Here is a 57671-nt window from a genome sequence, read left to right on the forward strand (position 1 = left end):
CGTCTCCTCCGCCGTATAACCACCGAAGATGCGGAGAGTAAGAATCTCTCGTGCCTTATCACTCACTACATCGAGCAGCTTCGACACATCGTTACACGAGTCCAACATCAACATCTCCGACTCAGGATTGTCCGCCCTAGACTCCCCATCAGGCACGTCCTCCACAGGTTGGGAGAGATCCCGAGATTGCGAACGCCGGGCGTCGACAATTTTATTAGCAGCAACGCGGTACACGAACGCCATGAACGGCAACCCCTTATCCTCATAACCCGGCATCGCCCGGGCCACGGCCAAACAGACCTCCTGGGCAATGTCATCAGCCGTGGGATACTTCGTGGCCCCCACCCGCGCGCGGCAATACCGCACCACCTGCGGATGAATCAGATTAATGAGTTTCTGCAGAGCCCGAGGATCACCACTGCTCGCAGCAGGAACAAGCGCTTGAAGAGCAGCGTCCTGCTCGCTCGCGTTCGTCATGCATAATCCTCGAAAATAGTACGGCTCAGGGACATCCACGGGAAAAGGGTTCCGCGATCAGTCTGCACTTACTTTACCCATAGCCACGGCTAATGTTTATACGCTTGGGGAATCCCCCCACGGTAGGGCACACACGGGGCCTTCACCAATAGTTCAACTAACGTTCACCAGTGGGTGTTTAAGCAGGTCGCGGGGTCTTGAGAGGGTGATGCGGTTCGTTCGTTTCGCTGGGCGCAATGTGTGCGTTAACACGCGTTCACTTTCACTGCACACCCTTAGAGGCATGACGCTCACAACCGATGTTTCGCAGCGCACGTCCCGAACAACTCGGACACGCCGTTCCACGCCGATCCTTCGCACCTACGGCTCCCTTCCCGGCAGCGCAACCCACCACTGGGACTGGCAGATGCAAGGATCCTGCAGAGGAGCGGACTCCACAGAGTTCTTCCACCCTGACGGCGAGCGCGGTCAAGCCCGGGCGCGGCGTGAAGCTCGGGCGAAAGCCATCTGCGCGCAGTGCCCCGTGATGCAAGAGTGCCGGGACCACGCGTTGCGCGTGGGCGAGCCTTATGGCATCTGGGGTGGGCTGAGCGAAAGCGAGCGGGAGGAGATCCTGAGCGTGCGCGCTGAGGCGAGCTGAGGGCTCGATACACCCCAGGGTTTCCTGAATCGCGGGCAAGTTGCTGTTATTTGCCGAAAATAACAGCAACTTACCCTCGATCCAGGAAGTGGATAAACAAAAAAGAAGCCCAGCACGGCCGTGCTGGGCTTCATCTCTACGCGCTTAGTGGGCGTGGCCGTGGCCTGCCGCAGGAGCTGCAGGCGCCTCAGGCTTATCCACAATCGCAGTCTCGGTGGTCAGAACCATACGCGCCACGGAAGACGCGTTCACCACCGCAGAATGCGTGACCTTCACAGGGTCGATGATGCCCTGGCTCAGCAGGTCACCATACTCCAAGGTTGCGGCGTTAAAGCCGGAACCGTTGGGCTGCTCAGCGATGTGGGATACCACCACAGCGCCGTCAAGGCCGGCGTTGTCCGCAATCCAGTACGCAGGACGGCGAAGAGCAGCGGCCAGTGCGCGCAGGCCGATCGCCTCATCACCAGAACGCTCGGAAGCCAAGGCCTCCACCTCGGTAGCGATCTGCACCAGGACAGATCCGCCACCGGCGATAACGCCTTCCTGGGTGGCGGCGCGGGCCGCATTGATGGCGTCCTCGATGCGCAGCTTGCGCTCGTTGACCTCGGTCTCCGTCGCGCCACCGGCGCGGATCACTGCCACACCACCGGACAGCTTCGCCAGGCGCTCTTCGAACTTCTCCTTGTCCCAGGTGGAGTCCGTGCGCTCGATGTCGTTGCGGATCTGGTTACGGCGTGCATCCACGTCCTCGGCGGAGCCTCCACCGTCAACAATGACGGTGTCGTCCTTAGAGATCGTGACGCGGCGCGCGGTTCCCAACTGGTCCAGGGTGACCTCGGACAGGTTGTGGCCCAATTCCTTGTCCACCACAATGCCGCCGGTCACGATGGCCAGGTCGTCCATGAACGCCTTGCGTCGGTCACCAAAGTATGGGGACTTCACGGCAACGACCTTCAGGGACTTGCGGATGGCGTTGAGCACCAGCATCTGCAGCGGCTCGCCCTCCACGTCCTCGGCGATGATGAGGAGCTGCTTGCCGGACTGGGCGATCTGCTCCAGAACAGGCAGGAAGTCTGGCAGGGAAGAAATCTTCTCGCGCACGAGGAGCACCAGAGCGTCCTCCAGGACAGCGTGGCCGGTTTCTTCCTCGGTCACGAAGTAAGGGGACAGGTAGCCCTTGTCGAAGGACACACCTTCGGTGACGATGGCCTCGTCCTCCACGGACTGAGACTCTTCCACAGTCACCACGCCGTCCTTGCCCACCTTGTCGAAGGCGTCGGCGACCATCGCGCCGATCTTCTCGTCGCGAGAGGACACGGTCGCCACGTTGGCGACCGCGGCGGTGTCCGCCACCGGCTGAGCAGCCTCAGCCAGCTTCTTCAGCACCAGGTCCACACCTTCTTCGATGCCGCGGTTCACGGCGATGGGGTTGGCACCTGCTGCGACGGTGCGCAGGCCTTCGCGGATGAGGGCCTGTGCCAGCAGCGTTGCGGTGGTGGTTCCGTCACCGGCGATGTCGTTGGTCTTGATCGCCACGGACTTCACCAGCTGTGCGCCGAGGTTTTCAAATGGCTCGTCCAGGTCGATGTCACGAGCGATGGTCACACCATCGTTCGTGACCGTTGGGCCGCCGAAGGCCTTGGCCAACACGACGTTACGGCCGCGCGGGCCGAGAGTTACCTTCACTGCGTCGGCGAGTGCGTCCACGCCCTTTTGCAGGCTTTCGCGGGCCTCTTGATCAAATGCAATGAGTTTGGACATTAAGCGCCCCGCTTACTTTTCGATGACAGCGAGGATGTCACGCTGGGCAAGAAGCAGGTACTCTTCGCCGTTGTACTTCAGTTCGGTGCCACCGTAGCGGGAGAAGATCACGGTGTCCCCTTCCTTCACGTCCAGGGCTACGCGCTCGTTATCGGACCAGCGGCCTGGGCCGACGGCGATCACGGTTGCTTCTTGTGGCTTTTCCTTTGCGGAGTCTGGGATGACCAGTCCGGATGCGGTGGTGGTTTCAGCTTCGACGATCTGAACGAGGACGCGGTCCTCAAGCGGCTTGATGTTGACGTTCGCCACGGGAATACCTCTCATGTTGTTAGGTTTCGATTGTGCCGGTGTTTTTCCGTGCACAGTCGTCGTCGCGGGTGAACAACTGTGTGTCAAAAACAACCTACTGGCACTCTACCCCTGAGAGTGCTAACCCTCAACAATGGCGGCAACTCGGCGGCAACCAGGCGGCAACTTGGCCGCCACCACGCTCACAACAGCGGCGTCTCCACATCCAGCGACGGATCCGTCGCCACGTGCAGGTCGCTCGCACTCTCCCCCGCCAGAATCAGATGGCTCGCCAGCGCCGCGATCATCACGCCGTTATCCGTGCATAACTCCAGCGGCGGCACGTGCAGCTCCACACCCGCCTCGGCACAGCGCTGAGCGGCCAGATCACGCAGGCGCCGATTCGCGCTCACGCCGCCGCCCAGCAGCAGAACTTGAGCGCCCTTATCCTCACACGCCCGCAACGCCTTGACCGTCAGCACGTCCACGGCCGCCTCCTGGAAGCTGGCGCACAGGTCCTCCACCAGGATGGTCTCTCCCGCCCGTTCGGCCTGCTCCACATAGCGCGCCACGGCCGTCTTCAGGCCCGAGAAGGAAAAGTCATAGCGGGCATCCTGCGGCCGCATCATCCCGCGCGGAAATCTGATCGCGTCCGGGTTTCCCTTCGACGCCAGCCGGTCAATAATCGGGCCTCCTGGATACCCCAACCCCAGCAGGCGGGCGACTTTGTCGTAGGCCTCGCCGGCGGCGTCGTCCAGAGTGGAGCCCAGTTCCTCCATGGGCTTGCCCACGCCCTGCACGTGCAGGATCTGCGTGTGCCCGCCAGAGACCAGCAGGGCGATGGCGTTGTCCAGGGTGGAGGCGTCCACGCCGTCCACGAGGGTGTCCACGGCCACGTGCCCACCCAGGTGGTTCACCGCGTAGAACGGCACCTCCCATGCCGCGGCGTAGGCCTTCGCGGCGGCCGCGCCGACCAGCAACGCCCCGGCGAGTCCCGGCCCGATCGTTGCCGCCACGGCGCTGGGCTTCGCGATCCCTGCCACCTGTAGCGCCGCACACATCACGGGCTGCATGGCCTCCAGGTGCGCGCGGCTGGCGATCTCTGGAACCACGCCCCCGAATCGCGCGTGTTGCTCCATCGAACTTGCCACCTGATCTGATGCGATGCGAAGCGTTGCCCCGTCACCGTCCCCGTGTATCTCAATTATTCCGACGCCCGTCTCGTCGCAACTGCTTTCCACCCCCATGATGAAGCGTGGGGTGCCCTCGGCAGGCTGTTCGGTCTCGGCAGGCTGTTCGGGCTCGGCAGGCGCGTGTGGCGGACGCATCATGGTGTACGCGTCCGCACCGGAGGGTTGGTAGTAACCCCGGCGGGTGCCCTGGATCTGGAAACCGTAGCATTCGTAGAGGCCGATGGCCGGGCGGTTATCCGTGCGCACTTCCAGGAACACTGGGGCATGCAGGCGATCGGCGATCGCCATCATCTGGTCCATCAACAATCGGGAGTAGCCCTTGCCCTGATGCTCCGGGGCGATGGCGATGTTCTGCACCTCTGCTTCCGCGTCCTGCGGGGACCCCAGCACGGCGAGGTCCGCGTAGCCCACCAGCTCATCTCCTCGAAACAAGCCCAGGAAGGAGGTGAACGGGGTGCCGATGGCCATGCGCACGGTCTCTGCGGACCACGGCGCTTCGTCGGCGAACAAGCGCTTCTCTAGTGCAGCAACCAGGGGTGCGTGGTCCGGTTCCAGTGGTTCGATACGGACCTGCGCGGGGTCGATGGCAGGCCATTCTTCCGCCCCGCCGCCATCGCCCTCACGGTCGTAGCGCTGGTGTTCGGCCAGCTCATGGGCCTCCACAGCCGCGGTGTTCACGGCCTGGGACACGCCTTTGAGATGGGGAACCACGGCGTCGGGTCTACGAAGGTACAGGGCACGCGGCGGATCGGTGGGGCGCAGAAGGCCAACCGCGGAATGTTCCTGTGCGATGGCCGCACGGATGAGTCCGGTGGTGGTGGGGTGGGCGTCCGGGACAACGGTGTCGGAGCTGGACACGCCCTCGGTGACGGCATCGGCGATGGACGCGCTACAGAGCACCTCCGCGGAGGAGTCGTGCGCCAAGCCGTGGGCGGCAATCACATCCTGCGGCGCGGACACCGCCGACGGGGACACGCAGCGGCACTCCACGCCAGCGCGGGACGGTTGGAGTTCGAAGGAGGCGTGGTACCACTCGCGGCGCCGGGCGTCGGCCAGGACAACGATGCGACGCGGCGCCGAGCCCACCATGGGACGGGTGGCGACGTGCTGCCAGGCGGTGGCGGCGAGCGACGGGACGGAGTAGACGGGCACGCCCAGGGCATCAGCGAAGGCGGCGCCCGTGGCCATGCCCACGCGCAGACCCGTAAAAGGCCCGGGGCCGCAGCCCACCACGACGGCGTTCACGTCTGAAGGGCGCAGGCGCGCTTCCTGCAGGCACTCCAGGATGTTCGGAGTGAGAAGCTCCATGTGGCCGCGGGCATTATCTACCTCGCGTTCGGCCAGAATCTCCACGGAACCAGTTAACGCCACCTGGGCGATGCCGCAGGTGACGTAGTTGGTGGAGGTGTCGATGGCCAGCACGGTAATCATGGTGACTAAGTGTAGGCCGATCGGGTGGTCAGTTCGAATTGTGGCGGGTGGGAACTGTGGCGGGTGAGAGCTGTGACGGCTTAGTAAGCCGCGAAGTTCTGGGTTGCCCACACCGTTCCGTTGGCGGCATAGGCCACGCCCACGCCAACGTGCGTCATCTCAGGATTCTGCATGTTCGCCCGGTGACCCGGAGAGTTGTGCCATGCCTTGATGAGGTCCTGTGCAGAGGCGCCAGCGTACGACATCAAGCAGTTTTCGGCTCCCGTGCGCGCTCCAGGAGCGTAGGAGGCCATGAAGTTAGGGCGGTGATGCAACTTACCCTCATGAGCCATGCGCTGAGACCAGTCCTGAGCAACGTTGTTCAAGTGTGCATCAGCCTGCAACGGACGCAGGTTGTGCTGGCGGCGGTAATCGTTCAGAGCATTGATCAGCTCAGCCTGAGTGATCTGGTGAGATGGGGCCTCCTGGCTGACGTTGTGAGTAGCGTGCTGTGCCACCTCAGGAGACAGCGAGCCCAGATCGATGCTGGGAATAGGAAGATTAGGAGCGAGACTTCCGAGGAGTGACAGAACGATGGTGCTAATTCCACCCAGTGGGTTAGCCATGAGTTAATCCCTTCTTGAAACAATCCCAGCCCTGTGCTGGTAGTTACAGAATAAAATGCGGTAATGCTCACTGCATGACGGCGTGGGGAGCACTCCCCTCATATATCGGCCCACATTCGCCTCAGATATCAACTAGCATATTGGCAGCGTCAATCGGAGTGACTCTGAATCCCGTCCGGACACAATCAACCCGTACGTATCGAGCGATTCCGTTGGAAATACGCCAAAGGCCCGACCGTTCGAATTCATTGGCATTGTGTATGCGCTGCATCGATCGGACGTCATGGTCTGAATATCGCCAGTGGGCATCACAGAGTCACGTGCCGCCACAGATTCAAAATGAGCGAGGACCACGCTTAATTCTTCCGAATTGCAGGCAATGCGGGCTAATTCTCCCGGGTTCGGGTCGCGGCGCTCACAGTGTGTGGATCGCCAGCCCTGGCCACCTGGTTCTGCGCTCACAATCTTCGGGAATGCGGCGGCTAATCGAGCGTCCTCACCGTCCCAAGAATCTGCGAGGAAGTTCGGCACCACGACAAGTCCGGCCGCGATAGTCGCGGCGGCCACACCCAGCGCAGCGATTGTCTTTACAGGGGAGCTACCTTTACCTGCGTGCTTTTCTCCAGGCTCAGGGTGCGCCGGCGCGACCGCATTGTGCAAGGCCTCCACAAACGCCGCCGCCGTAGGGAATCGCTTCCGCGGATCAATCGCCAACACCCGCGAGAACACACTGTTGATGCCCTTCATATGCGGAACATCCGATGGGTGGATCCATGGAGCCTTGAGCTCCGGCACGGGCCGCTTCACCACCCATTGCTCGTCAGAGACCGATTCCCGAACATAAATGCCGGTCAGCATTTCGAAGGCGACAAGTCCCAGGGAATACTGCTCACTCACCGCATTTGGCTGCGGCGGACGAGTGACGTCCTTCGTAGCCAACAATTCCGGGGCCGCGTACCCATCGGTCCCCATGCGCATGCCCAGCCTGGTCATCCGAGTGGATTCACGATCTACCGCAATGCCAAAGTCCGTCAACATCGCCGCAGGGCCACCCGTCCCCGCCGTTGGCAGCAGGATATTCGCCGGCTTAATATCGCGATGAACCACGGGGTTGGGACGCGCGGCGAGGTAATCAAGCGCGCCCGCAATCGGCGCCAAGATATGCGCTACCTCTAGGACAGACAGCGGTTGATGGGAGGCTCGGCGTCGATATAAAAAATCATGGACATTCTCGCCTGCAATGTATTTCATCACGAAGTACGGAATGCCGCGGGCGGTCACTCCCCCGTCGTACACAGGCACAATCGCAGGATGATCCAGGGCTGCCATGGTGCGCATTTCTGCATGAAACCGCTGAACATACGCAGCATTGGAAACACAATGCTCGGACACCACCTTGATCGCCACGGTCCGGTCCAGGTTCGGCTTATAGGCGCGGAACACCGTACCCATTCCACCCTGGCCAAGCTGGGCAATATTCGAGTAGCCCAGTGCGCTAAGTTCGTTGCGAAAGTCAGTGGGACTGAGCTGCGAATGCGAAGAATCCATCATGAACACCAACACTGAGGCTGAGAGTTAAGGCTTATGCGTAGAACTGCGGGTTCTCCGCCGCAAAACGTGCAAGAACAATTCGCCACGGGACATTAACGCCCTGTTGAAACTCAGGAACTCCGAGCTCATTGAGGGTTTCAGCCATGTGCTGAATCTTCTGCGACGTTTTCTTTTCGCCCCACCCTAACTGCCGCGCCAAATCCGCCACGGAGGGAACGGCAATGCGTGGACTGGCACTGGGGTCACGATGCAACGGAGCCGCCAATGCAGCCAGCACTTGCTGTTGTTCGCGATTCGGGGAAAACGTATCCGTTGTCAGCGGCGCCACGGGAACATCCATTCGCGGCAGAGGTTGAACAGGACGCACAACCGTCACCTCGAGCTCATAGCGCATATTTTTCGTGGCAAACAGAATCGAATTCACACCTGCGGGAAGAGGCCACTGCACCCCAGGCGATAACCGCACGGGAGAATACGCAGTGCCACCATAGGATGGCTGAATAGTGGCAGACAGGAAACTGCCCACATTGCGAATCATCCACATGCCATGGTCACACCACACATGGAGGAATGCCCGGTGCATGGCCGGGTCATCGTGTCCTACCCGAAACTCTGAGGCTCGGCCGAGGGTGACAGTGTGGCCTTGCGTGACCATTACCCGATTACCCACAAGGTCATCGACAAAAAGATACGTTGATCTTTTCATCTTATCCATACACAGTCCTACGTTTTAATCAACAACCACAATGGGCTGGCGGATCTTAAATGGAGCATAGCCAGGCTGGCGAACCTCGATTTTCAGCGTGTATTTACCTGGCTTGTCGAGCTTAATGTCCAAATCTAAGTTTGTGTAACGACCCTCCACCGGAGGCGTCTTTCCATCTAAGTGCACAAGAAAGCTCTTTTTAACAGCATCGCCACCGTTTAAGACGTCTCGTCCAGATTCGTTCAGGAGCTCAACCTTAGCGTCACCCCATTCGCCCGATAGCCCATAACCGTTCAAACCTGCGGCCCAGAACGCCAATTCCATTTGCTTTCCAGCGAGGAATTGCATCACACCATTTCGACCAGCTTCGGAGGTTTCCACACGCAAGAAACTGAATCCTTGTTCTTCAAGGTCCTTATAGTCAGAAATAATGGTCTCGTTGGAACCGGGACCAATGGGGTCCTCAGTCAGGAGGAACGACCCATCAGACAAGGCTCGCGGCTCATCCTCATCGATCGGGGTGGGCTCCGCCTCGCGCCCCTTGCTCTTCTTCCCATTTTTCGACGCAGACTCGGAGGCCGAATCAGCCTCGGACTCCGAAGTAAAGTCGCTGGACGAAGCCGACTGCGAGGAAGACTGCAACGCAAACGTCTGCTCTTCCTTCGGTGGGGCATCCTTCGAGCAGGCAGCGACAGAAAGCAGCATGGCCGCAGCCATCGTGGCTGTCACAGCGTGGCGTAGGTAAGACATGGGCACTCCTCAAGTGAAGCAAACTCTGAGTAAATCTTATGAGATTATAAGGTTGAATCTGCCCGTTGGCCAATATCCCGCCCTACCCCCTCTTTATGAGGGGGATACGGCCCCTAAACCCCCAGCTACAGCACATCCACCACCATCACGCCGGCGAAAATCAGCACCAGCCCCACCAGCTGCCGCGGGCTGATCTCCTGCCCGCGCACACGCTCCACCACCACGGACCCGGCCATCAGCCCGGACAGCACCGCCACCACCGTCAGCCCCGTGCCGATCTGCGGAACCAGCAGCGCATTCAGCAGCACATACGCCGCACCGAGCGCGCCGCCAATCCACATCCACCACGGATTCTTCTCCCCCTCCGGCGCAGTCGCGCGCGGCCTCCATCGCTGCAGCACATTCAGCACAATCAGGGCGCCGAGCCCCACAGAAAAACTCACCAGTGCCGCCGCAATCGGCCCCGCAATCACCTGTCCCAGATGCCCGTTGATCGCCGCCTGGGACGCAAATAGCACGCCGCAGAGCACGCCGAATCCTCTCCACGCCCACGCGCTCAGCCGCGTGTCTCCTGTGTCCCCCTTATCCCCCGACGCCACACTTCCCCGTCTCCCCGCCCCACTCATGACTGTCAGAAGCACTCCTGCCATAACAATGGCTGCGCCCACCGCGCGCGAGACCGTGATCGGCGACTGCAAGGAATGGAAGAGTCCAGCGTGGTCAATGATGAGCCCCATCAGGATCTGCCCGGCGATGGGCAGAACCACCGTCTGCACCGCCCCGAGGCGTGGAAACATCAAAATGTTGCCGGTCAGGGCCACTACCCCAAGGAGGCCTCCCAGCCACATCCACCAGGGGCCGCCCAGCGCGTTCGCCAGCCCCATCTCCCCGTGGTTTAACAGCATCAGGGCGCACGCCAGCGTGAGCGTCCCCACCAAAAAGGAGATCAGGGAGGAGGACAGCGGCGTTCCCGTCGATCGGGACAACCGGGTATTCGCCACTGTTTGCACGGGCATCACCGCACCCGCCAGTACACCGATCACGATCCACATCATGGCCTACTACCTCATCCCACAAACTCTAGATACAAGAAATTCCTAGGAGGTTCTCGCAGTAAACCTTCTAGGAATTTATTCAACCAGCGGGTTGATCGGACCCAGTGTGCTGGAGGTCCTTGTGAAGCACCCCTCACGGTGTTTCGAGATTATCTAAACATAGAAGCACCGGCTTCGGGACCCCTTTGGAACAAACACACTATTTCGGGGCTAGCTTTCGGGGTCGCTTCTAGGGGCGCTTTTACAGCCACCGCCACGTCAGCGTGCGGGGTTGTTCCGCCTCCAGGTCTAGCTCCGCGTCGGCCACCTCGGCTCGTGTGATCTCCACATCCAGCACCGTGGTGGACAGCACTTCAACCACGCCCCTGCCCCATTCGGCGATGACCACGTCGCCGCCGAGCTCACCATCGAGGTTCACGTCAATATCCAGGCTTTCCAGCGCATCCAGCACTTCCGCGCGATCCACATGCAGCCCCGGCTGCACTCCGTCGGCCACGTCCTGTCCCAGCAGCCGGTAGGCGTCCATGTGCAGCATGCCGGGCTTGCCGGGCCCACCGGGCTTGTGTGACCGCACGATGGTGAACGTTGGCGATTGCACGCGCCCCTTCACGCCCAGCCCATCGGCGATCCCCTGGGTAAGCGTGGTTTTCCCGGCGCCCAGCGGCCCGGTCAGAACCACCACCGTCCCGGCCGTCAGTTGGCTGCCCAGCTGCCGGCCGAGCTCCCGCATGTCCTGCGCTGTCGCTGCGTTCGCGCGCCCGTGGGCGTCGTTAAAATTAACGATCATTGGCCGCCTCATTCCCATCAATCTCCTCCGCGCTGTTCACCACGCGCCGAGCCACCCGAGGCCCTCGCGGCAACGTCAGGTTCTCATAGGAAATGGTGCCGCTGGCCTGCGCAAACTCATCCACATGCGGCCCGTTGTGCCCGAACACGACCGCCCAATCGCCCGGCTTCACGCTGTGGTCCTGCCCCAGATCCACCACGAACTGGTCCATACATACTCGCCCGATCTGTGGGTACCGTGTGCCGTTGATCGCCACCGAAAATTTCCCCGACGCCGAGCGCGGGATCCCATCGGCGTACCCCAAAGCCACCACCGCAGTGGTGGTGTCCTGCTGAGCGTGCCAGAGATGCCCGTAGCTCACGCCTTCGCCGGCCTGGACGGTGCGGGTGGTCACCACCCGTGCCCGGAGGGTCATCGCCGGGGCGAAGTGGGTGTCCGTGGGGGTTTCCATCGGGTCGATGCCGTACACGCTCACGCCTGGTCGAACCACTTGGTAGCGCAGGTCTGGCCTGCTGAGCAGCGCCGGGGTGTTCGCCAGATGGTTGGCAGGCATCGCCAGGCCCGCGGCCTCGGCTTTCGCGATGGCCGCGTTGAAGCGCGCGGCTTGTAGGTCGGTAACCTCGCGGCCGGCGTCCATGTCGGCAGACGCCAAGTGTGAAAAAGCGCCGGTCATCTCGAAGGTCTGTGCGTGCTGGGCCAGAAAGTCGATCACCTGGTCCAGCTCCACGGGGCTGATCCCTGACCGGGACAGCCCCGTGTCCACCATCAAGCCCGCTTTCGGCCGGATGCCGCTGGCCTCAGAAGCCGCGGCTGCTGCCTGCACAAACGCCTCGGCGTGCGCCAGGGACGGGATACCGACGGTGATGTCTTCAGCGAACACATCCTCCAGCGGTTCGCCGGGAATCCACATCCACGCGGTGATGGGGCATGTAAAGCCCTGGGTGCGCAGGCTCAGGGCTTCCGCGCACGTCGCCACGCCCAGCATCTGCGCCCCGCCATCCAGGGCCGCCTGGGCGGCCACGGACGCCCCGTGGTTGTAGCCATCAGCTTTCACGATCGCCATCACCTGTGCCGGTGCGGCCTTGTCCACCAGCGTGCGCACATTGGCCCGGATCGCAGAGATATCCACAATCACCTCTGCCAACACCGGATGGGTAGGGGCTGTGGGCTGTGCACTGGGTGAGGCGGAGGTTGTCATGACCACAACACTAGTACGTGGGTGCTACTCCACCGTCACGGACTTCGCCAAGTTACGTGGCTTATCAATGTCCTCGTTACCGCACTCGCGCGCGATGTCTGCAGCCAAGAACTGCAAAGGAATGGTGGACAGTACAGGCTGGACCAACGTGGAGGTGCGAGGGATTTCCAACAGCCAGTTGGAGTAAGGCTTGACGGCGTCGTCCCCCTCCTCGGCCACGACGATGGTTTTCGCACCACGGGCGCGGATTTCCTGGATGTTGGACACGATCTTCGAGTGCAGCACCGGGCGGCCCTCTGGCGATGGAACAACAACCACCACCGGCAGGTCATCCTCGATCAGGGCAATCGGGCCATGCTTGAGCTCACCGGCGGCAAAGCCCTCGGCGTGGATGTAGGCCAGTTCCTTGAGCTTCAGTGCACCCTCCAGGGCCACGGGGAAGCCCACGTGGCGGCCGAGGAACAGCATGGTTGGGATAGCGCCGAGCTCCTTGGCCAGGTCCAGGACGGTATCGCGCAGCTCCAGGGTCTTCTCGATCTTCTCCGGCAGGGCCTCCAGCTCGTCGAAAATCACGGCGATCTCATCGGAGTACTTCGTACCGCGGGCCTGGGCCAGCGCCAAACCAACCAGGTAGTTGGCCACGATCTGCGCCAGGAATGCCTTCGTGGATGCCACACCGATCTCCGGGCCGGCATGTGTGTACAGCACTGCGTCGGCCTCACGCGGGATCTGGGAACCGTTGGTGTTGCAGATCGCCAGCACGCGGGCGCCCTGGGCCTTTGCGTGGCGGACGGCCTCCAAGGTGTCGGCCGTTTCACCCGATTGGGAGATCGCCACCACCAGGGTGGAGCGATCCAGCACCGGATCACGGTAGCGGAACTCGGAGGCCACCTCGATCTCTACGGGCACGCGCACCCAGTGCTCGATGGCGTACTTCGCCAACAGGCCCGAGTGGTATGCGGTACCACAGGCCACCACGAACACCTTGGAGACGTTGCGCAGGTCATCGTCGGACAGGCGCTGCTCGTCCAAGACGATGCGGCCGTCCACAAAGTGACCGGCCAGGGTGTCGCGTACGGCGGCGGGTTGCTCGTAGATCTCCTTCATCATGAAGGAATCAAAGCCGTCCTTCTGTGCGGCCTCCAGGTCCCAGTCGATGGTGAACGGGGTGCCCTCCACCGGCTCGCCGGCGAAGTTGTACAAGTTGTAGCCCTCCGGGGTGATGACCACAGCGTTGTCTTGGCCCAGCTCCACGGCGTTCTTCGTCCGGTCGATGAAGGCTGCCACGTCGGATCCGATAAACATTTCACCGTCGCCCACGCCCACGATCAGCGGGGTGGAGCGGCGGCCCGCCACGATGGTGCCGGGGTGGTCCGCGTGGGTAAACAGCACCGTGAACGCGCCCTCCAGGCGGGACAGCACGTTCAGCGCGGAGGCTTCAAAGTCACCGGCGGTGGGGCCTTCGTTGTATGCCAGGGCTACAAGGTGTGCTGCGACCTCGGAATCTGTTTCCGATTCCAGCTCAATCCCGTGGGATTCGATCTCCTCGCGCAGGCTTGCGAAGTTTTCAATAATGCCGTTGTGCACGATGGCGGCTTTGCCGTCGAAGGATGTATGCGGGTGTGCATTGACGTCGTTGGGCGAGCCGTGGGTTGCCCAACGCGTGTGCCCAATGCAGGCGGTGCCGGAAAACTCGTCACGGCCAACCTCATCAATGCGGTTGAGAAGATTGTCTAGCTTGCCTTCCTTCTTCTCTACCTTCAGTGTTCCTTGTCCTACTACGGCAATACCGGCGGAATCATATCCGCGATATTCCATGCGCTTCAGCGCATCGAGACCAATTTGCAGAGCACCGGAATTACCGACATATCCAACGATTGCACACATGCCGGTGATTCTACACGGCATAAAATTGTGCGGGTAGTGCCTGAGCACGGGTGCTTCGTCACACTCTTCTGTTAATCTTGTTTCTTGTGGCTGACAAGTTGAAGAACCTGATCCCCCGTCTCGGAAAGCGCGGACCGCACCGCGTGCTCACTGGCGAGCTTGAGTTTGCCGGCATCCCCGGTCGCGTCTACACTCCTGCCGAGGGCAAGGGCATCCCCGCCGTTGCTTTTGGTCATGATTGGCGCCAAAGCATTGAGGCGTACCACGCAACGCTGCGTCACCTCGCCAGCTGGGGCATTGCCGTGGCAGCGCCGAATACGGAGAGGGGTTTTGCCCCCAACGCGCGCGGGTTTGCCTCTGATTTGGAGACGTCACTGCAGATCCTGGCTGGTGTGAAGCTCGGCCAGGGCAACATCTCGGTTGATCCCACCAAGCTGTTCCTCGCGGGTCACGGTTTCGGTGCGTCCTCCGCTGTCCTGGCAGCGACGGGACGTACCGCCTCCCACAAAGGCGTGAAGACCTATGAGAATCAGGCGCTGCTAGCCGGTGTGGTTGCGATCTACCCGTCCGATACGTCGCCGTCCTCCTACGAGGCCGCAAAGTACGTGGAGGCTCCTGGCCTGGTCCTGAATGCCGGAGCGATCGGCGAGATCCCCATGGGTGATGCCACGCGCATGGCCGCGCAGTGGAAGGGTGACGTTGTTTATCGACGCCTAGAGCGCGCCACCGCTCAGGGCTTCAATGAAAAAATCACCAAAAAATTGTTGATGGGCAAGGGGCTTCCTGAGTTCAGCAACCAGGATCTTGCACGTGCCTTGATGACCGGGTTCATTCTGGCGGAGACGGATAAGAAGTACGCCGCTTTCCGCGATGACACCGCTGAGCTTAAGCGGACCCTGGTCGCCACGAAGAAGGAACTGGTCGACGAGCTGCCGGAGAATGCGGATATTCAAAAACGTATCCAGGAGCTCAGCTTCAAGTGAGCCAGCGTGCGCTAGGTCAGCGTGCACGAGGTTAGCGTGCACCAGGTCAGCGTCACATCACGCGGCTAGCAGGCGGCGCTGCACAGCCAGCGCCGCTCATCCAACGTTGCTCAAGCGTGATGAAAGATATTCGGACCTCCTGGAGCTGACTTCGGCGCGCTGCCGGATGCATCGCCACGGTGTGAGACCTGTGCAGGCTGGCTATCGTGCTGCGCGGCGTCGATCGGCAGTTCAAGCCCCTCCAAGTCTTTTAGTAGCTTGCCTACCTGCTGCGCTGCCTGTTTTAAGTTGTCCTCAAACTCGGCGGTGATGGCCGTCATCTGATGGGCAAAGTCCTCCACTATACGGTCGTAGGGATTGCTGGTGTGTTCGCTCACCACTGTTCACTCCTTGCTAGATGAACGGTAGCTGCCGACCCCACGGCGCTACCGGTTCCTGAGGTTGCTAACTCCACAGGGCTTGCCGCGGCCGCGCTGCCTGCGGCGCTCGTGGAGAGTTCGGAAGCCACCGCCACGTTGGCGTGAACATCCACCCAAATGTCCGGTGCCCACGAGGACGAAGACGACGCAGCCGGAACCGCTTCCGGGGCCGGCGCTGGAGCTGGAGCTGGCGCAGGTTCTGGTTCTGGCGCCGGCGCTGGAGCAAGCGTCGGAGCTGGCTCCGGTTTCTGCTCTGTAGCCTCGTCTAGGCATGGCTCCTTCGCCTCGGGCACTGGTTGCGGAGCTTGCTCCGGTTTCTGCTCTGACGCCTCGTGTGGGCACGGCGCCTTCGCCTCGGGTGCTGGTTCGGGCGCCGGGTCGGGCTTCTGTTCCGGCGCTTGTTCAGGCGCGGGCGCCTCATGCGAGCAGGGCGACGCGTCCTCCGGCACTGGACAGTGAGTCTCAGGCGTGGCCTCTGGACACAGCATGTCCACCGCTTGCGACAGGCACTGATGCCACGCGGACGCCGCCATGTTCACGTGATTCTGCACCGTGGACACCAGCTGCTGCGAAGAAATCAGCGGTGGGCACGTCGCCGCCCCCGTCGCGTGAGACACCTCCACTACCGGCGCTTGGGCCACGCTCACCGCTACATGAGTCATCCCTACGCCTGGAGCATGGGTCATCTCTACACATGGCGTCTGCGCGGGCGCTTGGGCCACGATCACCGGAGACTGGGGCGGCTTGTGAGAAACCACAGGCGCCGCCTCGTGCGACTGATGAGAACAGTGGCACTGCTCGTCCTGGTGTGCTGGCTCCGCATCCGCAATAGCCTGACTACAGAGCGCCTCCAACGTGCCATTGCGAGACTTCAACAACCCCTCCACTGCCAGCCCGGCCTGGCTCAACAGCGTCTGGATAATGCACTCCCCATGTGGGGCAGGGGCCAGCGCCTGAATGAGACGCGTCACGTCCTGGAGGCCGTTGGTGATCGCGCCGATGGCGTCGGCACATTGATTCACAACGGCCCCCACCCTCTCCACACAGTGACCCGCCGACATCGCCGCATCGTGCATCGCCTGATGATGCTGACACAACGACTGCACAGCCTGGGCGAGAGACGCGCACACCGAGCCCTGCCCCACGCCCTGCAACGCCGGAACGACCTGCTGAGAGCTCTGCGCCGGAGCGCACTGGTCGCTAGTCACGAAACCGTTCAGCGCCTGCGCCCACTGGACGAGCACCCCCACATCCAGCCCGGCGCTAAACTGCGCCTGCGATCGGGCGGGCTCCACCGGCGCGCCAAGGTCCTCTAACGTGCATAAATCCTGCTCCACCCGAGCCTGCGGATCCATCATGATGCGCCACCGCCATCCAACGTGTCGGCGGCATCCACGCGACGAACCACAGCCTCACTCTCCGAAGTCACGGTGTGGACGCGACGGGCATGCTCTACACCCACGTCATGCCCACGCGCGAGGCTCGCGGCCCACTGCTTAGCTAAACCGGATAGCCCCTGGCCAAACGCATGAAGCGGAACCTCCGGGCGCTCGCCATCCAAAAAATCCCCTCTGACCCTCTGTGTCTCCTTGAGCTGCGCTAGCTGCTGCAGCGCCTGCGCCACATCCAAGGACAATGCTGAGTGCTCCATACTCTTCCCCTTTCCCTGTCTTATCTACAATCCCGTTGTCTACAATCCCGTTGTCATCAGTCCCGCTGCCTTAAGCGGTCCAACTGAGATCCCACATTGTTAGACTCCACAGACGCGAAAAAGGTTCACACAAATTTTGTGTGAACCTTTTTGGGGTAGAGAACCTCGCAGGGCGGAGGCTGTCAAACAGCGCGCCCGGCGTCGGTATTAATCCAGCTAGACGGCCGCAACCACCGCAGCAAGCTGGCCCGCGATCTTCCGGGCAGAATCAGAATCCGCAGCCTCCACCATCACGCGGAACAGCTCCTCCGTGCCCGACGGACGCAGCAGCACACGGCCCGTATCGCCCAGCACCTGCTTCGCCTGCTCAATCGCGGCCTGCACGGAACTATCCTGCATGATCTTGGACTTGTCGGACACAGGCACGTTGATCAAGGTCTGAGGCAACACGGTCATCACCTGAGCCAGCTCGCTCAATGGCTTTTCCGTGCGCGCCATCCGCGCCATCAAGGACAAACCGGTCAGGGTTCCATCGCCGGTCGTTCCATGCTCAGGGATCACGACGTGGCCGGACTGCTCGCCACCCAGGGAGTAATCTCCCGCGCGGAGCTCCGCCAGCACGTAGCGATCACCCACCTTCGTCTGCAGCAGATCAATACCATTCTCACGCATCGCCAACGTCAGACCCAGGTTAGACATGACGGTCGCCACCAGCATGTTCTTCTTCAGCTCGCCGTCTTCCTTCATAGCCAACGCGAGAATCGCCATGATCTGGTCGCCATCAACCACATTGCCTTCGGAATCCACGGCCAAGCAGCGGTCAGCATCGCCGTCGTGAGCCAGGCCCAGGTCTGCGTGATGCTCCACCACAGCCCGCTGAATGACCTCAATGTGCGTGGAACCCACACCATCGTTGATGTTGAAGGAGTTCGGCTCATTATTGATCGGGATGACTTCCGCGCCAGCCTGGCGGTAGGCTTCGGGAGCGGCTTGGAACGCCGCGCCATGTGCGCAGTCCACCACCACACGAATGCCGTCCAACGGCGTGGGCACGGCTTCGCGCAGGTGCGCCAGGTAGCGGTCCAGGGCCTCGGCGGACTCGTCCAAGATACGGCCGATGGCTGCACCCGTGGGGCCCTCTTCCGGCAGGTCCAGCATGGTGGCTTCGATGGCGTCTTCCATCTCGTCATCCAGCTTGTGACCGCCGGCGGCGAAGAACTTGATGCCATTGTCCGGCATAGGGTTGTGCGATGCGGAGATCATCACGCCCATGTCCGCGCCGAAATCATCGGTCAAGAAAGCCACCGCGGGCGTGGGGAGAATGCCCACATCCAGTACGTCGATGCCCTGGCTAGCCATTCCAGCTGCCAACGCGGAGCCCAGCATCTCGCCGGAGACGCGCGGGTCGCGGCCGATGATGGCCGTAGGGCGGCGGCCTTGCTCTTCTTTAGAGACCAACACGCGCGCTGCAGCCGCTCCAAGTTTCATTGCCAGCGGGGCCGTCAACTTGTGGTTGGCGAGGCCTCGCACACCATCTGTTCCAAAGAGTTTTGCCATAGTGGCTCATTCTACACAGCTGCTACTGAGGTCGAAGGGCGGCTTGGTGTGGCTGGGGCGTGGCGGTGTGGCTGCGGTGTGGCGGTGTGGCCAAGGCGCAACGGCCAAGGCGCAGCGGCCAAGGCGTGGCGATACCGCACCCGCAGCGCCCGCTGCCCTAACGATCCAAAATCGACGAGTCCACCGTCCCATGCCTCGAACAGTGCGCCGACCATCCGTCGGGCCGGACTTGCACCACCATCCGCCGCCCGCACAGTTGGCAGTAGCGCGGCACATCCAGTCCAGCGGCTGCGGCAAAGTGGACGTTCACTGCACTGATGTCCGCGACGTCGCTTAGGTTCTGCCCAGTGTTGGGGTGGAACAGCGGCGCCTGCCCCAGGAGCACGGCCTGTTCAAGCTCTGTGCTGTCGAGGTTGTGTCGTGCCACCGCGCGCCCCTTTACAGCGCCTTAATGGGCAGGTCGATGCGGTTGAGCATGTCCACGTCCTTTTCGATGGCCTGCCCCAGGGTGGTGAGGTAGTTGCCAGCGATGATGGCGTTGATTCCGCCCAGCAGGCCCTTTTCGGTGCCGTCGTCGCCCAGGGATAGCTCGCGTCCTCCTGCGAAGCGCAGCGTGGTGCGTGGCATCGCGAAGCGGAACATCGCTACGGCGCGAAGGCCCTCTCCCATGGGCACCAGGGGACGGTCGGCGAAGGGGGTTCCCGGGCGTGGGTCCAGGAAGTTCATCGGCACTTCGCACGGCTCGATCTCCGCCAGCTGGGATGCGAATTCTGCGCGCTGTTCCAGGCTTTCGCCCATGCCGATGATGCCGCCGGAGCAGATTTCCATCCCCACGGCGCGAACATTCTCCAGGGTCTCGCGGCGTTCTTCCCAGGTGTGAGTGGTTACCACGTTGGGGAAGAAGCTGCGCGACGTTTCAAGGTTGTGGTTGTAGCGGCGCACGCCCATGTCTTTGAGTTGTTGGGCTTGGTCCAGGGTGAGCGTTCCCAGGGAGCAGGAGATGTCGATCTCCACTTCTTTGTTGATGGCTTCCACTGCGTTGCCCACTTGGTCCAGCAGGGCTTGGTCGGGGCCTTTGACGGCGGCGACGATGCAGAATTCGGTGGCTCCTGATTTGCGGGTGCGTCGGGCGGCTTCCACGAGGTCGGGGATGTTGAGGCGTGCTGCGCGCACGGGGGATTCGAAGAGGCCGGATTGGGAGCAGAAGTGGCAGTCTTCGGGGCATCCGCCGGTTTTGATGGAGATGATTCCTTCTACTTCCACGTCTGGGCCGCACCATTTCAGGCGGGTTTGGTGGGCCACGTCGGCCATTTCTTCCAGGCGGTCGTCGGGTAGTTCGAGGACGCGGAGCAGTTCGTCACGGGTGAGTCCCACACCTGTGGCAAGGGCTTTGTCGCGTGCGATGTCGAGGATCTCAGTCATACTTGTGCACGCTAGCTGAATATTTGAACACCATTCAAGAAATCCGTGAACATCGTTCAATCCATTTTTCTGGCCGTTGTGCGTTGTTCGCCGTGTGTGCTGGTCATTCCCTATATCCGACGCCGAAGCGCACCCCACCACAGCCCACTTTCGGGGCTAGGTGCCATGCATGTTCTGGGGCCCGCCGCGCGCATGCGCACGCCACACATGTCTAAATACATGTACATTCATGGGAGGCTTGGGGTGCGAATGTCACGAGCTTTTCCTTCAGCATGATCCTCTTTGTGTGCACAGTCAGGAGCGTGGCATCGAACAGGATCGGTCTACTCCTCCGGAAATCCCCGGTGTTGCATCCACCATGTGGTCTGCAGCGTTGGTGTTCTATACTCCTTGCCATTGCATCACCCACGGTGGGAACTCCCTTTACCCCGCCGGCCGTGAGGATTGCTGGCACGACCATAGGACTTTGTTGCGGTTCTTGTGCATTTCCCCAGGACAAAATCTCGGAAGAGCGAAATAATCCTATGGTTGTGCCAGGGCACTTCCTAAAACGACCGCGACGCCCCCGGCAGCAGGCACATTTTTTTGTCGCATAATCCTTCTCTTTGGAGGCTTGGGGTGCGATGTGACACAGCGAAAGGGCCTGGCTCCCGATAGTTTCCTATCGGGCACCAGGCCCTTGTACTCACTGCTCTACTGCGCGCTAGCATAGCGTGCTCTGACGCAAGCTACGCAGCCATGGGCTGAGCGCACCAGCGATAAGGTTTAGCGCTTGGAGTACTGAGGTGCACGGCGTGCCTTGTGCAGACCGGCCTTCTTACGCTCAACAGCACGAGCGTCACGGGTCAGGAAGCCTGCCTTCTTCAGGGCGCTGCGCTCTTCAGGGTTGTACTTGTTCAAAGCACGGGCGATAGCCAGGCGGAATGCGCCTGCCTGGCCGGATGGTCCACCACCGGTCAGGTTTGCAACGATGTCGAACTGCTCTTCGCGCTCCAACAGCACCAGTGGTGCCTTGATCAGCTGCTGGTGCAGCTTGTTGGGGAAGTAGTCCTCCAGGGTGCGGCCGTTGCAGATGAACTGGCCGGAGCCCTGAACCATGCGGACGCGGACAACTGCTTCCTTACGACGACCAACGGTCTGGATGGTGCCTTCGAACAGCGCTGGTGCTGCCTCAACGGCAGCTTCTTCAGTGTTCTCAGCTGCAACAGCATCACCGATGGTTGCAACGAACTCTTCGTTCACTGCGTCTGCAGCGGTGTAGTTTTCTTCGTTGTACTCAGTCATTACTGTGCCACCTGCTTGATCTCGTAGGTCTCTGGCTTCTGAGCCTCAAAGGTGTGCTCTGGGCCAGCGAAAACGCGCAGCTTCTTCAGGGAAGCGCGAGACAGCTTGTTGTGTGGCATCATGCCACGGATTGCCTCTTCCACAACGCGCTCTGGGTGCAGCTCCAGGGAGCGACCGAGGGTCATGGACTTCAGGCCACCTGGGTAGCCGGAGTGACGGTAGCGCATCTCGCGATCGCGCTTGTTGGAGGAAATGTGTACCTTGTCAGCGTTGATGATGATGACGTGGTCACCGCAGTCAACGTTTGGTGCAAAGTATGGCTTCTTCTTGCCGCGCAGCAGGTCAGCTGCGGTCACAGCAAGACGGCCAAGCACCACATCAGTAGCGTCAATGACATACCACTTACGGGAGATGTCACCGCTCTTTGGGTGGAAAGTAGTCACAGAGGGACTCCTTGGTCTTCTTGGAACTGCCAGCCAGAATTGGATCTACGTGCGTAGATTGCAGACGGCGGCCGGTGGAGACCCGTCTGCTGACCCTTCGTGAGGATCACAACCTCGCTAATATTACGGCATGCTGCGGATGTACCCAAATTGATGCAGATGTACCCGCATCGGCGATATCTTCTCTCACGCAGATGTCAAAGGCTCCCCGCACACAGGCCAGCGAGCACCGCGCACAGGTCAGCGACCCCACCCGTGACGCCTTCTCACCTCTCCGGCGTTGACGTCACGTCCGTGGGGCCGCTGCCCTTACCACGAAGAACAACTAGTTAGCGTGTGTTCGATAGCCCTCCTTAAGCCCAGCTTCGCGCCGCGCTCTGGTTAATCTCGCTCATCCGGTCGTTGGCTTGACGCACTGCTGTGGACACCTGCGCCAGGATCTGGTTGAGTTCCGCTGCGGCTTTATCCCATTTTGCTTGGGCTGCGTTGTAGGACTCGGCTGCTTCTCCTTCCCATTCGGCAACGAGTGGCTGCAGCTGGGACTTGAGGTCTCCCAAGATGCGGTCGATGTTTCCGTTGGTTCGGTTGATGTCATCGGCGGCTTGCGCGATGGTTCCAAAGTTGTAATGGATCATGTATCCCCCTAGGTGGTTGAAGTGTCACAAGTGTGACAGCGTGGTGTAGCCGTTGAAGGCTGCGGCCACAACGGTGGCTGGCGACGTTTAGCCGTTGAAGGCTGCAGCATTGGCCATTTCCGTGTCGTCGAATGCGTGTGCATTGGCCCGAAGGTTGTCAGAGATGCTCATCAAAGCCTCATTCAGTTCGCGTGCAGACTGGTTCCAGCGCTCCATCAGGCCTTGGAATGCGCCTTGCGCTTGCCCCTTCCATGCGCCTGACACGCTGTCCACCACGTTTTGCAGACGGCTCAGTTCGCCTTGCACTTCCCCATTGATGTTGTCTACGTTGCTTGCCGCCGAGGTCATGGTGGCGACATCAGTTTTAAAACTCATCAGGTTCCCCCTGCTCTTGTTGACGTGAGTCTTGTCATCGTGACTGTTGTGTGTAACGAGCAAACGCGTCACGCGGCGTTTGTCTCCCTTTGTTAGACTCCGGAAGCCCGCAAAAGGTTCACACTTTTTAAAAAATTTTTTGCTGCTACCCCCTCTGCACAGCTCAACCCCTCCCATTAAACACCCCTGACCTGGATAAACAGAACTAACTCCTTATTCACACGAGCGCTACACCAATGCTCGAAACGAGCAGTACATCGCGGACGCCGCGCTAGCCAGGTCGGCATAAGCATCCAGGATCAGTGAAGCCCGAGCGTGGCTAAGTTGGCATTGCACCATCGTCACGTTCGCACCTTCTAACACGAGTAGCTCAGCCGCGACGTGCCGTACCCCATGGACGGTGCCCCTCGGGAAGCTCGGGTCAACGCACAACTCGCGACTACCGTACGTTCCTTATATATTTTGGAGTCCCGACGTGGATGCGCGAGCCGACGATGACCGCTACTCTCCCCACAAGGGAAAATTCCAAAACAATGGAAAGACAGGAAATCGATTAGTGAGATTGCCATCCGTGCCGCTTTCCCTGTCCCCAACAGTGCGAATCATATCGAGATTGTATAATTCACTGATCCGCTTCGAGAAAGCACTTTCACAAGTTGTTTGAAAGTGCAGATTACGTCTTTGTCTCTGGTTATTTTTTGTACGTGACATGGGCCACATGATGCCTTGCTTGAGTTGGAGGCAGACATGACTGGTCTCGACTGGGCGCAGCCTTCGGCTTTCTTCTATTTTTTAATGCTTGCCATGAGCGGTTGGATGGTTTTTAACGGGAGAGCCAGGACGGTTGGCGTGCCAAGCCTTAACGTCCTCGGCGTCCCAAAGACGGGTTTTTCCGAGAATTGTGGCCACATAAGCAGGAGTTCGGTGATTGGCGCTGTAGTTACGCCATGTTGCAGGCGTGATGCCGACGTGGTCTGCACAGTCTTCACCTGTCCAGAGTTCCCGCCCGGTATCAGCATCCATAATGATAGGGCGCATTAGCTGGCTACCTTTTGATTGCGGTCGATGGCGTATCCGACGGCAAGGAAGGCGGGAATGAAGAAAGCAGAGGCTCCAGCCAGTGTCATGATTGTGGCTGCACATGCCCCGAGGAGTGTGAAACGCATGATTAGCGTATCCTTTCGCGTGTTCTGGCGGGAAGCCCCCTCCCAGCTAGACCTTGCGGGTGGGGACTTCTTTATTTATTCCTGGTATCTAGAAAAATGATGACTGCGACTACCAGCGTCAGCGTGGCTGACAATATAGACACAATTCACATTGTTAACTTCCCTTTATAGCGCGCTTTACTCTGCGCGACAACTAGCATAACATGACATGGCGTCATACGTCAACTGGGCATGCCAGACATTCTTGCTAAAAACAGCAGCAATACAAGCCATACAAAATGTTCTAATAGCGTCAATATGGAAATCCCTGAAAGAAATAGGCGCGATCACAATCCAAACCACCTACTCTACATCTCAACAGTGAGAGTCCTATCCTGATTGCCAGATTCATCGGTCTGCTCTGAACATGAACATTCAAAAGCTGTTTGAAAGTACCGATCACTTCTTTTCTCTGCTCATATTTTTGTACGTGGTGCGAGCTATGCGGCTCCTTGTTTGAATTCAAGACGGCCATGACTAACCTCGTCAGGGCGCGGTATTGGACACGCCAGAGTTCGCGGCCGGTGTCTGCGTCGGTAATGATGGGCGCATTAGTTGGACTTGGTGCTACCTGTTTGTTCTTATGCTCGGCCCATGGGTTCGGCACCTCTCTCCCCCAAACGCCCTCTCTTCCTCATGCATGCTGACCAACGCACGTAGTGCAGCGCCCACCACCAACGTCAGCGCGATCATGTCCCGGCGCGATCCAGACGTTCCAGGCGTGCGGTGTCGATCGCCTGCTGGCATGCTTTCCCCCGGGCATCCGCCACGCGTGGAGGCACGTCCCCGGTGTCTCGGATCTGGCAGCCCACGGACATTTGGTGCCCGTCTACCAGCCGAACGGTCCATTGCGTGTGCGACGTAGGGTGCATTTCCTTGTACGCGGCTGGGGACACCCCCACCACTTCCAAGTCACTTTTCCCGGTATCGCGCCTGGCCTTTTCAATCGCGGTGAGCACCGCCTGGTCCAGTTGCTCTTGCGACTCCACGGGTGCCGGCGCCGCCGCTACCAGGATGCGCATGTCTGGATCATCCGACATGAACTCTTCCCGTCCCTGGGTAGCGCCCACGCGCCGCCAACCTGCTACGTCGATGGCCACGGGAATGGCTGCACGTTCTGCCGCTGGTGCCGGGGCGTTGTCCCCTGACTTGCGATGCTCTTCAAAGGCTCGCTTTTCTGCCGATGGCGGATGCTGCTCCTTCCCCTTACCGTTCCCCTGAGTTGCGGCCTGCTGCTGTGCTGCTGCGCTCGGCGCCGCGGACGACGTGGACGTGCCAGACCTTCCTGCACTACTATCCGACGCCGCCTCGCTCGCCGTAACCTCTCGAGTACTACCGGGCAGGTATATCGCAGCTAAGCCTGCGAGGCTCACCAATGCGATAGCGGCGGCAGCCAGCACAAACTTCTTAGACACCCGCGAACCAACGTAGTCGCCCCATGCTCCAGACTCTTCCTGGTCAGGCTCCTGATACTCCTCCTCTTCACGTCCGTGCTCCCGTTCAAGTTCTATCTCGCGCAAGTCAGCCAGAATCTCACAGGCCTCTGACGGGTCCACTTTCCTCGCGCGGAACCCTCGCTGTCGAAGGAAGGCAATAATTCCCTCGGCCGCCTCGGTGTCCTTCGTCACCAGGATGTCGGGTTTATCTAAGCCCAGCCCCCAGGGGAAGGCGTTGCGTGGTGCCGGCGGATTGACGCTGGCCCATTCCTTGTTGGCTTCTCGTTGGGCAGCAACGTCTTTCACCAGAACGAGCAGTTTCTCGAGGCGCCTCATACTTAAGCCGGTAGCCCTGTACGGATAGTCCACCGCGCTGTACTGGCTTGCCCCGGCATCCTCTCTTACCGCGTCCGCCAGGGAGTTGTCACCGCGTGTGAACGTTAAATAGCCGGGTTGCTGCATCTCCGCGGATCCGGTTGTGCAGTAGCCCGTGGACAGATCCGTGACTTCCATTCCATGCAGCAAAATGCCTGATTCCTGAAGGCTCATGGCTTGCGCAATGATGCTGGTATGTTCCAGGCTCGGTGGCTTCACTTTTATCTGCATGCGCTGTTTGATGCTAGGTCTCATCTCTCCCCCTCCTTCGTGCACTCGTGCCCGTCGGATGCCTCGGCCCCATCGGGAGTAATGACATGAACCACCCACGGCTCAGAGTGCACATACATTGCCCTACCGGGCGGACGCTTTTCTAATCGTTGGCCTGCAATCGGGCCATCTTCCCGTGGTGCGGACAGCAACAACCAGGCTGTCTGGTCACGGATTGCCTGCATGAGTGGTTGAAAACTGCTGCGTTGGAAGGGCCCGGAACGGCGAGCGAGAACCAGGTGCAGGCCAATGTCTGCGGCGTACGGCAAGACCGGCAACAGCACATCCAGACCGGGGTCTGTATCCGAATCGTCAACCACCACGAACACCTCAGGGCCGGACCACCACGACCGTGCAGCTAATTGTTCGCTACTCACGTCGGGCCCTGGAATCCTCTCCCTCAGGATGTTCATCCAGTCCTCGACGCACTGCCGGAAGTCCTGTGCCACCATATATCCGTCGATTCCTAGCAGTCCTCGCCGAGCATCCGTAGCGATCACCGCTGCCTCCGGATCACGGGCACGAATGCTGTTCACCACGCTGCGTAGCGTTGTTGTCGCTCCCGCGCGAGACTGTCCTACAGCCACGAAATGTGGAAACTCCATCCAATTCCATGCCACGGGTTCCAGCCGCGGGCCGCCGATGGCGAACGCATGTGGCGCAGCAGCCTCGCGGGTCGTGATGCGTTGTGGAAGCACTCTCATGGACAACTCTTCGTCCTGGCGCCCATGACATACCTGACGGACGTGCTCCACATCCTGAGCAGTGCTGCATGCTATCTGTACGTGCTTTCCCCGATGACTCACTCCCCGGCCGGGAAGGTCAGGCAAGCTCTTCTGAGCATCGCGAAACACCGAGTCCAGTGGTGTCATGCGCAGCTCCATCTGCCCTGTCAGCACATCCCGGAGGCTGGGGCGCAGGTTCCATCGCAGGCTGGTCACCACCACATGCAGTCCCTTCTCAAGGCCGGTTGTGGCCAGCGTGATGAGACGTTGCTCCTCGTCACCGACTTGGTCGATCCCATCGATGACCAGCAGGCGCGCACCCGTGGTGTGCTCCATCTCATCCAGAAGACGGCTGAGCCCGTTTGCCCCAACAACGGCCGCAACCTGAGGAATCCGCGCAAGATCGCGCAGCGACCCGCCCGGATCGAACACATATATGGCCAGGCCCGGAGTGCTCAACGCGAGTCCGAGGACAAGGCTGCGCAGCGTCATCGTTTTGCCCGATTGCGGCTGGCCAACGATGGCCCAGTGGCGTCGATTGATGTCAATGTCATAGGTGGGTTGCAGCCCCTCGAACGGGAGATCCTCACGGCCAATCCGGGCGATGCCCGGCGCGACGGGCTCCATAACTTCGTGGGCGTGCAGCGTCTCCGGCAGAGGTGGCAGCCAGACCGGGTTGTGGTTAGGGCCTTCCAATTGCTCGACCACCAGATCCAAGGTGGTGGTCTCCGCGGTGACTGTGCTTCCCAGGAGTTGCACCAGGCGCTGGTCACGCGGAAGCTCCGGTCCCGATACGTAAGCCGATTGAAAGCGGATCGTGTCCTGTGCGCTGAGGATGGCCGCGCCCGGTGTGGGCGGAAGCTCATAGGCAGCAGTGCTACCAATCACCGCTCGCGATTCCGCCGCCGAAAAGGTGCGCAAAGCGATCCGATAACTAAGGTGTGATTCCAGGCCACGCAGGCGTCCTTCTTCCAGCCTCTGGCTCGCCAAGAGCAGATGCATCCTCAGCGAGCGCCCCAGGCGCCCGATGGCTGCAAACACATCCGCAAACTCCGGACGGGCATGAAGTAATTCTGAAAACTCGTCCACAATGATGAACAGGGCGGGCATTTTCCCAGGAAATGCTTTATTGAATTCAATGGCGGTGGGCATCCCGGCGGCACGGAGCCGTTCTTGGCGCCGATGCATCTCTCCCAGCAAACTGTCTTGCATGCGATCTACCAGGGTGGATTCTTCCGACAGGTTGGTAATGACCGCCGAAGTATGGGGAAGCCGTTCCAGCCCCATAAACGTGGCGCCACCCTTAAAGTCCACCAAAATGAAGTTCAATTCCTCCGCGGTGTGATTGTGGGCAAAGCTCACCACCACACTCTTCAAAAACTCCGATTTACCACTTCCGGTAGCCCCGATGCACAGTCCATGGGGCCCAATTCCCCCGAGTGCGGATTCCTTAATGTCCAGGTACACCGGGGAGCCGCTAAAACCAATCGGCGCTCGCAGATCTCCGCCCTGCAATTCCAGCAGCGAGGTGCTTGATCGCACCGTCGAGCGGGACCGGCAGATCTGAGCCAGTTCCACCTCGCTGAGCTGATCCGCCACCCCGAATGGCGCCCAACCATCAACCGTCCAGGCGCTTAACACACACCCCTCGTCCTCACCGGTGACGTGCAGGTAGAGCCCCTGTGCGATGGCCGTGTTCACCCACTCTGGGCTGGGATCCACCACAACGGACCCCGCCGTCACCGGAGTTTCCCCGGAACAAAAGCGCACTGTCCGCGGCCCGTCGTGCGGCAGCCACTGGTCATAGGGCCCCGTCACCGTCAACGCATCCGCGTCCTGCATCGCTACCTGCGCCTGCATCGCACGCGCCAGCCCGGCCGCACCGTCCCCCACCATGACAACGCAATGGAACGACGCCAAGTCCACGCTCACCGGAGCCTCAATAGTCGAATAGCGAATCGCCAAGTCACGTAGACCCATCGCACTGACCGGCTCTAGATCCTCCGGCGGGTCGTTGACCGGTATCTCTAAGATCTCCTCGGGAGTCTGCACGGCCATGCCTAGCCTCACGACTCCTGGCTCTGCGGTGACCTCCGTCCCCGTGTGGATATACGACCACAGGGTATGAGGGTTGGGGTGTGCGGCCTCCATCTGTTGACGCTGCAGCTCGTGTTTTCGTTTAAGGCCGTCCGTGAGGGCGTCGATATGACGATGGAAGGATCGACGGATTTCGTCCACGTTGCCCCCAGGCGTGAACATCATCGCCATGCTGCCCAGCATCATCAGCGGAAAGATGAACGTCATGGGTGAGCGTCCGGCTCCAGACAGGACCATGGCGGCGATCATGCCCACCACGGCCACGAGCATGACCGCAGGCATCAGCAAGCGGATGAATGGCTGCTTATCTTTCGGCAGCGTTGGTGGCGCTTGAGTCTGCATCGATGTTCCCCCAATCCAGCGCGGCACACAGCGTGTTGGGTGTGGCGTATCCCTCCCCCGAGGGGCCATCACCACCGTGCGCGACCGCGCTCATGTGCTTTTCAGCTTGCCATGGAACATCATGTTTTGCCAACAAAAAATTGAACGCTCTCATTTGCGCTGGTCAGGTCCATAAAAGTTGACCGCGAATGCGAATGTAGGACGTGCACGCTACGCTATGACTCACACGCACACCACGGGGGTGTGCTACATACCAACGCACCAAGGGGTGGTGCGTTGCATCCAGGGATCATTCAAGGGAGGGATTGCCCATGCTTGCCGTGAGCATATCGGTGCCTCGTCGTGGCACCACCATTAATGCTGCAGTAGCCGACCACATACCGGTCGCAGAACTCATACCGCACCTCGTGGAGGACATCACGCCGGGCGAACACTGGGTTCTCAAACGGGCGGTGGGAAGCATACGGCCTGAACACACGCTGACGGATGCGGGAGTGATACCGGGTGAGGCGCTGGAGTTAGATATTGCGAGCGCGCCCGCTCCTCCGGCCGAGGCGGTCGAGGAGCTCAGCGGGCCGATTGCCGACAACCCCGCGGTGTGGATCGTCGCCGCTATCGCAGCGGTGGTGACGTGGCAGGTCGCACCACTGTGGCACCCTGTGGACTTCTACAGCCCCGGGGACTGGGATCAATCACAGCTCCTCACTGTTGTTGTTGGTGCGATAGCCGCGCTGGGCCTTGCTGCCGCGAGCTTGCATGACCAGCGCTTTTCGTGGATCGCCCCCATCGTTGCCTTCGGAGTGGGTCTGCACATTAACGTGCTGTGCGGATGTGTGGCGGCAGCTCTGATGGTCTGGCGTGCAGGGGCGGCACGCGTCATCACATGCACGCTGATGCTGGCGGCAGTCATGAACTTTTCGCCCGGAGTGACCCTGGTGGTGACCCTCTTTGCGCTGGCATACGCCGGGCAGATCGCCATTGCGATCCAGAAGATCAAGCTTCCCAAGGTCCCCGCGACAGGGATCTTCAGCGAGCCGGTGCACTCTTCTGCTGGTGCGGTGGTGGACGTCCATTCTTCACTGATCAGCGCGTTATGCGTGGTGATCTGTGCCTGCGTGGTGCAGATAGCGCCGTGGAAGGCTCCCCTAGACGGCTGGACCATGGCACTCCTGATCGCGGTGGCTCTGCTGGGCGTGACGGCGCGCGGCACGCGCCCCGTTCATGCGGTGGCCGTCAGCACAATGGCCGCCCTCGTGGGGTTGTGGTTGGCGCTCCATAGCCCGGCCGGGGTACTTCTCCTGGGGTTGGTTGCACTTCCGGCGCTACGCGTTAACTCCCCGATGGTGGGAAGAATCATTGACTGGGTAGAGATGCTGGCCTTTGCCCTTGCAGTTCCACTCGCTCTGCATGCCACCGGCGTATTTGGTCTCATTAGGGGCATCGGATGAGTAACACCTGCCAAGAAGGACTCATCGGCCCAGAGATTCCGGTGGATCACAGCGCCACGGACACCACCCCCGGTAGCGGCCATGATGTGCCCATAGCCGTGATTGATACAGGCTCTGCCGCGCCTGGGGTCAGTGGCGATCGGGACTTCTGTATTCTCCACGGCAGTGCCGTGGCCAGTGTGATTCAGCAAGTAGCTCCCGGCGCGCATATCGCCTCGTTCCTCCACTCGGATTCGCCCGAGAGAAGCGAGGGCACGGTGAGCCATCTCGTTGCGGCGATCGACGCAGCCCTTGCAGAACCGCATCCGGCCCGCATCATCAATATCTCGATGGTGGCCTGTCAAGATACCGTCGAGCTACGCGAGGCGATCACACGCGCTCAATCCACAGGGGCGTTAGTGGTCGCATCCACAGGAAATACGGGTCAGTGCGAGGAAGACCAAGTGCCCTATCCAGCGTCCTTGCCAGGAGTGTTGGCAGTGGGAGCCGTGGACGCTCGCGACAGCGCGAACCACGTCTCCGATACCGGACGGGTCCCCGCGGATTACAGCGTCGCAGGGCCGTGGGCCATGCTCTACGCCAGCGGAGGCCCCGTCAGTGCCCGCGTGGAAAGGGATCCCGAGAAAGAACCCGGAGCGGTCACCACCTTCGTGGGCTCACCAGATCCCTTCATAGGAACCAGCTTCGCCACGCCCGTGGTCTCCGGCACGGCGGCCCGAGTGTGGGAGATACTTCCCCAGGCCACGGCGGACACCATCACGGCAATCCTGCTGGCCACAGCCTCGCCCGGTGGCGCCGCACCGGGCATGCAGCAGCCCATCAAAGTGGTCGATACCCAAGCCGCAATCAACGCAGCCCTGCAGCTGCGCGAACAACAACTCGCTACAGATATCTCTAGCGTGGACACACACGCAGTTCCACAGACCTACGCAGCGGTGCAGCCGCTGCCGCCCACGGTCACGGGGGTTGCCTTCACACCGGAGGCCACCAGCTACATCGTCCCGGTATCCTTAGCGGTGCTGCTCTCGCTGGTGGTCATCGCGCTGATCGTCTGCCGCGCAGTGGTACCACTCAGCAGGCCAGCGTCCGTGAGTCCTGCGATGGTCCGCCACGGCACACCCACAGGGTCCTTAAAACCTAAGGCCGACAATTCTTCGGAGGTGCCTACGGAATAGCGAAGCCCGGCGTCGTCGATTAAGAACAATCCACGCTCCGTGACCACAGGGGAGGTTCCGCGTGGCCCCACGAACCCAGAGTCCGCCGCCGCACCCTCCGGGGCAGGCAACACAGCCGTGCCCTGCCGCCCCGCACACGGCAGCGAGGAGGAATCGTAAGGAGCAGACGCCCAGTCGCTCGCGCGAACATCCTCGCGCGGGACAAACGGCCACACGTCTGCGCCTGGCTGCGCCACCACATCCGCAAGCGCCACTGCACGGGGCGGGGCGGCGCTCAGCCCCTCGGCATAGGCTCGCTGTGCGCCCTTCAGCTCAGCAACACCACCCGGCGCGGTCATGAACACGCGGCCGCCGGCGTTCAGCAACACGCCCGCCTCGTCAAACGGCGCCGGCAGCCCCGTTGGCCCCTGTGGCAACAGCGATGGATCCTTCAGATCGTATTGCTTCAAGAATCCCTGGTTAACGGCCACCGTATCCACGCCCAACGCCCTGGCCGCCGACGGGTCCACCAAGGTGCGGCTTTGCCCATTGAGCAGCCAAAACTCCTGCCCAGCGGTCGCCACTGCCACGCGACGAGTGTGCTCGTGCGCCTCAGCCTCCGGAATCGCGTGGACGCTCACCAGCTCCCCCTGACCAGAGCACAGAAACCACGAGCTCTTCTCCGCCTGATCCAACCCCGGCACATGCCCCACGCCCATCGGTGCGCCATGGGGAGCCGACGCCAACTGATCGGCCGTGGACTTCGTGGCATCCACCGGCGCGCCGAGCACCAAGCGCGCGCTCGCCACATTGGTGATCGGGTGGTACGTCTCCCCCAGGCGCACGTGCAGACCCCCGAACTCATCCGCCACCAGATCCCCGTCCAAGGTGGGCTTCGGTTTGAGCAGACCCAGCATCACCGCGCCACCCGCGATCAGCAGGCTCATCAACAGCCCCACCGCCAAGGCCCGGCGCTGGTTGCGCAAAGGATCATGCGCCATGCGCGCATCACCAATCACCAACGCTAACTCCAGGCGCCTCAACAAAAACCCAAAACCGGAGACCTGAATACCGGTGGTACGCATAACGTTCTTTCCCCCTCGCAAAGAATCAACCTGCCGTGTGCCCCCGCACACGGTGCAGCATGCTTTCCATCATGTGTGCACTCGTGCCTTAAACCATGTGTGCACTCGCGCCTTTAGCATGCCACATCTCTAGACAGTAGTCGATAGTTTTGTATAAGATATAGCTATTGGGGGTTTCACATCTAAGTTTCGCGCTCAAGCGCCACAGATCAGAGCCACATGCACAAGGGGGACGCATGCTTTTTCTATCTCTGTTCATCATGCTGCTCTGCGCCGCGGGGACAGGCTGGCTCCTTCTGCGCACGCGCACTGTCCAGCGCAGCGAGCACCAGATCTTCTACGTGTGGGCGGTGGCCACCTCCACGTTAAGTTCCGCGCCCGTGGCACACATTGATGGGAACCACTTCGCTCAAGGGCTCGGCCTGGATGCCTCTGACCTACGGCATTCTTCTGTGGTGCACCATCCTTCGGAGTCGCTGCAGCAGTCTGGCGGGGCGGTCAGCAGGATTGCCCACCAGCGCAGCACCACCGTGGTAGCCGTTTCTAGCGACTACGCACACCGAGTGCCCTTCGCCGCGGCGGGCTGCGGGGTGGTCGCCCTTCCCACGTCTACGAAACCCACCGTGTGGATGAAGGGTCTGCCCGCCGAATGGACCATCCAGCCACTACCCGCGCTCATCCTGGGGGTGGGCTCCACCGGCCACTCGATGGGAATCAACGTAGTCCCCGGAGCGACCGTGGTCATCACGGGCGATCCCACGATGCTCGACGCCTGCATGGCCGCCATCCCCTGGCCCCACGGCACCGTCAGCATTATCCGTCGATCTCCGCACCCCACCGATCCTTTTCCCCCGACGCCCGGCGCGGCGCCCCACACCAGCCTTCGTCAACACTGGGAGGACGCGTGGGATCCCCACACTATGCGCGTCATTCTGACCACGGAACCGCTGGACAACGAGATCCCAGAGCATTTCGTGACCACCACGGTCACGCTGGTGGACAGCACCCTGGGGCACTCCACCATCAACAGCCACGGCTCGCGCATGCACTTTTCCTGCGACCTGCGCCCCACCGCGCCTGCCACACCAGTCAGTGAGCCCGCCGCGCCTGCCGCGCCAGTCACCGAGCAGCCCGCGATGCCACATGCCGAGGAGCTCCACTCCCCCGCTAGTGCTCAGCCCCGTGAGGCTTCGCCGGCGCAGAGTTCACCGCATCGGGAGCCTGCACGGGCGGATGCGTGGGCTTTCGCGGGGAGTCCTTCACCATCTGATCCAGTTCATCCTGGGTGAAGTGGGCGTTCACCGCGTAGATGTAGAGCGCCCCGTCTTGGTAGATCGGGGTGACACCCGGGGCGTCGTATAGGAACGGCCCCTGGCCGATGATGTCCTTTTGCCAGGACCAGAAGTGCGGCGGCCCGAACACGATGTAGTTGACGTTTAATTCGTCCACGGCCTTATCCACCGTGTTCTTGTAGTCGGAGCGATCGCCCTCCAGCCCCTTGGCGGAGCGACCCTCTGCCAGAGCGGCCTCCGCGGGCGAGCCAGGCACCGGCGGCATACCCCGGCCCAGGACGTCCGGGTGCCAGTACAGCAGCGTGGTTGCGGACTCCTGCCCCACCGACGGGAACAGGTAGTGGCGGTGCAGCGCAGGCAGGCCATTGTAGGCATACATCCAGCCGCTGCCTTCGTCGGGGTTGTTCAGGATCAGCCCGTCGTAGGCCTTGGGCTGTGTCGCCAGCCAATCGAAGGCACGCAGGTCTGCCGTGTCCACCATGCGTGGATCGTAGGCCGAGGCGAGGAGGTGGTCCATCCCTACGGTCTTGTCCTCCTGGTGCTGCGGTGGAATCTGCGCCCCCACCACGAGGGCGAGCACTGCCCCCACGGTCACTGTAGAAGCCACTAATGGTGGGATGCTCTGACCGTTCTTCTTCACCGCCGTAGGAATGATCTGGAACACCAGATGGAACACGAAGCCCACCGCACCGGCAGCGAAGACGATCATGAGGATGGCCACCGGCATCACCAGGCGGTGTGCCGAGTTGTAGTGCAGGGCGCCTACCGCAGAGGCCATAGCGCCCAGCGGATCCGCGAAGCTCCTCACCGCATCCACCGCAATCACCGCGAAGATCAGGAACACGGCCAGCGGCCACAGGTTCCTGCGCCACGCCAGCAGGATCACGGCACCGATCGCTGCGGCCCACAGGAACCACCAGTCCACGCCGTATTCCCACGCGTGCCGGGTCTGGAGGTACAGGATCCTCATCCAGCTTCCCGTGCGTGTGGTGTCCGATTCGCCCGTGTTGAACTGGCTGACCTCGCTGGTCTGGTTGGACCCCACCAGCAGCTGGGGCAGGAAGATAGCCACGGCGCACAGTCCAGCCCCGGCGATGTAGAGCGTGGCTCGCAGCCGGGACACCACCGGCGCCAGGTACTTGTTCGTCACACCCCAGCTGGCGTCCGACTGCCGGCGGAGTACTCCCTCGCCCAGCCACCACACAGCCACGAACAACACGATGTGCGTGATCGGCGCTGGATGCATCATGCCCACGCCAGCCAGCGCCACCGCCGCCGGCACGATCATGCGCGGGCTGGACGGGATGCGGCAGAACAGCCAGATAACCGGCCCGATCAGGGACATCGCGGAGGCATAGGGCCACATGCCCACATAGAAACTGACGTAATACAGCGGCAGCACACCCGCTGCGATGATGGGTGCGAGGAACGCCGCCACGGCCGTCCCCAACCCCGCCCGACGCGTCGCTCCGCGCACCATCAGCCACGCCAGAAGGGACACCGTCAGCGCGATCCCCACCGCCGGCATCACCTTCGCCCCAATGTTCACGGCCGCGATAGGACTAATATCGGTGGCTTCCCGGAACATGAACACCATGGTGTGCCACGCCGCAGGGTAGAACAGCTGCGCTTTCGTTTCCACGTTCTGCAGCTCGCCCATGTGCGTGGAGCTGGCGGTGTGGGTCTCCATGATAAAGCGGATGGTGGAGACGTGCCATTGACCGTCCCACCCCTGGAACACGCTCTCCAGCCCGCGCGGCGTGTTGACCATGGAGTTCAGCCCGCGCGAGATCATCAGGTAGGCACCGGAGACCACGCCGAGAGCGGGCAGCAGGGGCCGACTCACCGTGCGCAGCGTTGCCATCCAATCCCGCGCCGGCTGTGGTGATGTCCCTTCTGAATCCGACGCCAACTCACCCGCCTCACCCAACTCACCGCCGCCGGTGGCTCGCCGTGCCCGTGCGGCGCGCGCGGCACGCCCGAAGAACACCTGCCAGCCCAGCATCAGCAGCACCACGACCGCGGTTCCGATCCAGGCGCTGAGCTGCGTAAACGGAATACCCAGCGCGCCATACAGCGCAGCGAGACTGCCCCACACGCCGGCCGTCACCGGCAGCGCAGCCACCAACGCGCGGTGCGGTTTCAGCCCCGCGGCCATGGACAGCAGCGCGCCCGGAAGCGCCCACACTAGCAGCGCTATGAGCACCAGGTGCCACGTCGGTTCAAGAGCCACTGTGTCTACTCCCGTTCTTCTCTGCCTGTGTCTGCGCCAGCTGGGTCGGTCTCAGCCGCAGCGCTGTCGCCGAGCTCCGCCTCACTGCGCATCGCGCGGGTCGCGCGAGCCCTCGCGGCAAGGTCCTCATCGGCAGGATAATCCACCTTCACCAGATTCAACCCCTCAGCCGGCGCGACAGGCACCACCGAGCTACGCTGCTTCTCCCCCATCAACTCGGCGGCGAAGCCCACGTCTCGTTTGCCTTCGCCGACGGTCATCACTGCCCCCACCAGGGAACGGACCATCGACCAACAAAACGCATCAGCGGTGACGTGCGCTTCGTAGGTCTGAGGCTCGGCGTCGGTCGATACATCCACCCACTCGAATCGCTGCAGTTCGCGGATGGTCGTTGCCCCCTCCTTGGCCTTGCACAGGGCGGCGAAGTTCTGCAACCCGAGCATGGCGTTGCTCGCCGCCTGCACCTTGTCCAGATCGATGGGTCGACGCCACCGCGCCGTGTCCCTCACCCGCACCGGAAGAGGCCCGGCCGGGTGGGTCGTGAGCCGGTAGATGTAGTGGCGGCGGAGGGCAGAGAAGCGGGCGTCGAATCCTTGAGGGGCGCGAGTGGCGCTATGCAGGCGGATATCGTGGGGCAGCATGCGGGACAGACGGCGGACCAGGTCTTCCGGGCGGGTCAGGGAACGTTGCTCGAACGCACTGGTGGGAAGGTCGACGTGGGCGACTTGGCCGTTGGCGTGAACGCCGGCGTCGGTGCGTCCGGCCACCACCAAGGTCACGGGTTCGCGGACCACGAGGGAGAGCTTCTCTTCGAGCACGCCAGCCACGGTGCGCAGGCCGTGTTGCGTGGCCCACCCGTGGAAGTCGGTGCCATCGTAGGCGATGTCCAGGCGGACACGAAGGGACGGTGAAAGCATAAGGGTTATTGTACGGCGCACGTCATACATGCACCAAGGGCGACCGCCCTGTCTCACGGATGTCGTGTGACGGGTGGTCGCCCTTGGGCAAGACAGGCCCGTGGGTCTCACGGGGCCTTCACAGCTTCAGAGAATTACTTCTCTTCTGCCTTCTCCTCAGCGTCAGCCTCAGCAGCTTCTGCTTCGGCGTCGGCGTCGGTAGCGATGTCAGCCTCTACTTCTGGAGCCTCCTCAGCGGCGGTCTCCTCGGCCTTGGTCTCCTCAGCCTCTGCAGCCTTCTTGGATGCAGCTGCGCGGGTGGCGCGCTCAGCCTCGGTGGAAGCCAGTGGCTCGGTCACCAGAGAGATCTGGGAAATAGGGGCGTTGTCGCCCTTGCGGTTCTCCAGCTTGATGATGCGGGTGTATCCGCCTGGACGGCCTTCGAACTTAGGAGCCAGCTCGTTGAACAGGTAAGCAACAACTTCCTTGTTCGTGATCAGCTTGGCAACGTTGCGGCGATCAGCCAGGGTGCCACGCTTGGCCTTGGTGATGATCTTCTCAACGTATGGACGCAGCAGCTTGGCCTTGGCGTCCGTGGTCTTGATGGCGCCGTGCTCAATCAGCTGAGCTGCGAGGTTGGCCAGGATCTTCTTCTGGTGGGAAGCAGAACCGCCAAGGCGGGCGCCCTTCTTTGGGGTAGGCATGTGTTCTCCTCGTGTGGATGTTTAGGTGAGCGCGTGTAAGTGAGCCTTTACTCCGCGATGTCCTCGCCCTCGGTGTCGATAAACTCGCCGGTCTCGGCGTCGTAGCCTTCGATGTCGTTGATGTCGAAGCCTTCTGGGGAATCCTTCAAAGCCAAGCCCAAGCCAGCCAGCTTGACCTTCACTTCGTTGATGGACTTCTGGCCGAAGTTGCGGATATCCAGCAGATCGGACTCCGTGCGGGCAGCCAGTTCGCCCACCGTGTGGATCTCTTCGCGCTTCAAGCAGTTGTAGGAACGCACGGAGAAGTTGAGGTCCTCGATAGGCATGCCGTAGGCAGCGACGTGCTCGCTTTCCTGTGGCGATGGGCCGATCTCGATACCTTCTGCTTCGTAGTTCAGTTCCTGTGCCAGGCCGAACAGCTCCACCAGGGTCTTACCTGCGGATGCCAGGGCATCGCGGGCGGTGATGGAGTTCTTCGTCTCCACGTCGATGATCAGCTTGTCGAAGTCCGTGCGCTGTTCCACACGGGTTGCTTCCACCTTGTAGCTGACCTTCAGCACTGGGGAGTAAATCTGGTCGACAGGAATGCGGCCAATCTCGTTGGAGGCGCTGGCTGCAGGGACGTAGCCGCGGCCACGCTCAACAACCAACTCAATGTCCAGCTTGCCCTGCTCGTTCAGGGTGGCGATGTGCAGGTCTGGGTTGTGGACCTCTACACCCGCTGGGGTGGAGATGTCTGCACCGGTGACTGCACCGGCACCTTCCTTGCGGATGTACATGGTGACAGGCTCATCGGAGTCGCTGGACAGAACCAGGGACTTGATGTTCAGGATGATGTCTGAGACATCTTCCTTCACGCCTGGGATCGTGGTGAACTCGTGGAGTACACCTTCGATGCGCAGGGAGGTCACCGCTGCTCCTGGGATGGAGGACAGCAGGGTACGGCGCAGGGAGTTGCCGAGGGTGTAGCCGAATCCTGGCTCCAGTGGCTCGATGACGAACTTGGAACGGGAGGAATCGATGTACTCCTCGCTCAGCGCGGGACGCTGTGAGATAAGCATTCTTGAAGTGCTCCTTTGTCGACGACCGCTATATGACGTCGGTAGAAGTTTATCGCCACCGGATGGTGACAACGGGTGCGAAGTGAAGAAAAACTCTTACTTCGAGTAAAGCTCGACGATCAGCTGCTCCTGCAGCGGAATATCGATCTGAGCGCGCTCGGGCAGCTTGTGCACGAGGATGCGCAGGGTAGATGGTACGACCTGCAGCCAAGCAGGAACAACAGCGTCAACCAGGCGCTCCTGTGCCTCTTCGAACCACAGCATGGAACGGGACTTCTCGCGAACGTCCACGATGTCGTACTGGGATACCTTGAAGGAAGGTACGTTGATCTTCTTGCCGTTCACGGTGAAGTGACCGTGGGAAACCAGCTGACGTGCCTGGCGGCGGGTGCGTGCCAGACCTGCGCGGTAGACCACGTTGTCCAGGCGGGACTCCAGCAGGATGACCAGGTTGTCACCGGTCTTGCCTGGGCGACGGTTGGCCTCGGCGTAGTAACGACGGAACTGCTTCTCCAGCACGCCGTAGGTGTACTTTGCCTTCTGCTTTTCCTGCAGCTGCAGGAGGTACTCGGACTCCTTGATGCGAGCGCGACCAGCCTGTCCTGGAGGGTATGGACGGCGCTCGAAGGAGCTGTCGCCGCCGACGAGGTCGACGCGGAGGCGACGGGACTTGCGGGTAGCTGGGCCGGTGTAACGAGCCATTGTTTAATCCCTATCCTTTCTTGTCTTAAACGCGACGACGCTTCGGTGGGCGGCAACCGTTGTGTGGCTGAGGGGTGACGTCAGCGATGGTGCCAACCTCAAGACCTGCAGTGGACAGGGAACGGATGGCGGTCTCGCGGCCGGAGCCTGGACCCTTAACGAAAACGTCAACCTTCTTCATGCCGTGCTCCATTGCCTTGCGGGCAGCGGACTCTGCAGCCAGCTGTGCGGCGAATGGGGTGGACTTGCGGGATCCCTTGAAGCCAACGTGGCCGGAGGATGCCCAAGAAATCACAGCACCGGATGGGTCCGTGATGGACACGATGGTGTTGTTGAAGGTGGACTTGATGTATGCGTGGCCCTGGGCCACGTTCTTCTTGACGACGCGACGGCCAGTACGGCGTGCGCCGGAACGAGTCTTCGGAGGCATTACTTCTTCTTTCCTGCGATGGTCTTCTTAGGACCCTTGCGGGTACGAGCGTTGGTCTTGGTGCGCTGGCCACGTACGGGCAAGCCGCGACGGTGACGCAGGCCCTGGTAAGAACCGATCTCGATCTTCCGACGGATGTCAGCCTGGATTTCGCGACGGAGGTCACCCTCAACCTTGAAGGTGTTCTCGATAGCGTCACGCAGGGCGGTAACCTGCTCGTCGGTCAGATCCTTGGAGCGCAGGTCAGGAGAGATGCCGGTCATGTCCAGCAACTGCTTGGAACGGGCTGGGCCGATTCCGAAGATGTAGGTCAGTGCGACCTCCATGCGCTTTTCGCGTGGGAGGTCCACACCAGCAAGGCGTGCCATAGGGCAGTTCCTTCCGGTTTAGCGGCGGTTTTCTCCACACTCATCCCCTGCCCTTGACAGCATGCTGGTCGTTTCCAGCTCACTGCAGTGCCATGCACTAACCTGCATGTGATGCGTCAAGGGAGAGGCTCCGGCCGCCGCGGCCAGAGGTGTTGCACACCGGGACTGTGTTCCTCTCCCGGCGTTTGGATGTGTGGAGGCTTACGTTTTACTTGTAGCGGTAGACGATACGTCCACGGGTCAGGTCGTATGGAGAGAGCTCCACAACCACTCGGTCCTCTGGGAGGATGCGGATGTAGTGCTGGCGCATCTTGCCGGAGATATGTGCCAAGACCTTGTGGCCATTGTCCAACTCAACACGGAACATCGCATTTGGTAGGGGCTCGACGATGCGGCCCTCAACCTCGATGGCGCCTTCCTTTTTTGCCATAACCTCAAACGTTTCCCCAGCTCAAACCGCTGGATGGGTGATATCTTGCTACTGGTTCACTCCGTGCGCATGTGCCCATGCAGGCCATACGGTGGGTGCACCAGCGATCAACATTACACGCGACCTGCAGAAACATCAACTTCGCGTGGTGCCCGCGGTTAGTTCTGCGCGAGCTCGGCAGGCTTCTCCGCCTGCAGGTCGCCCTTGGCCAGCTTGTTGACCACCATCGCGATGGCGCCATCGCCGGTGACGTTGCAGGCCGTTCCGAAGGAGTCGATGGCAATGTAGGCGGCGATCATGATCGCAACCTGACCCTCGTCGAAGCCCAGGTTGGACTGCAGCAGTCCCACGGCCGCCATGATCGCACCGCCCGGCACACCAGGGGCTGCCACCATCATGATGCCCAGCAACAGGATGAACCCGATGGCCGTGCCAGCGGACACCTCCGAACCAGACATGAACACCACCGCGAAGGCGAACAGGGAAATCTTCATCATGGAACCGGACAGATGAATCGTGGCGCACAGCGGAATTACGAAGTCCGCGACGGAATCGCTCACACCGTTGCGCTTGGTGGACTTCAGGGTGACAGGGATCGTCGCAGCAGAAGAGGAGGTACCCAGAGCCGTGAAGTACGCAGGCAGCATGTTCTTCAGTGCCACGAAGGGGTTACGGCCGGACAGTGGAGCTGCGATCAGGTACTGAACCAGCAGCACAACCCACGTCATCACGATCGCCAGCACCAGTACCTTGGCGAACTGGGACACGGTCTCCAGCAGCACGCCGTTCATGCCCATGGAGAGAAACACACCGAAGATGTAGATCGGCAGCAGCGGGATGATGAACGCCTCCACGACCTTCATGATGACGTCGCGAAGCTCCACGGAGGCCTGGGTCAGCGTCTTGGTACCCAGCGTTGCCATGGCAATACCCACGGTGAACGCCAACAGCAGCGCGGGCATCACTTCAAATGGAGCGGGCATTTCCACGGAAAAGTAGGGAGACAGAGCAGCCTTGTCAATGTCGCCTGCTTCCATCAGATCGCTGGTGGCCAGCAGAGTGGGGTACAGCGCCTGGGACAGCAGGTAAGCTGCTGCACCGGAGATGATGGTGGACAGGTAGGCCACGCCTGCGGTCACGCCCAGCCACTTACCCGCGCCCTGCCCCAGGCTGGCGATAGCCGGAGTGATCAGGCCGAAGATCAGCACGGGAACGAAGAATCCCAGGAAGCCGGAGAACAAACCGTTGAAGGTCACGAACACTCGGGCCAGCCATTCAGGGAAGAACAGGGAGCACAGGCAGCCCAAGATAATTCCAACGATGATCTTGAACAACAGTGAATTAAAGATGCGGTTACCGCTCATAGTGGATAAGTCCCATGGGCACTCTGGGCCAGCTCATCGACCACGGAGGTTAAGCTGGCGAACTTGAAAAACGTCCCGCTTAGAATACTCCCCTTATTCGCCACAACGAAAGTTTTCGGCAAAAGAAACTCACCCTTGCCGCCCCTGGGTACCTCCCGCGCCCTACACGCGCGGCGTGAGAATCCGCGGCCCACCCGCCGTGGCTGCCACGGTGTGCTCCCAGTGGGACGCGAAGGTGCCGTCCACGGTCACCACTCCCCACTCGTCATCCAGCACCCGCGAGTCCGCGGTGCCCAGCGCCAGCATCGGCTCGATAGCCAGCGTGCTTCCCTCTTGGATCACGGGCCCACGCCCTGGCCTGCCCTCGTTCGCGAGGTACGGATCCTCATGCATGGTCTGCCCGATGCCGTGGCCGCCGTAGCCGTCCACGATCCACAGATCCACCCCGAACTTCACTTCGGCCTTACTCGTGGCTTCTTCCAGGGCCCAGGAAATATCGGTCAGGCGGTTTCCGGGGACCATGGCTTTGATCCCTTGGTGCAGCACCCATTCCGTAGCCTCGTTCAGCAGCCTATGTTCCTCGGCAAGTTCACCGATGCCGAACGTCCAGGCCGAGTCCCCCACCCAACCATTCAGCGTAGCGCCGCAGTCGATGCTGACCAGGTCGCCCTCTTTAAGGATCACGTCAGCACTGGGGATGCCGTGCACGATCATGTCGTTGACACTGGAGCAAATAGAGCCAGGAAAACCTTGGTAGCCCTTGAAGGTCGGGGTGGCGCCGGCGCTGCGGATAACGTCCTCAGCGATGGCGTCCAGGTCAAGGGTGCTCATGCCCGGCTTCGCCGCGGCCTTCACCGCCTGCAGCGCCTGGCCGACGATCTCCCCCGCCGCCTGCATGCTGTTCAGCTGCTCTGGGGTCTTGGCCGGGATGGTCTTTGTCTTCTTGCGAAATCCCATGATGTCCCTACTGTCTGTGTTGTTGATATTTTTATACGACGCCAAAAGCCCCACATTCCGCACTGTTCACGCAGGATGTAGGGCCTTCGATTTGCTTGGGGCGACGCGCCTTACTTATCGAGAGCGTCCAGAGTTGTCGTGGAGATATCTTCCACGGTGCCTTCGGCGTCGATATTAATGAGGATATCCTCGTAGTGGTCGATCAGCGGCGCGGTCTCGTCGCGGTAGACGGACAGGCGCGTGCGGATCGTGTCCTCGTTGTCGTCGTTACGGCCGCGTGCCAGCATGCGCTCCACCACAACGTCCTCGGAGACTACGTAGTTCACCACGGCGTCCAGCGCTTGTCCGGAGTCCTGCAGCATCTCTTCCAGCAGCTCGGCCTGCTCGATGGTGCGGGGGAAGCCGTCCAGCAGGAAGCCGTCGGCGGCGTCCTCCTCGGCGAGGCGGTCGCGAACCATGTTGGCGGTCACGGAGGTTGGGACCAGCTTTCCAGCGTCCATGTACTCCTGTGCCTGCTTGCCCAGGTCCGTGCCCTGGGAGATGTTGGCGCGGAATAGGTCACCGGTGGAGATGTGTGGGATCTTCAGGGAGTCGGAGAGCAGGGATGCTTGGGTGCCCTTGCCAGCACCTGGAGGGCCGAGAAGTACTAGTCTCATTTCAAAAATCCTTCGTAGTTTGCTTGCATGAGCTGGGACTCAATCTGCTTGATGGTGGTCAGAGCCACGGACACCATAATCAGGATCGCGGTACCACCAAATGGCATCTGCGAGGACTGACCACCGCCGATGCCCATGTGCAGCAGCAGGTTCGGCAGTGCGGCGATCAAGCCCAGGTAGATGGAACCGACCAGCAGCAGGCGGTTCATCACGTAGCCAAGGTATTCCGCGGTGGGGCGACCCGGGCGGATACCAGGGATAAATCCACCATACTTCTTCATGTTCTCCGCTTGGTCATACGGGTCGTATTGCACGGACACGTAGAAGTAGGAGAAGAAGATAATCAGCGCGAAGTACACCGCGATGTACTGCCAAGCACCCGGATTGGACAGGGTGGCGATGACGTGGCGGTTCCACCAGTTATCCACGTTCGCATTGGCCGGATCATTGGACTGAATGATCTGGGTGATGAGGATCGGAACAGTCAGCAGAGAGGAGGCGAAGATCACAGGGATCACTCCACCCTGGTTCACCTTCAGTGGCAGGTAGGTGGAGGTCTCACCGTACTGGCGACGGCCGATCATACGCTTGGCGTACTGAACGGGGATGCGGCGCTGGCCCTGCTCGATGAAGACCACGCCGATGATGAGCAGCAGCACACCGATCACCACGGCGCTGAAGGTGAAGCCGCCGGAGGTGTTCAGGATCGTCATGCCCTGGGCCGGCATGGAGGTGGCAATACCGGCGAAGATCAGCAGGGACATACCGTTACCGATACCGCGCTCGGTGATCAGCTCACCCATCCACATCACCAGCACGGCACCGGAGGTCATGACCAGAACCATGACCACCAGGCCGAAGATGCCCACGTTGTCCTTCAGGACGGGGATCCCCTGACCCAGCAGCTGCTTGCGGTCAGCCAGCGCCACAATGCCTGCGGACTGCAGCATGGCCAGTCCCACGGTGAGGTAACGGGTGTATTCCGTCATCTTCGCCTGGCCGGTGGATCCTTCCTTCTTCAATTGCTCGAAGCGCGGGATCACCACAGTCAACAGCTGCACGATGATGGACGCCGTAATGTATGGCATGATGCCCACCGCGAAGATGGACAGCTGCAACAACGCACCACCAGAGAACAGGTTGATCAGCGAGTACATGGAGTTCTGGCTGGTCAGATCCTTGATCTGCTTGGTGATGTTTGCGTAATCCACACCAGGGGTTGGAATCTGTGCGCCCACGCGGTAGAGGATGATCATCGCAAGAGTGAACAGCAGCTTCTTGCGGAGATCAACATCTTTGAACGCCGAGATAATGGCGGACAAACTGGCCTCCTGAAAACGCTGTGCCTTGCCACGCGGCACAGATTGTTAACGTTCCTCACCCTGTCAGTTGTGGCGTTGGGTGACAATAACCCCAAAAGAATAGCAGCCTTTCGCAGTTCCTGAAACCTTAAACTGTTTAGTTTCCCTCAACCAGGGTGCGATCGGGGGCTCTCCTACCTAACGTTTCCATAAGAATTGCCTTAGAACCCCTGGTGTGCGTTATTCTTCTTAGGTCTGTTTCGATTGTTGATCCAACGTCTCCCTTAAGCACGTGTTGAAAGCTTCAAAGCCATGCCAAAACCGATTAAGTCCGAACAACACTACATCCCTGGGCTCGATGGCCTGCGTACCCTTGCCGTTGCTGCTGTGATCCTCTATCACCTGCATGTTCCCGGCGTGGTCGGCGGGCTGCTGGGCGTGGGTGTGTTCTTCACACTCTCTGGTTTTCTGATCACCAGTAACCTCATGCGCGCCTGGGATACCCGGGGCAACCTGGGGCTGAAGACCTTCTGGTTGAGGCGCTTTCGCAGGCTGATGCCGGCGTCGGTCATTACGATTATTGTGACGGTGCTGCTGACCGCGGCGCTGGCCCGGCACAAGCTCAGCGAATGGGGCATGGAGGGCGTGTCGGCCCTGTTCTACGTCAACAACTGGCACATGATCTTTAAGGAGAAGTCCTACTTCGACAACTTCGGCGGCCCCAGCCCTTTGAGCCACATGTGGTCCCTGTCCGTGGAGGAACAGTTCTACCTGGTGTGGCCTCTGCTCCTGCTGTTGTTCCTGACTGTGTTCCGCAAGCGCATGATCGCGATGGTGCTGACGTTCCTGGTAGCTGTGGCTTCCTTCGTGTGGATGTGGATGCTGGTGGAGCCGGGCATGGACCCCACCCGCATCTACGAAGGTACGGATACCCGCGCCGGCGGAATGCTGCTGGGCGCGTGCCTGGCGCTGTGGCTGTCCGCCCGCAAGCACAAGGGGCAGTCCGTGCTGCCGCAGCGGCAGGTCTCCACGGTCATGGGTGCCATCGGTATCGCCGGCATCATCGCCCTGATCGCCCTGGTAGAGCAGGAAAGCTTCTTCCTCTACCACGGTGGCCTGGCACTGCTGTCGGTCGCTACCGTGCTGGCGATCTTCTCCGTGCTGCACCCCGACGGCTTCTGGAACAAGTTCCTGGGCTGGGAGCCGCTGCGCTGGATCGGTGAGCGCTCCTTCGGCATCTACCTATGGCACATGCCGGTCATCGCGTTCCTGCCTCAGCCATGGTTCGACCAGAACCGCGTGCTCGGTGGCGTGATTACCGTGGTGGTGTCTGTTGGGCTTGCCGCGCTGAGCTGGTCCATCATCGAAGACCCGATCCGCCGCAACGGCATCGTGGGGCCGATCAAGGAATGGGCGCGCAGCCGCCGGGCCGCCAGGGAAATTGGCGTGTCCCCTGCACAGGCCACCACGGTGGCCAGCCGCCGCTTCCCCAGCTACTTCCCCGCCGCGGCGACCGTGATCCTTGTGGCGCTGATCGCCATCGCATTGCCGCACGTGATTGTTGCGCCGGATAACTCCAGCCAGGCTGCGAAGATGCAGACCATGGAGATCACGGACGCGAACCGTCAAGCGGCGAACGGCGCAGGTGCGGGTGCCGGTGCTGACTCCGACGGCGCCGGTGAGGCAACCGGCGAAGAGAATAAGGCAGCCGCCCAGGCCGCGGGCCGCCCCGTGATGAGCTGCACGAAGGTCGTGCACGTGGGCGACTCCACCTCCATCGGCATGTTCAGCGCCGACATGGTCAACGGCCCCGACGATACCGCCTTCGTGCAATACCGGGCCTACGGCGCCCAGGACGTGGTGGACAGCGTGTTCGGCGCCCGCTCCACCATCGAGGGCTGGGATGCCCCGGACGGTTCCGCGAAGTACCCTTCCGCCGTGGAGTCCGTGACCGAGCTGGTGGATCAGCACAGCGGCCCGAACACCTGCTGGGTCATCGCCACCGGTGTGAATGACGCGGCGAATATCGCAGCGGGCGCCACCTCCTCCCCCGATGAGCGCATCGACGCCATGATGGAACTGCTCAAGGACCAGGATGTAATGTGGGCGACCACACGCACGAATACCAATGACGGCTACTACGCCAATTCCCACATGCAGGAGTTCAACGAGGCGTTGCGCCGCGCGCAGGACCGCTACCCGAAATTGCGCCTATTTGATTGGGCTGCCGAGGCTCAGCCGGACTGGTACGCCCCTGGCGATTACGCGCATTACAGCACTGACGGAAACTCCCGCCGTTCCTACCGTTTTGCCGCCGCCCTGGCGTATGCATTCCCGCTGGACAAGGATGGTGCTCCCTCGGACGATAAAATTGTCCGTTCCGGATTCTAATCCTCCCCGTACTGTTATCCGACGCCTGGCGCACATCGCGCACAATGAGTGTCCGCTGTCGGAACGTCCGTGTTGGGGCGCCCTGGCACAACCATAGGATTATTTCGCTCTTTCGAGATTTTGACCTGGGGAAATGCTCAAGAAATGCGACAAAGTCCTATGGTTGTGCCAGCGCTCGTAACGCACGCATGGCTAACAGTATCCCAGCCGGTGCAGCGGGGCTTGTCTCGGCTGCCATAAGCCCTATACTTGCTGCAACACCGAAGATTTCTCATGGTGCAACCCGATAAATGCTCACTCAGCATTTATTCTGAGCATTAGACCAGGTCAGACCCTGACAGGGCATGAAACGGACCACAATTCGCAGACAATCCGCCCCCTCTTCTTCGGGTAAGTGTTGCAACGACCCTCTAGATTGAAGTCCATTCTTATAAAAGCAAATCCCGCCCTTGCCCTCTCACGATGAGAGAACGGGCGGGATAGTTAGCTGCTATGCAGGCTGTCTAATCGGGCTTACTTGGCCTCGGTGACAGAGCCGCCTGCAGCTTCGATCTTCTCCTGAGCAGACTTGGAGAACTTCTGAGCGGTAACGTTCAGCTTCACGCTGAGGTCACCGTTGCCCAGAACCTTCACTGGCTGCTTCGCGCGGACGAGGCCTGCTGCCACGATGTCGGCAACAGCGATCTCGCCGCCCTGTGGGAAGGCCTTCTCCAGGTCAGCAACGTTGACGACCTGGTAGGTGATCTTCGCAGGGTTCTTGAAGCCCTTCAGCTTAGGCAGGCGCATGTGCAGTGGCATCTGGCCACCCTCGAATGCTGCCGATACCTGCTTACGAGCCTTGGTTCCCTTGGTACCACGACCGGCGGTCTTACCCTTGGATGCCTCACCACGACCCACGCGGGTCTTGGCCTTGTTGGCGCCCTTGGATGGACGGAGATCGTGGAGCTTGATTGGATCGCTCATGTTTACTCTCCTGCCACTTCTTCAACAGAGACCATGTGGCGCACGGTGTTGATCTGGCCGCGGACGATAGGGGTGTCCTCGCGAACAACAGATTGTCCGATACGCTTCAGTCCCAAAGAGCGCAAGGAATTGCGCTGCTTGTGCTTGGTTCCGACGGTACCCTTCAGCTGGGTAATCTTCAGTGCCATGGGTTATGCCCCCTGTCCTGCAGCGCGTGCGCGCAGCATAGCGGCTGGAGCAACCTCTTCCAAGGACTTGCCACGGCGTGCGGCAACCTCTTCTGGGCGGACCAGCTGCTTCAGGCCGTGCACGGTTGCGTGCACAACGTTGATAGCGTTGTCCGAGCCCAGGGACTTGGAGAGGATGTCCTGAATACCAGCGCACTCCAGAACTGGACGTGCTGCACCACCGGCGATAACACCGGTACCTGGTGCGGCTGGCTTCATCATTACGATACCGGCAGCGGTCTCACCCTGAACTGGGTGAGTGATGGTGCCGTTGATCATTGGGACGCGGAAGAAGTTCTTGCGAGCTTCCTCGGCACCCTTCTGAATTGCAGCAGGCACTTCCTTGGCCTTGCCGTAGCCCACGCCTACCATGCCCTGGCCATCGCCGACGATGACGAGTGCGGTGAAGCTGAAGCGACGACCACCCTTAACCACCTTGGAAACGCGGTTGATGGTGACAACGCGCTCGATGTACTGGGAGCGCTCGTCCTGCTGCTGGTTGTTGCGACGGTCGTTGCGACCACCGCGGTCGTTGTTGCGGCCGCCACGCTCGTTGCGATCGTTGCGGTTGTCAGCGGAGCGTCCGCCGTTACGGTCTTGTTCCGACACTACGCAGTCCTTCCGTTGATGTTGTTGTCGGTGATCATTAGAACTTCAGACCACCTTCGCGAGCTGCGTCGGCCAGAGCGGCGACGCGGCCATGGTACTTGTAGCCAGCGCGGTCGAAGACAACGTTTTCGATGCCTACGGCCTTTGCACGCTCAGCGATCAGCTGGCCAACCTTTGCGCCGCGAGTCTTCTTGTCGCCCTCGATCGCACGAACTTCAGCTTCCAGGGTGGATGCTGCTGCCAGGGTGTGGCCTGCAACATCGTCGATGAGCTGAGCGTGGATGTGGCGGGACGTGCGGTGCACAACCAAGCGTGGTGCCTCTGGGGTACCAGCGAGGTTCTTGCGAATACGGAAGTGACGGCGTGCACGTGCGGTACGACGGCGGGTGGAGATGTCCTTGCCCACTGGCAGACGCTTGCCGTTGTTGTTTTCGTTGTTGCTCATGCTTACTTACCAGTCTTTCCGACCTTGCGGCGGACCTGCTCGCCGGCGTAACGAATACCCTTGCCCTTGTAAGGATCGTCCTTACGCAGACGGCGGATAATCGCGGCGACCTGGCCAACCTGCTGCTTATCGATTCCGGATACGGACAGCTTGGTGTTGCCGTCCACTGCGAAGGTGATGCCTTCTGGAGCTTCGATCAGTACAGGGTGGGAGTAACCCAGGGCGAACTCGAGGTTCTTGCCCTTGGCCTGAACACGGTAACCGACGCCGAAGATCTCCATGTTGATGGTGTAGCCCTGGCTCACGCCGACAACTGCGTTGTTGATCAGGGATCGGGACAAGCCGTGCAGGGAACGGTTCTTGCGGTGATCGTCCGGGCGGGTAACGATAACCTCGTCACCCTCCTGGGATACGGCGATAGGTGCTGGAACGTCGACGGTCAGGGTTCCCTTGGTTCCCTTCACCTCAACGCTTTGACCATTGATGTTCACGGTGACGCCAGATGGGACGGCGATTGGTGCCTTGCCTACTCGAGACATGCTTGTACCTCCCTCTTACCAGATGTAGGCGAGGACTTCCCCACCCACACCCTTGTTCGTGGCCTCACGGTCGGTCAGCAGGCCGTGGGACGTGGAGATGATAGCCACGCCCAGGCCGCCCAGGACCTTTGGCAAGTTGTTGGACTTTGCGTAGACACGCAGACCTGGCTTGGATACGCGACGAACACCCTCGATGGAGCGCTGACGGTTGGAGCCGTACTTCAGCTCCAGTTCCAGGGTCTTGCCAACCTTGTCGTCGGAGACGGTGTAGTTAGCGATGTAACCTTCCTTCTTCAAGATCTCGGCGATGTTCACCTTGAGCTTGGAGGAAGGCATGGAGACGGATTCATGGAATGCGTTGCTGGCATTCCGTACGCGGGACAGCATGTCCGCGATTGGATCAGTCATGGTCATTGATTGTGACCTGTGCCTTTCTCGTTGCGGTTCCCGGCCCACCCAGTGGCGTGCACCGCGTTTTTCTCGGCCACTTGTCGCCGCCCTCACTCAGTAGTGAGGGAAGCTCGCTGCCTTTTTAGTTACGCGGCCGCTTCGGGCGAGGGGCCTACAACAAAGTGGATGTTTTCGTATGAGCGCTACGCTCTTCAAGCGCACACGTTAACTGTGCAGAGCGCAGACCTTCTTACTATACAGCCTGCTAGCAGGACATCCAAACTGCCACAGGGGAGGCTCCAGCCGCTACTGCATCGAGTCGTCACGAGTGGAGCGACGCCCCAGCACAGCCTTCACAGCAAGGATGCCAAGGAAGATCACAAGCGAGGCGATAGCGATGAGGACCAGGAGAATGCCACCGTTGTGGATACCTAAGCTCAGTTCCAGGTTGCCCTGTGCGTTTTCTCTTACGTGAACATAGACTGCACCGAACAGCCCAGTTCTAAAAAACGCCTGCTCATCAGCCGAAAACGCGATGTAGAGCATGGTCACAACTGCCAGGCTGCATACCACCAAGAAACCAAACACCACAGAGAAGAACGCTTGCTTCATCATAGAACCGTCATTCCTTTCCCAGAATCATGAAGAGCGCGAATACCAACCACAACAAACGTCGCAATAAGGAGAGCAGCGATCCCCAGCATGTGGAGTGGCATCAACGAGAATATGGAGAGTGCACATGCCGTAGCGAGAAGCAACACACCTAACGAACCTATCGCCGCCAGGCTCGCCAGCGGATTCTGCTTCACCGTGGGAAGCAGGATTCCCAAAGTCACCAACAGGGGTATGGAGAAAAGGCAACCTATAACCAGAAATAAGTTCTGTTCTGAATATCTGCCACGGAGCGCTTGAATACCGAGGAATATAGCCCCAATGGGAACGGTCAGAAGCATCATGGCCAGATTGAGACTCAAATACTCCCACCACGGCTTCACAAACCCCTGGTACATCTTTCGAAACCGCCGAAGATCCGAGTACAGATACCGGGACATGAAACTGACTATTTCAAGGGAGAGCGCTGCCGGAAGAATCTGACTGTCCATGAGCAGAATAAAAGCTGCGCAGGACGCAGCTACAGCAAACCAGGTATGTCTGGCGCGAACAAGGTTTCTCACTGCGGTGTGCAGAATAGCACGGCGTGCTGTCATTCTGCGCAGACCGCGTTGAGGCCGCAACGTCAGATGCACATACTTCACCGCGACGGACGTACACCCTGGTGCAGTGGAACGCACGAGCATTAACAGTGTGGCCGTTGCGATAACAAACGCCCCGATAGCCACAGCCAGCCCGTGCTCCACGTACACCTTCAGCAGCACATTGGACCACACCCAATAAGGGTGCGATGCGTAATAGGCCTCTGAGAGCTCGATGGAATGATTCGGTATCTGCAGTGCAGAGAGGTAGGCCAATCCAATAACGATCGCCATCCCCACGTAGTGGGACAGGCCGATCATCCTCAGCCGGCTAGCAAGAGCCACCGTCAGGTTAAAGACCAAGTGCGCCAGCAAGAATAATATGAGGCCCGGGAAGACGATAGCCAAGAATATCCGTCCAAGTGCAGGAAGGCCATAGATAAAGAGCAAAGGCGCTAGCGATGGCACAAAGAACGTGACAGTAACCAACCCGGCGATGGTCGCTTCCAGATACAGAACAGCTATTCCGCGTTGCTTATTCGTGACAGGAAAAGAGGCGGTCACGCTCATCAGATCCGGCGAGTTTACCAGGAGAACCTTCGATACAATGAAGCCAACGGTCACCCAAATCGGAAGAGTAAGGTTAGAAAAAGCCAGGAGGATATCCAACACTTTCGAGCTAGCCTCTGCGGTCGAATAAAATATAGTGGCTATAGCCGTCAGCGTCACCATCATGAGAAGCGCGACACATGACACTGCCGCCTTCACCCATCCTGAGGAAAATATTCCATCATGGCCTAATTGGCGGACTTGTTGTTTGAGATAGAATCTATATAAAACAGTGACAGGTTTGTCGATGACGTTCACTAGTGCCCCTCACTCAACATGTCGGCAGAGCCCGAAGCCCTGCCTCCACGTCGCCGTCGTACACAATGGAGGCATTATTCAACACAACGAGCCTGGTGGAGACTCTGCTGAGCAACCGACGGTCGTGAGAGGCAATCACTACCGCCGAGTCACGGCTCAATGCCGCCAGCTCTCCGACCATGTAATCCATAGCCTGCTCGTCTAAACCATTGAGCGTCTCATCCAGGATGGTGAGCTTTCTCCGCAAGAGCACAGCAGCCAGAAGTTGAATCTTCTTCTTCATTCCGTGGGAGTAATTCTCGATCAGCTGATTATCATCATTATGAAGATGGAAGAGGCGAACCAGCTTGTCGTAGTCCTCCTGCTTGATCTCCTGCCCGTATAAGGCACTAAAAGTATCAATCAATTCCTTGCCGGTGAGATATTCCGGCACCGCATCATTGCCGCCAAGGAAGAGGATTTTCCTTTGCGCGTTGAGCGCTAAGACATCCTCGTTATCGATGCGAATGCTTCCCGATGTTGGCTTTAGCAGACCAGAGCACAACTTCAAAAGAGTGGACTTTCCAGCACCATTTCCGCCCCATAGCCCAACAATCTCCCCCTGCTCGACATGAAGATTAATCTCGTCCAAGATGAACTTACGGCGAGAGTAGGCGAAGCGGAGCTGATTAACCTCGAACATCGTTATCTCACGCACTTCTCATGGTAAATCAGCGCGCGCATACTCTTCTCCTGGGACTCTTTCGGGTCTTGATTTCACTCTCGGAACAATGTGAGACGTGAAGCAATCCTATCCCCACCACAACCGCCAAACAATAGTTTTCGCCGCAGGCCTATTGCCCCCCCCTTCTGGAGGGGCTCTTCCCTGCCATAATCAATCACTGCCCGCCGTTCAGTCACCCCACCCGTCACACATAGGGGTGCTGCTATGACCCCCGAGCACTTTCACCAGACAGGCGCATCACTTATACTTCTCGCAATCACTAGTAGGAATGATTGTCATTCCATACTGTCGCTCCACGCTCACACTCACCAGAAGGGATACCCACCGCGCCCATGCCCCACTCGCGCTTCCTCGCCCTCGTGAGCCTCGCCGTACTCTGCGTCCTCACCGCCTGGTTCGGCATCAGCATCGGCCCCACCGGCTTCGACCCCGTCGCCTCCGTCACCTCCCTGATACATCCACAGCACCCCATCCACACCCTCATTGTTCACGTCCGTCTTCCCCGCACGCTCACCGCCCTCGCCGTCGGAGCCTCCCTCGCCCTCGCCGGCGCCGGGATGCAAGCCGTGTTCCGCAACCCGCTGGCCGAGCCCGGCATCACCGGCGTCTCCAGCGGCGCCGCCGTGGCAGCCGTCCTCCTCATCACCACGGGGCTGGCCAGCATCCACCCCGCTGTCCTCCCCGCCGGCGCCTTCGCCGGCGCGCTCGCCACAGTCTTCCTCGTGCACGCCATCGGCGCCCACCGCAGCTCACACACCATTTTGCTGGTCGGCATCGCCATCAACGCTTTCCTCGGCGCGCTCATCGCCGCCACCATCGCCAACGCCGTCAACTCCGAAGACGCCCGCTCCGCCATGTTCTGGCTCAACGGCGACCTCACCGGCAGCACCATGAACGCGCTCGCCCTCGTGGCCATCCCCCTGGCACTCGGGGCAGCCATCGTCCTGTTCTTCGCCCCAGAGCTGAACCTCCTCTCCCTTGGGGAAGCCACCGCGCACTCCACTGGCCTGCACGTCCAACGCACCAATCACCTGGTCCTCCTCGGCGCCGCCCTCACCACCGCCGCCGGCGTGGCCATCACCGGCATCATCTCCTTCGTAGGCCTGGTGGTCCCGCACCTCATCAGGCTGATGTTCGGAAGCGACCACCGCTTCCTCCTTCCCGCCAGCGCGCTGCTCGGCGCCGCAGGCCTCACGCTCGCAGACATCGCCGCCCGCATGCTCTGGCACCCCGTCGCACTGCAGACCGGCACGGTCACCGCCCTGCTAGGCGCCCCGTTCCTCCTCTTCCTGATCCTGCGCTCCGCACGCTCGGAGGCCACCCCATGAGCACGCCGACCCCCGCCGTCGACTTTCGCCACACGAGCATCCGCTACCCCGGCCACACGTCCCCGCTCCTGGACTCCATCACCCTCGCCCTCCCCGCCGGCGGCATCCACGGAATCATCGGCCCCAACGGCGCCGGCAAATCCACGCTGGTCAAAGCACTGCTGGGGCTCGTACCCTACCGCGGGTCCATCACCGCACTCGGCGCGGACACGCGCACTCTCACACCTCGGCGCCGGGCGCGGATGATGGCCTATGTGCCGCAGAGCTGGGCGTCGGATATCGATTTCACCACGCGGCGCTACGTGGAACTCGCCCGCTACGCCCGTGTGCGGCGTTTCCGTCCCATGAATTTGTCCGACGCCGAGGCTATCGACCACGCACTTCACCTCACCGAGACGGCGCCGCTGGCCCACACTCCCCTGCGGGAGCTCTCCGGCGGGCAGCAACAGCTGGTGAACCTCGCGCGCGCGATTGCGCAAGAGCCCCAGGTGCTAGTGCTCGATGAGCCGACCAGCGCACTGGACATTTCCCATATACACGCCACGCTCAAGCTGCTGCGGCCGTGGATCGAGGCCGGCGAACAGCCGCGGACCGTGCTGACGGTGCTGCATGACCTGGAGCTGGCCGGGCGCTATTGCTCCACGCTCACACTGCTGCATGAGGGGCGGATGCACGCGCACGGCACGCCGAGGCAGGTGCTGACCGCGCAGAATCTGCGGGCGGCGTTTGGCGTGGACGTAGACGTGGGGGTGCATCCCGGCGGCTGGCCCACGATTACGGTGCGCTAAGCGCGCGTCAGGACAGACATAGAGCACAGAAACAGAATAGGACGGAGAACTCCATGACACTCTCACGTACACTTTCCCGCACGCTTGTGGCCGGTGTGGCCGCGTCCGCCTTGGTTATGGCGGGGTGCAGCTCGGACGGCTCGGGCGGTTCGGGTAGCGCGGCTGGTTCGAGCGGCTCGGCTAACTCTGGCGGCGCGAACTCCAGCGCCGCTTCCGACGGCATCACCGACGCCGACAACCCCACCGAAGGCCCCCAGCGCATCGTCGCTGCCACCAGCGACGTGGCCGCACTGCTATTGCAGATCACGGAGGGCGAGCGGGTGGTCGCTGTGCCGGCCACGGCGAAGTCAGACGCCGCGGGGGCGTCGGCCCGCTACGCCCGTGGGGTCCAGGGCACGCTGCCTCCCGGCACACACCCCGAAGTAGAGCAGGTGCTGTCCTACGAGCCAGATTTCGTGCTCGCCACCGCGCGCCACGGCGGCGAAAAGACCTTCTCCGAGCAGCTGGAAGCCACCGGGGTGCGCACGCTGGTGCTGGAACCGGACGCGTTCAACACCCCCGAGGGGATCGCCAAGGCCACGCGAGAGATCGGCGAGGCGATCGGTCAGCCTCACAAGGCAGACCAGCTGGCCTCCACGTTCGAGAAGGAGCTGGCTGAGCTGGACGAACAGGCCAAGGCCAACGATAACGCGCAGAGCTCAGACCAGAAGCACTCCCCCAGCACCCTGGCACTGATGGTGCGCGGCCCCAAAACCATGGTGATGGACTCCGGTCTGATGATCCCCACCCTCATCACCCGTGCCGGAGGCACCTACGCCGGCGACACCCTCGGCGTGCACAACACCCGACCCATCGACGCCGAACAACTCCTCACCGCACGGCCCGACATCCTCTTCCTGGAGGACTTCCAAGGCGGCGGGCGGCAAGCCTACGCACGCCTGCTGGACAACCCCGCGGTCGCAGACGTACCCGCCATCAAAAACGACCGGGTGTACGTGATTCCCATGAAGGACGCATCCGCGGTCTCCGGGCTCCACACCACCGCCGGCTACGAAACGATCATCAAGGCCCTGGCCAAATAGGTCTTGCACTTTAACGCACACAAAGCAACCCTCCATCCCAGGCATGGGATGGAGGGTTGCTTCATGGGGTGCGCTGGGCGTCGTTCAAAAAAGGAACAACGGCGCGCAGGTTCTTAGCGCTTGTTGACGCCGGCCTCGAATGGGAAGCCCAGCTCGCGCAGCAACGCACGGCCCTCATCGTCGTTCGTGGCAGAGGTCACAACAGTGATGTTCATACCGCGAGGACGATCGATCTTATCGACGTCGATCTCGTGGAACATGGACTGCTCGCTCAGACCGAAGGTGTAGTTACCATGGCCATCGAACTGCTGGTCAGACAGACCACGGAAGTCACGAATACGTGGCAACGCAACCGTCAGCAGACGATCCAGGAACTCCCACATACGATCGCCACGCAGCGTGGTACGAACACCAATCGGCATTCCCTCACGCAGCTTGAAGTTAGCAATAGCCTTCTTCGCGGTACGGATCTGTGGCTTCTGACCCGTGATCAGAG

54 protein-coding genes and 1 pseudogene (2 of these 55 running past the window's edge) are annotated in these 57671 nt (G+C 60.8%); 8 read left to right on the forward strand and 47 right to left on the reverse strand.

Annotation, left to right across the window (positions count from 1 at the left end; genetic code table 11):
• Positions 1-477, reverse strand: partial view of an RNA polymerase sigma factor ShbA gene (gene shbA, locus GC425_RS03950; RefSeq protein WP_151843751.1) — the 5' portion only. 111 nt of this gene lie to the left of the window's left edge; only the first 477 of its 588 coding nucleotides appear in the window; its start codon is at positions 475-477; the stop codon falls past the left edge of the window.
• Between the two features lie 283 nt (positions 478-760).
• Here shbA and GC425_RS03955 point away from each other — a divergent pair, with 283 nt between their 5' ends.
• Positions 761-1117 carry a WhiB family transcriptional regulator gene (locus tag GC425_RS03955; protein WP_151842110.1) on the forward strand — a complete coding sequence of 119 codons (357 nt, stop codon included), beginning with the start codon at positions 761-763 and terminating at the stop codon, positions 1115-1117.
• 144 nt (positions 1118-1261) lie between these two features.
• Here GC425_RS03955 and groL read toward each other — a convergent pair whose 3' ends face one another.
• From groL to glmS, 11 genes are all read right to left on the reverse strand, one after another.
• On the reverse strand, positions 1262-2878 hold the full coding sequence (gene groL, locus GC425_RS03960) for a chaperonin GroEL (protein WP_151843750.1): 1617 nt from the start codon (positions 2876-2878) through the stop codon (positions 1262-1264).
• 12 nt (positions 2879-2890) lie between these two features.
• Positions 2891-3187, reverse strand: coding sequence for a co-chaperone GroES (gene groES, locus GC425_RS03965; protein ID WP_151842443.1), 297 nt, complete (start codon positions 3185-3187; stop codon positions 2891-2893).
• 182 nt (positions 3188-3369) lie between these two features.
• A complete protein-coding gene (gene tsaD, locus GC425_RS03970; RefSeq protein WP_151843749.1) occupies positions 3370-5790 on the reverse strand; it encodes a tRNA (adenosine(37)-N6)-threonylcarbamoyltransferase complex transferase subunit TsaD in 2421 nt (806 codons plus the stop codon).
• An 80-nt stretch (positions 5791-5870) separates the two neighbouring features.
• Complete coding sequence (locus GC425_RS03975; RefSeq protein ID WP_151843748.1) at positions 5871-6395, reverse strand: CAP domain-containing protein; 525 nt, start codon at positions 6393-6395, stop codon at positions 5871-5873.
• Between the two features lie 132 nt (positions 6396-6527).
• Entirely contained in the window at positions 6528-7946 is a 1419-nt protein-coding gene (locus GC425_RS03980; protein ID WP_231699667.1) for a serine/threonine-protein kinase, read from the reverse strand.
• Between the two features lie 31 nt (positions 7947-7977).
• Positions 7978-8661, reverse strand: coding sequence for a hypothetical protein (locus GC425_RS03985; RefSeq protein WP_151843747.1), 684 nt, complete (start codon positions 8659-8661; stop codon positions 7978-7980).
• A 15-nt stretch (positions 8662-8676) separates the two neighbouring features.
• Positions 8677-9402: a hypothetical protein gene (locus GC425_RS03990; RefSeq protein ID WP_151843746.1), complete on the reverse strand. Its 726-nt coding sequence runs from the start codon at positions 9400-9402 to the stop codon at positions 8677-8679.
• Positions 9403-9527: 125 nt separating this feature from the next.
• Positions 9528-10457 (reverse strand): DMT family transporter, encoded by a 930-nt coding sequence (locus tag GC425_RS03995; protein ID WP_151843745.1) that lies wholly within the window; start codon positions 10455-10457, stop codon positions 9528-9530.
• Positions 10458-10698: 241 nt separating this feature from the next.
• Positions 10699-11244, reverse strand: a complete 546-nt coding sequence (gene tsaE, locus GC425_RS04000; RefSeq protein WP_231699666.1) for a tRNA (adenosine(37)-N6)-threonylcarbamoyltransferase complex ATPase subunit type 1 TsaE — start codon at positions 11242-11244, stop codon at positions 10699-10701.
• A complete protein-coding gene (gene alr, locus GC425_RS04005) occupies positions 11234-12442 on the reverse strand; it encodes an alanine racemase (protein ID WP_151843743.1) in 1209 nt (402 codons plus the stop codon). Before alr ends, tsaE begins: the two co-directional genes overlap by 11 nt.
• A gap of 24 nt (positions 12443-12466) precedes the next feature.
• Positions 12467-14329 (reverse strand): glutamine--fructose-6-phosphate transaminase (isomerizing), encoded by a 1863-nt coding sequence (glmS, locus tag GC425_RS04010; protein ID WP_151843742.1) that lies wholly within the window; start codon positions 14327-14329, stop codon positions 12467-12469.
• A gap of 86 nt (positions 14330-14415) precedes the next feature.
• On the opposite strand from glmS, the gene GC425_RS04015 reads away from it, so the two are divergent.
• Positions 14416-15312 (forward strand): dienelactone hydrolase family protein, encoded by an 897-nt coding sequence (locus GC425_RS04015; RefSeq protein ID WP_187767888.1) that lies wholly within the window; start codon positions 14416-14418, stop codon positions 15310-15312.
• A 110-nt stretch (positions 15313-15422) separates the two neighbouring features.
• Here the strand turns inward: GC425_RS04015 and GC425_RS04020 are convergent, their stop codons facing one another.
• The 12 genes from GC425_RS04020 to GC425_RS04080 all read right to left on the reverse strand — a co-directional run bounded on the left by GC425_RS04020 (position 15423) and on the right by GC425_RS04080 (position 29548).
• On the reverse strand, positions 15423-15689 hold the full coding sequence (locus GC425_RS04020; protein ID WP_151843741.1) for a hypothetical protein: 267 nt from the start codon (positions 15687-15689) through the stop codon (positions 15423-15425).
• Complete coding sequence (locus GC425_RS04025) at positions 15686-17089, reverse strand: hypothetical protein (RefSeq protein WP_151843740.1); 1404 nt, start codon at positions 17087-17089, stop codon at positions 15686-15688. The genes GC425_RS04020 and GC425_RS04025 overlap by 4 nt, the downstream gene beginning before the upstream one ends.
• On the reverse strand, positions 17086-17382 hold the full coding sequence (locus tag GC425_RS04030; protein ID WP_151843739.1) for a hypothetical protein: 297 nt from the start codon (positions 17380-17382) through the stop codon (positions 17086-17088). Before GC425_RS04030 ends, GC425_RS04025 begins: the two co-directional genes overlap by 4 nt.
• A 216-nt stretch (positions 17383-17598) precedes the next feature.
• Entirely contained in the window at positions 17599-18939 is a 1341-nt protein-coding gene (gene glmM, locus GC425_RS04035; RefSeq protein WP_151843738.1) for a phosphoglucosamine mutase, read from the reverse strand.
• Positions 18940-19096: 157 nt separating this feature from the next.
• A complete protein-coding gene (locus GC425_RS04040; protein WP_151843737.1) occupies positions 19097-19366 on the reverse strand; it encodes a hypothetical protein in 270 nt (89 codons plus the stop codon).
• Positions 19367-19377: 11 nt separating this feature from the next.
• On the reverse strand, positions 19378-20361 hold the full coding sequence (bioB, locus tag GC425_RS04045) for a biotin synthase BioB (protein WP_151842125.1): 984 nt from the start codon (positions 20359-20361) through the stop codon (positions 19378-19380).
• A 765-nt stretch (positions 20362-21126) separates the two neighbouring features.
• Positions 21127-21645, reverse strand: coding sequence for a 30S ribosomal protein S9 (gene rpsI / locus GC425_RS04050; RefSeq protein ID WP_151842126.1), 519 nt, complete (start codon positions 21643-21645; stop codon positions 21127-21129).
• Positions 21645-22088, reverse strand: a complete 444-nt coding sequence (rplM, locus tag GC425_RS04055; protein WP_151842127.1) for a 50S ribosomal protein L13 — start codon at positions 22086-22088, stop codon at positions 21645-21647. Before rplM ends, rpsI begins: the two co-directional genes overlap by 1 nt.
• Positions 22089-22441: 353 nt before the next feature.
• Positions 22442-22723 (reverse strand): WXG100 family type VII secretion target, encoded by a 282-nt coding sequence (locus GC425_RS04060; RefSeq protein ID WP_151842128.1) that lies wholly within the window; start codon positions 22721-22723, stop codon positions 22442-22444.
• Between the two features lie 87 nt (positions 22724-22810).
• Positions 22811-23098: a WXG100 family type VII secretion target gene (locus GC425_RS04065; protein ID WP_151842129.1), complete on the reverse strand. Its 288-nt coding sequence runs from the start codon at positions 23096-23098 to the stop codon at positions 22811-22813.
• A 1894-nt stretch (positions 23099-24992) separates the two neighbouring features.
• On the reverse strand, positions 24993-26369 hold the full coding sequence (locus GC425_RS04075) for a type VII secretion-associated protein (RefSeq protein WP_151843735.1): 1377 nt from the start codon (positions 26367-26369) through the stop codon (positions 24993-24995).
• A complete protein-coding gene (locus GC425_RS04080) occupies positions 26366-29548 on the reverse strand; it encodes an FtsK/SpoIIIE domain-containing protein (RefSeq protein WP_151843734.1) in 3183 nt (1060 codons plus the stop codon). Before GC425_RS04080 ends, GC425_RS04075 begins: the two co-directional genes overlap by 4 nt.
• A 311-nt stretch (positions 29549-29859) precedes the next feature.
• Here GC425_RS04080 and GC425_RS04085 point away from each other — a divergent pair, with 311 nt between their 5' ends.
• Together GC425_RS04085 and GC425_RS04090 are read left to right on the forward strand one after the other, a co-directional pair.
• A complete protein-coding gene (locus tag GC425_RS04085; RefSeq protein ID WP_151843733.1) occupies positions 29860-30996 on the forward strand; it encodes an EsaB/YukD family protein in 1137 nt (378 codons plus the stop codon).
• Positions 30993-31772 (forward strand): annotated as a pseudogene (locus GC425_RS04090) (S8 family serine peptidase); the annotation flags it as partial. The gene GC425_RS04085 and the pseudogene GC425_RS04090, both read left to right, overlap by 4 nt.
• 215 nt (positions 31773-31987) lie before the next feature.
• Here GC425_RS04090 and GC425_RS04095 read toward each other — a convergent pair.
• The 13 genes from GC425_RS04095 to secY all read right to left on the reverse strand — a co-directional run bounded on the left by GC425_RS04095 (position 31988) and on the right by secY (position 45650).
• On the reverse strand, positions 31988-33235 hold the full coding sequence (locus tag GC425_RS04095) for a type VII secretion protein EccB (protein WP_151843731.1): 1248 nt from the start codon (positions 33233-33235) through the stop codon (positions 31988-31990).
• 1167 nt (positions 33236-34402) lie between these two features.
• Positions 34403-36760 carry a DUF6541 family protein gene (locus GC425_RS04100; RefSeq protein ID WP_151842136.1) on the reverse strand — a complete coding sequence of 786 codons (2358 nt, stop codon included), beginning with the start codon at positions 36758-36760 and terminating at the stop codon, positions 34403-34405.
• A 5-nt stretch (positions 36761-36765) separates the two neighbouring features.
• A complete protein-coding gene (truA, locus tag GC425_RS04105) occupies positions 36766-37677 on the reverse strand; it encodes a tRNA pseudouridine(38-40) synthase TruA (protein ID WP_151842137.1) in 912 nt (303 codons plus the stop codon).
• 134 nt (positions 37678-37811) lie between these two features.
• On the reverse strand, positions 37812-38360 hold the full coding sequence (gene rplQ, locus GC425_RS04110; RefSeq protein WP_151842138.1) for a 50S ribosomal protein L17: 549 nt from the start codon (positions 38358-38360) through the stop codon (positions 37812-37814).
• 47 nt (positions 38361-38407) lie between these two features.
• Entirely contained in the window at positions 38408-39421 is a 1014-nt protein-coding gene (locus GC425_RS04115) for a DNA-directed RNA polymerase subunit alpha (RefSeq protein WP_151842139.1), read from the reverse strand.
• 96 nt (positions 39422-39517) lie between these two features.
• Positions 39518-40123 carry a 30S ribosomal protein S4 gene (rpsD, locus tag GC425_RS04120; RefSeq protein WP_151842140.1) on the reverse strand — a complete coding sequence of 202 codons (606 nt, stop codon included), beginning with the start codon at positions 40121-40123 and terminating at the stop codon, positions 39518-39520.
• Positions 40124-40148: 25 nt separating this feature from the next.
• Positions 40149-40553, reverse strand: coding sequence for a 30S ribosomal protein S11 (gene rpsK, locus GC425_RS04125; RefSeq protein WP_151842141.1), 405 nt, complete (start codon positions 40551-40553; stop codon positions 40149-40151).
• Positions 40553-40921, reverse strand: a complete 369-nt coding sequence (gene rpsM, locus GC425_RS04130) for a 30S ribosomal protein S13 (protein WP_151842142.1) — start codon at positions 40919-40921, stop codon at positions 40553-40555. The genes rpsK and rpsM overlap by 1 nt, the downstream gene beginning before the upstream one ends.
• A 208-nt stretch (positions 40922-41129) precedes the next feature.
• Positions 41130-41351, reverse strand: coding sequence for a translation initiation factor IF-1 (gene infA, locus GC425_RS04135; protein WP_005519800.1), 222 nt, complete (start codon positions 41349-41351; stop codon positions 41130-41132).
• 158 nt (positions 41352-41509) lie between these two features.
• The gene (locus GC425_RS04140) at positions 41510-42715 is read right to left on the reverse strand and encodes a dicarboxylate/amino acid:cation symporter (protein WP_151842143.1); all 1206 of its coding nucleotides are present in this window, start codon (positions 42713-42715) and stop codon (positions 41510-41512) included.
• A 162-nt stretch (positions 42716-42877) separates the two neighbouring features.
• On the reverse strand, positions 42878-43672 hold the full coding sequence (gene map / locus GC425_RS04145) for a type I methionyl aminopeptidase (protein ID WP_151842144.1): 795 nt from the start codon (positions 43670-43672) through the stop codon (positions 42878-42880).
• Between the two features lie 110 nt (positions 43673-43782).
• Positions 43783-44328: an adenylate kinase gene (locus tag GC425_RS04150; protein WP_151842145.1), complete on the reverse strand. Its 546-nt coding sequence runs from the start codon at positions 44326-44328 to the stop codon at positions 43783-43785.
• Positions 44325-45650, reverse strand: a complete 1326-nt coding sequence (gene secY / locus GC425_RS04155; RefSeq protein WP_151842146.1) for a preprotein translocase subunit SecY — start codon at positions 45648-45650, stop codon at positions 44325-44327. Before secY ends, GC425_RS04150 begins: the two co-directional genes overlap by 4 nt.
• A 291-nt stretch (positions 45651-45941) precedes the next feature.
• On the opposite strand from secY, the gene GC425_RS04160 reads away from it, so the two are divergent.
• Positions 45942-48020, forward strand: a complete 2079-nt coding sequence (locus tag GC425_RS04160; RefSeq protein ID WP_151843730.1) for an acyltransferase family protein — start codon at positions 45942-45944, stop codon at positions 48018-48020.
• Positions 48021-48533: 513 nt separating this feature from the next.
• Here the strand turns inward: GC425_RS04160 and rplO are convergent.
• The 9 genes from rplO to GC425_RS04205 all read right to left on the reverse strand — a co-directional run bounded on the left by rplO (position 48534) and on the right by GC425_RS04205 (position 53950).
• Entirely contained in the window at positions 48534-48983 is a 450-nt protein-coding gene (gene rplO / locus GC425_RS04165; RefSeq protein WP_151842148.1) for a 50S ribosomal protein L15, read from the reverse strand.
• Positions 48984-48985: 2 nt separating this feature from the next.
• On the reverse strand, positions 48986-49171 hold the full coding sequence (gene rpmD, locus GC425_RS04170) for a 50S ribosomal protein L30 (RefSeq protein ID WP_151843729.1): 186 nt from the start codon (positions 49169-49171) through the stop codon (positions 48986-48988).
• A gap of 3 nt (positions 49172-49174) precedes the next feature.
• Positions 49175-49819: a 30S ribosomal protein S5 gene (gene rpsE / locus GC425_RS04175; protein ID WP_151842150.1), complete on the reverse strand. Its 645-nt coding sequence runs from the start codon at positions 49817-49819 to the stop codon at positions 49175-49177.
• A gap of 37 nt (positions 49820-49856) precedes the next feature.
• On the reverse strand, positions 49857-50264 hold the full coding sequence (gene rplR / locus GC425_RS04180; protein ID WP_151843728.1) for a 50S ribosomal protein L18: 408 nt from the start codon (positions 50262-50264) through the stop codon (positions 49857-49859).
• Positions 50265-50266: 2 nt separating this feature from the next.
• Positions 50267-50803 carry a 50S ribosomal protein L6 gene (gene rplF / locus GC425_RS04185; protein ID WP_151842152.1) on the reverse strand — a complete coding sequence of 179 codons (537 nt, stop codon included), beginning with the start codon at positions 50801-50803 and terminating at the stop codon, positions 50267-50269.
• 15 nt (positions 50804-50818) lie between these two features.
• A complete protein-coding gene (gene rpsH, locus GC425_RS04190) occupies positions 50819-51217 on the reverse strand; it encodes a 30S ribosomal protein S8 (RefSeq protein ID WP_151842153.1) in 399 nt (132 codons plus the stop codon).
• 282 nt (positions 51218-51499) lie between these two features.
• Positions 51500-51808 (reverse strand): hypothetical protein, encoded by a 309-nt coding sequence (locus tag GC425_RS04195; protein WP_151843727.1) that lies wholly within the window; start codon positions 51806-51808, stop codon positions 51500-51502.
• Positions 51805-53253, reverse strand: a complete 1449-nt coding sequence (locus GC425_RS04200; protein ID WP_151843726.1) for a hypothetical protein — start codon at positions 53251-53253, stop codon at positions 51805-51807. Before GC425_RS04200 ends, GC425_RS04195 begins: the two co-directional genes overlap by 4 nt.
• A 13-nt stretch (positions 53254-53266) precedes the next feature.
• The gene (locus GC425_RS04205) at positions 53267-53950 is read right to left on the reverse strand and encodes an ABC transporter ATP-binding protein (RefSeq protein WP_231699665.1); all 684 of its coding nucleotides are present in this window, start codon (positions 53948-53950) and stop codon (positions 53267-53269) included.
• 359 nt (positions 53951-54309) lie between these two features.
• Between GC425_RS04205 and GC425_RS04210 the strand changes: the two genes are divergently transcribed.
• The 3 genes from GC425_RS04210 to GC425_RS04220 are packed head-to-tail and all read left to right on the forward strand — an operon-like array spanning position 54310 to position 57175.
• A complete protein-coding gene (locus tag GC425_RS04210; RefSeq protein ID WP_151843724.1) occupies positions 54310-55305 on the forward strand; it encodes an iron ABC transporter permease in 996 nt (331 codons plus the stop codon).
• On the forward strand, positions 55302-56093 hold the full coding sequence (locus GC425_RS04215; RefSeq protein WP_151843723.1) for an ABC transporter ATP-binding protein: 792 nt from the start codon (positions 55302-55304) through the stop codon (positions 56091-56093). The genes GC425_RS04210 and GC425_RS04215 overlap by 4 nt, the downstream gene beginning before the upstream one ends.
• Positions 56094-56146: 53 nt before the next feature.
• Entirely contained in the window at positions 56147-57175 is a 1029-nt protein-coding gene (locus tag GC425_RS04220; protein ID WP_151843722.1) for an ABC transporter substrate-binding protein, read from the forward strand.
• 113 nt (positions 57176-57288) lie between these two features.
• Here GC425_RS04220 and rplE read toward each other — a convergent pair whose 3' ends face one another.
• Positions 57289-57671 carry the 3' portion of a 50S ribosomal protein L5 gene (gene rplE / locus GC425_RS04225; RefSeq protein ID WP_151842160.1) on the reverse strand. Its footprint extends 187 nt past the window's final position, so the window shows 383 of its 570 coding nt (coding positions 188-570); its start codon lies off the right edge, out of view; it ends in the stop codon at positions 57289-57291.

Origin of the sequence: Corynebacterium sp. zg254 (assembly GCF_024701495.1) — a bacterium.
GTDB classification, from domain to species: domain Bacteria; phylum Actinomycetota; class Actinomycetes; order Mycobacteriales; family Mycobacteriaceae; genus Corynebacterium; species Corynebacterium zhongnanshanii.

Coding starts and splice junctions, on each gene's coding strand:
- GC425_RS03990 (WP_151843746.1), bottom strand. CDS start 9,402: ATGTCTTACCTACGCCACGCTGTGACAGCCACGATGGCTGCGGCCATG.
- GC425_RS03975 (WP_151843748.1), bottom strand. CDS start 6,395: ATGGCTAACCCACTGGGTGGAATTAGCACCATCGTTCTGTCACTCCTC.
- GC425_RS04195 (WP_151843727.1), bottom strand. CDS start 51,808: ATGATGAAGCAAGCGTTCTTCTCTGTGGTGTTTGGTTTCTTGGTGGTA.
- GC425_RS04075 (WP_151843735.1), bottom strand. CDS start 26,369: ATGAGACCTAGCATCAAACAGCGCATGCAGATAAAAGTGAAGCCACCG.
- GC425_RS04085 (WP_151843733.1), top strand. CDS start 29,860: ATGCTTGCCGTGAGCATATCGGTGCCTCGTCGTGGCACCACCATTAAT.
- groL (WP_151843750.1), bottom strand. CDS start 2,878: ATGTCCAAACTCATTGCATTTGATCAAGAGGCCCGCGAAAGCCTGCAA.
- rpsH (WP_151842153.1), bottom strand. CDS start 51,217: ATGACCATGACTGATCCAATCGCGGACATGCTGTCCCGCGTACGGAAT.
- alr (WP_151843743.1), bottom strand. CDS start 12,442: ATGACAACCTCCGCCTCACCCAGTGCACAGCCCACAGCCCCTACCCAT.
- glmS (WP_151843742.1), bottom strand. CDS start 14,329: ATGTGTGCAATCGTTGGATATGTCGGTAATTCCGGTGCTCTGCAAATT.
- GC425_RS04025 (WP_151843740.1), bottom strand. CDS start 17,089: ATGATGGATCCGCAGGCTCGGGTGGAGCAGGATTTATGCACGTTAGAG.
- GC425_RS04220 (WP_151843722.1), top strand. CDS start 56,147: ATGACACTCTCACGTACACTTTCCCGCACGCTTGTGGCCGGTGTGGCC.
- rplQ (WP_151842138.1), bottom strand. CDS start 38,360: ATGCCTACCCCAAAGAAGGGCGCCCGCCTTGGCGGTTCTGCTTCCCAC.
- tsaE (WP_231699666.1), bottom strand. CDS start 11,244: ATGATCGTTAATTTTAACGACGCCCACGGGCGCGCGAACGCAGCGACA.
- tsaD (WP_151843749.1), bottom strand. CDS start 5,790: ATGATTACCGTGCTGGCCATCGACACCTCCACCAACTACGTCACCTGC.
- GC425_RS04065 (WP_151842129.1), bottom strand. CDS start 23,098: ATGAGTTTTAAAACTGATGTCGCCACCATGACCTCGGCGGCAAGCAAC.
- GC425_RS03995 (WP_151843745.1), bottom strand. CDS start 10,457: ATGATGTGGATCGTGATCGGTGTACTGGCGGGTGCGGTGATGCCCGTG.
- rpmD (WP_151843729.1), bottom strand. CDS start 49,171: ATGGCACTGAAGATTACCCAGCTGAAGGGTACCGTCGGAACCAAGCAC.
- map (WP_151842144.1), bottom strand. CDS start 43,672: ATGGGATTTCGCAAGAAGACAAAGACCATCCCGGCCAAGACCCCAGAG.
- GC425_RS04080 (WP_151843734.1), bottom strand. CDS start 29,548: ATGCAGACTCAAGCGCCACCAACGCTGCCGAAAGATAAGCAGCCATTC.
- rplO (WP_151842148.1), bottom strand. CDS start 48,983: ATGAGCGATCCAATCAAGCTCCACGATCTCCGTCCATCCAAGGGCGCC.
- truA (WP_151842137.1), bottom strand. CDS start 37,677: ATGCTTTCACCGTCCCTTCGTGTCCGCCTGGACATCGCCTACGATGGC.
- rpsI (WP_151842126.1), bottom strand. CDS start 21,645: ATGACTGAGTACAACGAAGAAAACTACACCGCTGCAGACGCAGTGAAC.
- GC425_RS03955 (WP_151842110.1), top strand. CDS start 761: ATGACGCTCACAACCGATGTTTCGCAGCGCACGTCCCGAACAACTCGG.
- GC425_RS04095 (WP_151843731.1), bottom strand. CDS start 33,235: ATGCGTACCACCGGTATTCAGGTCTCCGGTTTTGGGTTTTTGTTGAGG.
- bioB (WP_151842125.1), bottom strand. CDS start 20,361: ATGACTGAGATCCTCGACATCGCACGCGACAAAGCCCTTGCCACAGGT.
- GC425_RS04060 (WP_151842128.1), bottom strand. CDS start 22,723: ATGATCCATTACAACTTTGGAACCATCGCGCAAGCCGCCGATGACATC.
- rpsD (WP_151842140.1), bottom strand. CDS start 40,123: ATGGCTCGTTACACCGGCCCAGCTACCCGCAAGTCCCGTCGCCTCCGC.
- GC425_RS04150 (WP_151842145.1), bottom strand. CDS start 44,328: ATGAGACTAGTACTTCTCGGCCCTCCAGGTGCTGGCAAGGGCACCCAA.
- GC425_RS04030 (WP_151843739.1), bottom strand. CDS start 17,382: ATGGAGCACTCAGCATTGTCCTTGGATGTGGCGCAGGCGCTGCAGCAG.
- glmM (WP_151843738.1), bottom strand. CDS start 18,939: ATGGCAAAACTCTTTGGAACAGATGGTGTGCGAGGCCTCGCCAACCAC.
- GC425_RS04115 (WP_151842139.1), bottom strand. CDS start 39,421: ATGCTTATCTCACAGCGTCCCGCGCTGAGCGAGGAGTACATCGATTCC.
- GC425_RS04140 (WP_151842143.1), bottom strand. CDS start 42,715: ATGAGCGGTAACCGCATCTTTAATTCACTGTTGTTCAAGATCATCGTT.
- rplR (WP_151843728.1), bottom strand. CDS start 50,264: ATGAGCAACAACGAAAACAACAACGGCAAGCGTCTGCCAGTGGGCAAG.
- infA (WP_005519800.1), bottom strand. CDS start 41,351: ATGGCAAAAAAGGAAGGCGCCATCGAGGTTGAGGGCCGCATCGTCGAG.
- GC425_RS03985 (WP_151843747.1), bottom strand. CDS start 8,661: ATGGATAAGATGAAAAGATCAACGTATCTTTTTGTCGATGACCTTGTG.
- GC425_RS04160 (WP_151843730.1), top strand. CDS start 45,942: ATGCCAAAACCGATTAAGTCCGAACAACACTACATCCCTGGGCTCGAT.
- GC425_RS03980 (WP_231699667.1), bottom strand. CDS start 7,946: ATGATGGATTCTTCGCATTCGCAGCTCAGTCCCACTGACTTTCGCAAC.
- rpsM (WP_151842142.1), bottom strand. CDS start 40,921: ATGGCACGCCTTGCTGGTGTGGACCTCCCACGCGAAAAGCGCATGGAG.
- GC425_RS04210 (WP_151843724.1), top strand. CDS start 54,310: ATGCCCCACTCGCGCTTCCTCGCCCTCGTGAGCCTCGCCGTACTCTGC.
- rpsK (WP_151842141.1), bottom strand. CDS start 40,553: ATGCCTCCGAAGACTCGTTCCGGCGCACGCCGTACTGGCCGTCGCGTC.
- GC425_RS04215 (WP_151843723.1), top strand. CDS start 55,302: ATGAGCACGCCGACCCCCGCCGTCGACTTTCGCCACACGAGCATCCGC.
- rplF (WP_151842152.1), bottom strand. CDS start 50,803: ATGTCTCGAGTAGGCAAGGCACCAATCGCCGTCCCATCTGGCGTCACC.